At 29.3% G+C, this 57,671-nt stretch carries 60 protein-coding genes and 1 pseudogene (2 of these 61 running past the window's edge); 46 read left to right on the top strand and 15 right to left on the bottom strand.

Annotated elements, in window-relative coordinates; all coding sequences use genetic code 11:
• Positions 1–1,345 carry the start of a glycosyl hydrolase gene (locus tag Q0762_RS01055; RefSeq protein ID WP_298762752.1) on the bottom strand. The gene continues 1,493 nt to the left of window position 1, outside the view, so the window shows 1,345 of its 2,838 coding nt (coding positions 1–1,345); it begins with the start codon at positions 1,343–1,345; its stop codon lies beyond the left edge, outside the window.
• Between the two features lie 376 nt (positions 1,346–1,721).
• On the opposite strand from Q0762_RS01055, the gene Q0762_RS01050 reads away from it, so the two are divergent.
• Complete coding sequence (locus Q0762_RS01050; RefSeq protein WP_298762749.1) at positions 1,722–3,056, top strand: DEAD/DEAH box helicase; 1,335 nt, start codon at positions 1,722–1,724, stop codon at positions 3,054–3,056.
• A 216-nt stretch (positions 3,057–3,272) separates the two neighbouring features.
• The gene (locus Q0762_RS01045) at positions 3,273–4,565 is read left to right on the top strand and encodes an aminopeptidase P family protein (protein WP_298762747.1); all 1,293 of its coding nucleotides are present in this window, start codon (positions 3,273–3,275) and stop codon (positions 4,563–4,565) included.
• Positions 4,566–4,595: 30 nt separating this feature from the next.
• Here the strand turns inward: Q0762_RS01045 and Q0762_RS01040 are convergent, their stop codons facing one another.
• Both Q0762_RS01040 and Q0762_RS01035 read right to left on the bottom strand, forming a co-directional pair.
• Complete coding sequence (locus tag Q0762_RS01040) at positions 4,596–5,600, bottom strand: sugar kinase (RefSeq protein ID WP_298762745.1); 1,005 nt, start codon at positions 5,598–5,600, stop codon at positions 4,596–4,598.
• Between the two features lie 69 nt (positions 5,601–5,669).
• On the bottom strand, positions 5,670–6,452 hold the full coding sequence (locus Q0762_RS01035) for an alpha/beta hydrolase (RefSeq protein WP_298762743.1): 783 nt from the start codon (positions 6,450–6,452) through the stop codon (positions 5,670–5,672).
• Positions 6,453–6,588: 136 nt separating this feature from the next.
• Here Q0762_RS01035 and Q0762_RS01030 point away from each other — a divergent pair, with 136 nt between their 5' ends.
• The 4 genes from Q0762_RS01030 to Q0762_RS01015 all read left to right on the top strand — a co-directional run bounded on the left by Q0762_RS01030 (position 6,589) and on the right by Q0762_RS01015 (position 10,025).
• Positions 6,589–6,972 (top strand): hypothetical protein, encoded by a 384-nt coding sequence (locus Q0762_RS01030; RefSeq protein ID WP_298762739.1) that lies wholly within the window; start codon positions 6,589–6,591, stop codon positions 6,970–6,972.
• A gap of 146 nt (positions 6,973–7,118) precedes the next feature.
• Positions 7,119–7,898: an MbnP family protein gene (locus Q0762_RS01025; RefSeq protein WP_298762738.1), complete on the top strand. Its 780-nt coding sequence runs from the start codon at positions 7,119–7,121 to the stop codon at positions 7,896–7,898.
• A 77-nt stretch (positions 7,899–7,975) separates the two neighbouring features.
• A complete protein-coding gene (locus Q0762_RS01020) occupies positions 7,976–9,028 on the top strand; it encodes a cytochrome c peroxidase (RefSeq protein ID WP_298762736.1) in 1,053 nt (350 codons plus the stop codon).
• A 43-nt stretch (positions 9,029–9,071) separates the two neighbouring features.
• A complete protein-coding gene (locus tag Q0762_RS01015) occupies positions 9,072–10,025 on the top strand; it encodes a hypothetical protein (protein WP_298762735.1) in 954 nt (317 codons plus the stop codon).
• A 91-nt stretch (positions 10,026–10,116) separates the two neighbouring features.
• Here the strand turns inward: Q0762_RS01015 and Q0762_RS01010 are convergent, their stop codons facing one another.
• The 4 genes from Q0762_RS01010 to brnQ all read right to left on the bottom strand — a co-directional run bounded on the left by Q0762_RS01010 (position 10,117) and on the right by brnQ (position 14,368).
• A complete protein-coding gene (locus tag Q0762_RS01010) occupies positions 10,117–10,503 on the bottom strand; it encodes a cupredoxin domain-containing protein (protein WP_298762733.1) in 387 nt (128 codons plus the stop codon).
• 436 nt (positions 10,504–10,939) lie between these two features.
• Positions 10,940–11,779, bottom strand: coding sequence for a helix-turn-helix domain-containing protein (locus Q0762_RS01005; protein WP_298762731.1), 840 nt, complete (start codon positions 11,777–11,779; stop codon positions 10,940–10,942).
• Positions 11,780–11,845: 66 nt separating this feature from the next.
• Positions 11,846–12,997, bottom strand: coding sequence for a glycosyl hydrolase (locus Q0762_RS01000; protein ID WP_298762729.1), 1,152 nt, complete (start codon positions 12,995–12,997; stop codon positions 11,846–11,848).
• Positions 12,998–13,081: 84 nt separating this feature from the next.
• Positions 13,082–14,368: a branched-chain amino acid transport system II carrier protein gene (gene brnQ, locus Q0762_RS00995; RefSeq protein WP_298762728.1), complete on the bottom strand. Its 1,287-nt coding sequence runs from the start codon at positions 14,366–14,368 to the stop codon at positions 13,082–13,084.
• A 44-nt stretch (positions 14,369–14,412) separates the two neighbouring features.
• Between brnQ and Q0762_RS00990 the strand changes: the two genes are divergently transcribed.
• The 8 genes from Q0762_RS00990 (at position 14,413) to Q0762_RS00955 (ending at position 23,583) form a co-directional block, all read left to right on the top strand.
• On the top strand, positions 14,413–15,198 hold the full coding sequence (locus Q0762_RS00990; RefSeq protein WP_298762726.1) for an alpha/beta hydrolase: 786 nt from the start codon (positions 14,413–14,415) through the stop codon (positions 15,196–15,198).
• Positions 15,199–15,238: 40 nt separating this feature from the next.
• Positions 15,239–15,535 (top strand): putative quinol monooxygenase, encoded by a 297-nt coding sequence (locus Q0762_RS00985; RefSeq protein WP_298762724.1) that lies wholly within the window; start codon positions 15,239–15,241, stop codon positions 15,533–15,535.
• Between the two features lie 144 nt (positions 15,536–15,679).
• Positions 15,680–16,801 carry an AraC family transcriptional regulator gene (locus Q0762_RS00980; RefSeq protein ID WP_298762721.1) on the top strand — a complete coding sequence of 374 codons (1,122 nt, stop codon included), beginning with the start codon at positions 15,680–15,682 and terminating at the stop codon, positions 16,799–16,801.
• Positions 16,802–16,808: 7 nt separating this feature from the next.
• Positions 16,809–17,924, top strand: coding sequence for an AraC family transcriptional regulator (locus Q0762_RS00975; protein ID WP_298762719.1), 1,116 nt, complete (start codon positions 16,809–16,811; stop codon positions 17,922–17,924).
• Between the two features lies 1 nt (position 17,925).
• The gene (locus Q0762_RS00970; RefSeq protein WP_298762717.1) at positions 17,926–19,035 is read left to right on the top strand and encodes an AraC family transcriptional regulator; all 1,110 of its coding nucleotides are present in this window, start codon (positions 17,926–17,928) and stop codon (positions 19,033–19,035) included.
• A gap of 157 nt (positions 19,036–19,192) precedes the next feature.
• Positions 19,193–20,251 (top strand): serine hydrolase, encoded by a 1,059-nt coding sequence (locus tag Q0762_RS00965; RefSeq protein WP_298762715.1) that lies wholly within the window; start codon positions 19,193–19,195, stop codon positions 20,249–20,251.
• A gap of 2 nt (positions 20,252–20,253) precedes the next feature.
• On the top strand, positions 20,254–22,626 hold the full coding sequence (locus tag Q0762_RS00960; RefSeq protein ID WP_298762713.1) for a TonB-dependent receptor: 2,373 nt from the start codon (positions 20,254–20,256) through the stop codon (positions 22,624–22,626).
• Positions 22,627–22,734: 108 nt separating this feature from the next.
• Positions 22,735–23,583, top strand: a complete 849-nt coding sequence (locus Q0762_RS00955; RefSeq protein WP_298762711.1) for a DUF5694 domain-containing protein — start codon at positions 22,735–22,737, stop codon at positions 23,581–23,583.
• Between the two features lie 53 nt (positions 23,584–23,636).
• Here Q0762_RS00955 and thiL read toward each other — a convergent pair whose 3' ends face one another.
• Positions 23,637–24,683, bottom strand: coding sequence for a thiamine-phosphate kinase (gene thiL / locus Q0762_RS00950; RefSeq protein WP_298762708.1), 1,047 nt, complete (start codon positions 24,681–24,683; stop codon positions 23,637–23,639).
• Positions 24,684–24,866: 183 nt separating this feature from the next.
• On the opposite strand from thiL, the gene Q0762_RS00945 reads away from it, so the two are divergent.
• From Q0762_RS00945 to Q0762_RS00920, 6 genes are all read left to right on the top strand, one after another.
• Positions 24,867–25,223 (top strand): hypothetical protein, encoded by a 357-nt coding sequence (locus Q0762_RS00945; RefSeq protein ID WP_298762705.1) that lies wholly within the window; start codon positions 24,867–24,869, stop codon positions 25,221–25,223.
• Positions 25,224–25,423: 200 nt separating this feature from the next.
• A complete protein-coding gene (locus Q0762_RS00940; protein ID WP_298762702.1) occupies positions 25,424–26,638 on the top strand; it encodes a choice-of-anchor B family protein in 1,215 nt (404 codons plus the stop codon).
• 7 nt (positions 26,639–26,645) lie between these two features.
• A complete protein-coding gene (locus Q0762_RS00935) occupies positions 26,646–27,974 on the top strand; it encodes a hypothetical protein (RefSeq protein WP_298762701.1) in 1,329 nt (442 codons plus the stop codon).
• A gap of 3 nt (positions 27,975–27,977) precedes the next feature.
• Positions 27,978–28,709, top strand: a complete 732-nt coding sequence (locus Q0762_RS00930; RefSeq protein WP_298762698.1) for an MbnP family protein — start codon at positions 27,978–27,980, stop codon at positions 28,707–28,709.
• Between the two features lie 398 nt (positions 28,710–29,107).
• On the top strand, positions 29,108–29,572 hold the full coding sequence (locus tag Q0762_RS00925) for a CBS domain-containing protein (protein WP_298762697.1): 465 nt from the start codon (positions 29,108–29,110) through the stop codon (positions 29,570–29,572).
• Between the two features lie 51 nt (positions 29,573–29,623).
• Positions 29,624–29,971, top strand: a complete 348-nt coding sequence (locus Q0762_RS00920) for a hypothetical protein (protein ID WP_298762696.1) — start codon at positions 29,624–29,626, stop codon at positions 29,969–29,971.
• 363 nt (positions 29,972–30,334) lie between these two features.
• Here Q0762_RS00920 and Q0762_RS00915 read toward each other — a convergent pair whose 3' ends face one another.
• From Q0762_RS00915 to Q0762_RS00905, 3 genes are read right to left on the bottom strand one after another with little or no spacing between them, the layout of a single operon-like run.
• Positions 30,335–31,021 (bottom strand): hypothetical protein, encoded by a 687-nt coding sequence (locus Q0762_RS00915; protein ID WP_298762692.1) that lies wholly within the window; start codon positions 31,019–31,021, stop codon positions 30,335–30,337.
• A gap of 11 nt (positions 31,022–31,032) precedes the next feature.
• Complete coding sequence (locus Q0762_RS00910) at positions 31,033–31,386, bottom strand: hypothetical protein (RefSeq protein ID WP_298762689.1); 354 nt, start codon at positions 31,384–31,386, stop codon at positions 31,033–31,035.
• 18 nt (positions 31,387–31,404) lie between these two features.
• On the bottom strand, positions 31,405–31,953 hold the full coding sequence (locus tag Q0762_RS00905; RefSeq protein WP_298762687.1) for an HNH endonuclease: 549 nt from the start codon (positions 31,951–31,953) through the stop codon (positions 31,405–31,407).
• Between the two features lie 218 nt (positions 31,954–32,171).
• Here Q0762_RS00905 and ssb point away from each other — a divergent pair, with 218 nt between their 5' ends.
• The 23 genes and pseudogenes from ssb to can all read left to right on the top strand — a co-directional run bounded on the left by ssb (position 32,172) and on the right by can (position 52,888).
• Positions 32,172–32,510, top strand: a complete 339-nt coding sequence (gene ssb / locus Q0762_RS00900) for a single-stranded DNA-binding protein (protein WP_298762686.1) — start codon at positions 32,172–32,174, stop codon at positions 32,508–32,510.
• 109 nt (positions 32,511–32,619) lie between these two features.
• Positions 32,620–33,099, top strand: coding sequence for a hypothetical protein (locus tag Q0762_RS00895; RefSeq protein WP_298762684.1), 480 nt, complete (start codon positions 32,620–32,622; stop codon positions 33,097–33,099).
• A 103-nt stretch (positions 33,100–33,202) separates the two neighbouring features.
• Entirely contained in the window at positions 33,203–34,126 is a 924-nt protein-coding gene (locus Q0762_RS00890; protein WP_298762682.1) for a hypothetical protein, read from the top strand.
• A 219-nt stretch (positions 34,127–34,345) separates the two neighbouring features.
• Complete coding sequence (locus Q0762_RS00885; protein WP_298762680.1) at positions 34,346–35,098, top strand: SDR family NAD(P)-dependent oxidoreductase; 753 nt, start codon at positions 34,346–34,348, stop codon at positions 35,096–35,098.
• A gap of 13 nt (positions 35,099–35,111) precedes the next feature.
• Positions 35,112–36,254, top strand: a complete 1,143-nt coding sequence (locus Q0762_RS00880; protein WP_298762678.1) for an ATP-binding protein — start codon at positions 35,112–35,114, stop codon at positions 36,252–36,254.
• An 88-nt stretch (positions 36,255–36,342) separates the two neighbouring features.
• On the top strand, positions 36,343–36,924 hold the full coding sequence (locus Q0762_RS00875) for a HupE/UreJ family protein (protein ID WP_298762675.1): 582 nt from the start codon (positions 36,343–36,345) through the stop codon (positions 36,922–36,924).
• Positions 36,925–37,019: 95 nt separating this feature from the next.
• Positions 37,020–37,445 (top strand): dCMP deaminase family protein, encoded by a 426-nt coding sequence (locus Q0762_RS00870; RefSeq protein WP_298762673.1) that lies wholly within the window; start codon positions 37,020–37,022, stop codon positions 37,443–37,445.
• A complete protein-coding gene (locus tag Q0762_RS00865; protein WP_298762671.1) occupies positions 37,438–39,009 on the top strand; it encodes a S41 family peptidase in 1,572 nt (523 codons plus the stop codon). Before Q0762_RS00870 ends, Q0762_RS00865 begins: the two co-directional genes overlap by 8 nt.
• A 37-nt stretch (positions 39,010–39,046) precedes the next feature.
• Positions 39,047–39,361, top strand: coding sequence for a hypothetical protein (locus Q0762_RS00860; RefSeq protein ID WP_298762669.1), 315 nt, complete (start codon positions 39,047–39,049; stop codon positions 39,359–39,361).
• A gap of 6 nt (positions 39,362–39,367) precedes the next feature.
• Entirely contained in the window at positions 39,368–39,664 is a 297-nt protein-coding gene (locus tag Q0762_RS00855; RefSeq protein ID WP_298762665.1) for a type II toxin-antitoxin system RelE/ParE family toxin, read from the top strand.
• A gap of 2 nt (positions 39,665–39,666) precedes the next feature.
• Complete coding sequence (locus Q0762_RS00850) at positions 39,667–40,443, top strand: UDP-2,3-diacylglucosamine diphosphatase (protein WP_298762662.1); 777 nt, start codon at positions 39,667–39,669, stop codon at positions 40,441–40,443.
• Between the two features lie 104 nt (positions 40,444–40,547).
• Complete coding sequence (locus tag Q0762_RS00845) at positions 40,548–41,537, top strand: MoxR family ATPase (protein WP_298762660.1); 990 nt, start codon at positions 40,548–40,550, stop codon at positions 41,535–41,537.
• Positions 41,538–41,652: 115 nt separating this feature from the next.
• Positions 41,653–42,522 (top strand): DUF58 domain-containing protein, encoded by an 870-nt coding sequence (locus Q0762_RS00840; RefSeq protein WP_298762659.1) that lies wholly within the window; start codon positions 41,653–41,655, stop codon positions 42,520–42,522.
• 238 nt (positions 42,523–42,760) lie between these two features.
• Positions 42,761–43,621 (top strand): hypothetical protein, encoded by an 861-nt coding sequence (locus tag Q0762_RS00835; RefSeq protein WP_298762657.1) that lies wholly within the window; start codon positions 42,761–42,763, stop codon positions 43,619–43,621.
• A complete protein-coding gene (locus Q0762_RS00830; RefSeq protein ID WP_298762651.1) occupies positions 43,608–44,612 on the top strand; it encodes a VWA domain-containing protein in 1,005 nt (334 codons plus the stop codon). Before Q0762_RS00835 ends, Q0762_RS00830 begins: the two co-directional genes overlap by 14 nt.
• Positions 44,613–44,698: 86 nt before the next feature.
• A pseudogene (locus Q0762_RS13995) lies at positions 44,699–45,061 on the top strand (four helix bundle protein).
• Positions 45,062–45,083: 22 nt separating this feature from the next.
• Positions 45,084–46,130, top strand: coding sequence for a VWA domain-containing protein (locus tag Q0762_RS00825; RefSeq protein WP_298762648.1), 1,047 nt, complete (start codon positions 45,084–45,086; stop codon positions 46,128–46,130).
• 12 nt (positions 46,131–46,142) lie between these two features.
• Positions 46,143–46,961 carry a tetratricopeptide repeat protein gene (locus tag Q0762_RS00820; protein WP_298762646.1) on the top strand — a complete coding sequence of 273 codons (819 nt, stop codon included), beginning with the start codon at positions 46,143–46,145 and terminating at the stop codon, positions 46,959–46,961.
• Between the two features lie 90 nt (positions 46,962–47,051).
• Positions 47,052–48,824 carry a BatD family protein gene (locus Q0762_RS00815; RefSeq protein ID WP_298762645.1) on the top strand — a complete coding sequence of 591 codons (1,773 nt, stop codon included), beginning with the start codon at positions 47,052–47,054 and terminating at the stop codon, positions 48,822–48,824.
• 2 nt (positions 48,825–48,826) lie between these two features.
• Positions 48,827–49,585, top strand: a complete 759-nt coding sequence (locus Q0762_RS00810; protein WP_298762642.1) for an SH3 domain-containing protein — start codon at positions 48,827–48,829, stop codon at positions 49,583–49,585.
• A 142-nt stretch (positions 49,586–49,727) separates the two neighbouring features.
• On the top strand, positions 49,728–50,228 hold the full coding sequence (locus Q0762_RS00805) for a universal stress protein (RefSeq protein ID WP_298762639.1): 501 nt from the start codon (positions 49,728–49,730) through the stop codon (positions 50,226–50,228).
• Between the two features lie 143 nt (positions 50,229–50,371).
• Positions 50,372–52,234 (top strand): SulP family inorganic anion transporter, encoded by a 1,863-nt coding sequence (locus tag Q0762_RS00800; RefSeq protein WP_298762637.1) that lies wholly within the window; start codon positions 50,372–50,374, stop codon positions 52,232–52,234.
• A gap of 12 nt (positions 52,235–52,246) precedes the next feature.
• A complete protein-coding gene (gene can / locus Q0762_RS00795) occupies positions 52,247–52,888 on the top strand; it encodes a carbonate dehydratase (RefSeq protein WP_298762635.1) in 642 nt (213 codons plus the stop codon).
• 41 nt (positions 52,889–52,929) lie between these two features.
• Here the strand turns inward: can and Q0762_RS00790 are convergent, their stop codons facing one another.
• Together Q0762_RS00790 and Q0762_RS00785 are read right to left on the bottom strand one after the other, a co-directional pair.
• On the bottom strand, positions 52,930–53,313 hold the full coding sequence (locus Q0762_RS00790) for a hypothetical protein (RefSeq protein ID WP_298762633.1): 384 nt from the start codon (positions 53,311–53,313) through the stop codon (positions 52,930–52,932).
• Between the two features lie 37 nt (positions 53,314–53,350).
• Entirely contained in the window at positions 53,351–53,866 is a 516-nt protein-coding gene (locus Q0762_RS00785) for a CvpA family protein (RefSeq protein ID WP_298762630.1), read from the bottom strand.
• A gap of 82 nt (positions 53,867–53,948) precedes the next feature.
• On the opposite strand from Q0762_RS00785, the gene Q0762_RS00780 reads away from it, so the two are divergent.
• Positions 53,949–54,302 (top strand): hypothetical protein, encoded by a 354-nt coding sequence (locus tag Q0762_RS00780; RefSeq protein ID WP_298762627.1) that lies wholly within the window; start codon positions 53,949–53,951, stop codon positions 54,300–54,302.
• A 227-nt stretch (positions 54,303–54,529) separates the two neighbouring features.
• A complete protein-coding gene (locus tag Q0762_RS00775; RefSeq protein WP_298762625.1) occupies positions 54,530–55,897 on the top strand; it encodes a TlpA disulfide reductase family protein in 1,368 nt (455 codons plus the stop codon).
• Positions 55,898–55,932: 35 nt separating this feature from the next.
• On the opposite strand, the gene Q0762_RS00770 is transcribed toward Q0762_RS00775, so the two are convergent.
• Positions 55,933–56,292 carry a YraN family protein gene (locus tag Q0762_RS00770; protein ID WP_298762624.1) on the bottom strand — a complete coding sequence of 120 codons (360 nt, stop codon included), beginning with the start codon at positions 56,290–56,292 and terminating at the stop codon, positions 55,933–55,935.
• Between the two features lie 189 nt (positions 56,293–56,481).
• Between Q0762_RS00770 and Q0762_RS00765 the strand changes: the two genes are divergently transcribed.
• Positions 56,482–57,171, top strand: a complete 690-nt coding sequence (locus tag Q0762_RS00765) for a hypothetical protein (protein ID WP_298762622.1) — start codon at positions 56,482–56,484, stop codon at positions 57,169–57,171.
• On the opposite strand, the gene Q0762_RS00760 is transcribed toward Q0762_RS00765, so the two are convergent.
• Positions 57,158–57,671, bottom strand: partial view of an LD-carboxypeptidase gene (locus tag Q0762_RS00760; protein ID WP_298762620.1) — the 3' portion only. The gene runs 476 nt beyond the window's last position; only the last 514 of its 990 coding nucleotides appear in the window; the start codon falls outside the window, past its right edge; it ends in the stop codon at positions 57,158–57,160. The two genes, Q0762_RS00765 and Q0762_RS00760, sit on opposite strands and share 14 nt — an antisense overlap.

Raw genomic sequence — 57,671 nt, 5'->3', positions numbered from 1 at the left:
GATGATCTGAATGCACATTTTCTCTACTAATTAACGTAAAGTTTTTTCCTGAATCTTTAGATTTTATAAGTTGAACTCCCAGTACATAAATACCATTTTCATCTTTAGGATCTACTCTAATTTCACCAAAATAATAACCGTAAGAACTGTAAATACCGTCTAAATAATCTGTGTGGGTTTTTTGCCAATTTTTGCCTCCATTTGTGGTTTTAAAAACTTCTGCTCCAATAACTTGTGTGTCAAATAACATAGCATTTGCATCTTCTAAATAACTTGCTAAATCTATGGGTTTTACAGAACCTACGCGCACCATTTGCTTTACGTTTTGAGCCCTATATTTTTCTTGAAATCCGTTATTTTTTAAGTAGGTGTTTAATTTTTTCTCGTCTAAATTTAAAAATTCGGCGGCATTCATGGTTTTAAAATCTTCTTTGGTTAAACCATTTATAGCGTTTTTATTTTTGTCTTTTGGTCTTCTGTACTGACTATCGTGCAGTGCATAAACCGTATTTGCATTAAAAACCGCCAAACCAATTCTACCTACACCGTTTCCTGTTGGAAAACCAGCATTTTTAGATATTTTAGACCACGTATTACCCGCATCTGTACTTTTATAAATGGCAGAATTGTTTCCGTTTCCTGTAAAATTCCAAGCTTTACGCTCTCTTTCCCAAGAAGAAGCATACATAATGTTAAAGTTTTCTGGTGCAAAGGCAACGTCTATAATACCAGTATTGTTATTTATAAAAAGCGATTTTTTCCAGGTTTTTCCACCATCTGTAGTTTTAAAAATACCACGTTCTGCATTGGGAGAATACAAGTGCCCAATAACACCAACTACCACTTCATTTACATTATTTGGGTTAATCACAATTCTACTCACATGATGCGAATCTGTTAATCCCATATTTTGCCAAGTTTTACCATTATCTGTAGATTTTAGTAAACCAATACCCGCATAAGAAGAGCGCGAAGAATTTTTTTCTCCTGTACCTACCCAAATCGTTCCAGAGTTAAAATCTACAGCAATATCGCCTATGTTTTGCGTGGGCGAATTGTCTAGCAAAGGCGTAAAAGTAGTTCCATTATTAGTAGTATGCCACAAACCACCAGAAGCATAGCCTACGTAAAATTCTGTTGGATTGTTTGGATTTACAGCAATATCTGCAACACGACCACTCATTACCGTTGGCCCAATATTGGTAAACTCAATATTTTTAACCAAAGAAGATTGCATCATCATTGATTTTTGAGTTAATGCTTTTTGCACAGTTTTTGAACTTGTTGGCGTTTGTGCAAAAGTTACAACAGACAAAAAGAAGAAAAACGTATAAATAGATTTCATTATAGTAAAGTTTAGTTTAAGGTGATGAATTTACTACTTGTAAAAGCAATATCAAAAAAATTAACATGTTTTGGGCGTTTGAACTATCGTTTTAAAACTGTAATAGTTACTTTTTATTAATATTTTCAAAATTTTAATCCGAATAAGAAAATCATACAAACAAACAATCTGCTCTAAATAAAGAGCCTTTTTAACTTCGCTTAAGACAGTCTGGTTATTTAAGTTCTGCTGCTTTTTAGGAGGAAGCAAGCAGCGAAAGCCTTTAAAACACCAAAAGAAAAAGAAAAACAAAAAAATGATATGATTTCTTCTATTTTAAACAACGTATCTTTGCCAATGAAAACGCTAAATAAAGCGATTTTTATAAATAGTATTTATGACATTTAAAGATTTAGGTTTATCTGATGCAATTTTGAAAGCTGTAGAAGAGAAAGGATACACCAAACCATCGCCTATACAAGAAAAGGCGATTCCACATATTTTAAACGGTAAAGATATTTTAGCATCTGCACAAACTGGAACCGGAAAAACAGCGGGTTTTACCTTGCCTGTTTTAAATTATTTAGTAGCTACAAAACATCCAAAATACAGGCCTTTGCGTGCCTTGGTGTTAACGCCAACAAGAGAATTGGCTGCGCAAGTTTATGAAAATGTAAGAGAATACAGCAAGTATGTAAACATAAAATCTGCCGTAATTTTTGGTGGTGTTAATGCAAAACCACAAATAGCAACCTTAAAAAGAGGAGTAGATATTTTAGTGGCAACACCTGGTAGATTGTTAGATTTACACGACCAAAAAGCGGTTTCTTTTAAACGTATAGATGTATTAATTTTAGATGAAGCAGACCGTATGTTAGATATGGGTTTTGTTAGAGATATTAACAAAATAATGAGTTTTATGCCAGTTAAACGTCAAAATTTGATGTTTTCTGCAACCTTTTCTAAAGATATTAAGCAATTGGCAGCCGGTATTTTAAGAAATCCTGTAGAAGTAGAAACGGCGCCACAAAATTCTACTGCAAAAAAGGTTACGCATAATGTGTATCAAGTTGATAAAGGTAAAAAAACCGAGTTTACCATAAAATTAATAAAAGACAACAACTGGAAACAGGTGTTAATTTTTACCAGAACAAAGCATGGCGCTAACAAATTAACCAAAAAGTTAATTCAAGCAGGAATTTCTTCTGCTGCAATACATGGAAACAAAAGTCAGGGAGCGCGAACCAAAGCGTTGCAAAATTTTAAAGAGAATTCAATTAAAGTTTTGGTGGCTACAGATATTGCTGCAAGAGGTTTAGATATACCTTTATTACCAAATGTAATTAATTTTGAATTGCCAAATGTACCCGAAGATTATGTACATAGAATTGGTAGAACAGGAAGAGCTGGAGCTGCAGGAGAAGCCATTTCTTTGGTTTGTAGTGAAGAAACAGAATACCAAAATGAGATAGAAAAATTATTAAAGCAGAAAATTAAAACTACCGTAGTTAAAGGTTTTGAACCTACAGATACTGCGCCTCCAAAAAGAGCTGCTACAAGTAAAAAATCTTTTGGAAAGAAAAAAGGTGGAAGCAATTCTGGTAATTCCAACAAAAAAAGAGCTACAGAAACTACATCAGCACAAAAAAGAAAACCACATTTTAAAGAGAATAAACCAAAACCAGCTACAGGAAGAGGAAGAAGTGGAGCACCTAAAAAGAAACGTTATTAGTTTTTACCACTTTTTACCATATAGAAACACAGAAAATATAGCCATCTTTGTGGTAATTTTTTTCTACTTGTTTGTCACGCTGAAAGCGTCCCACACACACATTGCTTTTTTATTCTTGCTTGAGACGCTTACAGCGTGACAAATTGTGTTTTATAAACTTTCTCATTTTACGTTGGCATTTAGATTTCTTACCTTTGATTTTCTAATTGATACAACATGAAATACAATCCTATAGCTTCTAAACTTTTTATAAAAAACCGTAAGAATTTTATGGCTGCAATGCAACCAAAAAGTATGGCGGTTTTTAATTCTAATGACGTTTATCCAATAGGAGCAGACAGTACAATGCCTTTTCAACAAAACAGAGATATTTTCTATTTATCTGGTGTAGATCAAGAGGAAAGTGTGTTACTATTGTTTCCAGATTGCCCAAATAAAAATTTGCAAGAAGTATTATTTGTAACAGAAACCAATGCACATATTGCCGTTTGGGAAGGTGAAAAATTAACCAAAAAAGCAGCGACCAAAACAAGTGGTGTACAAACAATTTTTTGGTTAAAAGATTTAGAAAAAGTTTTGTTTGAAATGGCGTCTTATGCAGATACTTTTTACATAAATACAAATGAACATTATAGAGCAAATGTACAAACGGAAACGCGCGAAGATCGTTTTACAAAATGGTTGTTAGCCAAATATCCTGCACATAACGTAGCAAAAAGCAATCCTATTTTGCAACGTTTACGTTCGGTAAAAGATCAAGTTGAATTGGATTTAATGCAACACGCTTGTAATATTACAGAAAAAGGTTTTCGCAGACTTTTAGCGTTTGTAAAACCTGGTGTTTGGGAATATGAAATTGAGGCAGAATTAATTCACGAATTTATTAGAAACAGATCTAAAGGTTTTGCATACACACCAATAATTGCTTCTGGTAATAATGCCAATGTTTTGCATTATATAGAAAATAATCAGCAATGTAAAAGTGGCGATTTAATTTTACTAGACGTAGCAGCAGAATACGCTAATTATTCTAGTGATTTAACAAGAACAATACCTGTTTCTGGGTGTTTTTCTAAGAGACAAAAAGCAGTTTATAATGCCGTAAATCGAGTTAAAAAGGAAGCTACAAATATGTTAATTCCAGGCACAATTTGGAAAGAATATCATACAGAAGTTGGTAAAATTATGACTTCAGAATTATTAGCTTTGGGTCTTTTAGACAAAGCAGCTGTACAAAATGAAGATAAAGATTGGCCTGCTTACAAAAAGTATTTTATGCATGGTACCAGCCATAATATTGGTTTAGATACTCATGATTATGGTTTGTTGCATGAGCCCATGCAAGCAAACATGGTATTTACTGTAGAACCTGGTATTTATATACCAGAAGAAGGTTTTGGCATAAGATTAGAAGACGATGTTGTAATTCAACAGAAAGGAGCACCTTTTAATTTAATGGAAAATATACCTATAGAAGCAGAAGAAATTGAGGCTATTATGAACTCATAATTTTTACAAGGGAGCTTGCTCCCTTGTTTTTTATCGATTTAATCTTCCAGTAGTATTTCCTTCTAATATAAAAATAACATCTTTTTCATTGGCGTAATTTACATCACCCAAATACGTATGTTTTATAGCGCAAGCTGCTGAAGCGAATTCCATTGCTTTGTAGTCGTTAAATTTTTGTAAACCATGTATTAATCCTGCAGCAAAAGCATCTCCAGTTCCAATTCTATCTACAACATGTGTAATGTCTAGATCTTGGGTTTCTTTAAACTCTATGCCATTCCACATTCTTGCTTTAATTTTGTGCCAAGAAGAATTTATAGAGGTTCTAATCTTATCAAAAACCTTTTCTATAGAAGGATACGTTGCTATTAAGTGTTTAGATGCTTTTATAAAATCGTCATTAGAATACATGTAATTTGTATCTAAAAGTTCGTTTATTTCATTTATTCCACCAATAAAAATGGTAGAATATTGTATTAAATCTGTTAAAACTTCTTTAGCATTTTCTCCATATTTCCATAAACCACTTCTGTAGGTTGGGTCTGCAGAAATTATCATTCCTTTTTTTCTGGCTAAAGCTAAACCTTCTTTTAAGGTTTCTTTTGCTCCTTTGCATAAAGCAGGTGTAATACCCGTCCAATGAAACCAATGGCCATTTTCTAGAGATTTTTGCCAATTTACCATTTCTGGTAAAATTTCAGAAAAAGAAGAATGTGATCTATTGTAAGAAATAGAACTTGGCCTCATAACAGCGCCAACTTCTAAAAAATAAACGCCTAAAGGTCTTCCAGAACGCACAATTGCAGAGGTATCTAAATCAAATTTATTTAAATAAGAAATTGCGGTGTCTCCAATAAAATCATTAGAAATACAAGAAATATGTTTTACATTTCCTCCAAAATTGGCAATAGAAATACCAACATTTACTTCTGTACCACCAAAATAGAATTCTACAGCATTAGATTGCATAAACTTTCTATTTCCTAAAGGAGATATACGCATTAAAACTTCGCCAAATGTAATTATTTGATTCATAGTACTTTCTTTTAAAAAGTAAATATAAAAGATAAAAATTGGGTAATCAATTAAGTTGTTGATTTAGTTTTATGAAATAGAAAAAATAAACTTTATAGTTTGATTGTTAAAGGTTTCTGGTTGGTCTACATTAACCACATGGCCACAATTATCAATTACAAATAAAGTAGAAGTAAGGTGTTCTGAAACTATTTTTTTAATAGAAGGCAAAAATAAATGGTCTTCTGCGCCCATTACATACAAGGTAGGTATTTTAATGTCTTTTGCTCTAAAAATACGCAAAAGTGGGTTTATTTCTGATGTTAATTTAAACCAACGTATAAATTCTTTTTGATATAATTTTTTAGCTTCATTTACAAAAAGCAATCGCGATTTTTTATGATTTTTCTTTGGCATAATAATAAATGCAAAGAGTTTATACAACAGCATGTAAGGCACAACAGATTTAAACACGTTACCTACTTTCATTAAAAGTTGCGAGCGAAAATTCATTTTAATAATTGCACCACCCATAATCATACTTTTAACTAACTGTGCTCTTTTTTCGGCTAAATTTCTTATTAAAATTGTACCTAAAGAAATACCAACAAAATGCGATTTTTCTATTTTAAGATAATCGATAACTTCTAAAATATCTGCGGTAATAGAATCAAAAGTGTATTTTGCTTTAAATGTATCTTTTAAAGAAGGCTGGCTGTTTCCATGGCCTCTTAAATCTAAAATTAATACATTAAAATGTTTTTTAAAATCTCTAATTTGCTTGTACCAAATAGAACTACTACCTCCTGCACCGTGTACAAAAGTTACCCAATCTTTAGAAGTATTATGTGGATATGTGTAGTAATTTAACAAAATTATATTCTTTTACAAATGCTAAATTAACGCATATTTAGAGTTTTACAGAGTTTTTGTGTCATTTATTTCTTTTTGTTAGTTAAAATTTAACGTAAAAATCTATTAAATACTATCTTTGCAAAAATTTTTTTTGTTGAAAAAAACCTTTTGTATCATATTATTTTTAGCATTGGCTGTTAGACCCGTTTATCATTTAGGGTATATTGGTTATTTTGCTTTAAATATAGATTACATTGTAGAAACTTACTGTGTTAACAAAGAAAAACCACAATTGCAATGTAATGGAAAATGTCATTTAGCAAAAAAAATTGCACCAAAAGTAGATGTATCTAAAGATGATGTTCAAGGTTTTACAGTAGCTTCAGATGCTTTTTTTCCTGTATTTCATCAACAAATAGCAAGCTTTGTTTTGCAACAAATAACTTTCCAAAAAAGGAAACTTATTTTTAATAAGAACTCCTTGTATGCTAAAAATTTTACCAGTGGTTTAGAGCAGCCACCAGATTTTCATTTATAAATACTTGTTTTTGCATAATTAAGTTTATGTCATTTTTTGCGTTGAGTTTTTATCTTTAAAAAGATAAAAGCATAATGCAACATTATACTGTTATTAACAATAAATTTAAACTTCAAAATAAAATTGAAGTAAAAAATATTTAAAAAATGAAAATTTTAAAATACTTAACTGCTGCTATTTTAGCAGTAACAATTTACAGCTGCTCTAGTAATGAAACTGAAATTTTAGACGGCGAAGGTGCTTTAACCTTAAAATTTGATAATGCCTATAAAACGTCTGATTTATTATTAAAAACAACACCTTATAAAGCAAACGAAACCGAACAAATTAAAATTTCTAAAGTAAAATATATTGTAAGTAATGTTCGCTTAGAAACTGCAGATGGTACTGTTTTTACATATCCTAAAAACCAATCTTATTTTATTGTAAATGAAGAGGTTATTTCATCTCAATTTATTACTTTAAATAACATTCCAGAAGAAGATTATACCAAATTAACCTTTGGTATTGGTGTAGATCAAGATAAATATTTAGAAGGTGCCACAGGACAAGGCGATTTTTTAAGTTTGGCAAAAGATGCTGGTATGATGTGGAGTTGGCAAGCAGGCTATAAGTTTATGGTTTTTGAAGGTGTGTACACTTCTGCAAATACAGCCGAAGAAACAGCCTTTGCATTTCATATGGGAAGTCATGGAAGTGCTTTAGACAATTATAAAGAAGTTAGTTTAGACTTCACAAATTCTGCAAGAGTTAGGGTAGACGCAACTCCAGAAATTCACATAGTTGCAGATGTTGCAAACATATTACAAGGTAATACAAAATTTATGTTAGATGATGCTGCACAAATTCATGTAGATGGTGTAAAATCTCCACAAATTGCTACCAATGTAAACCAAATGTTTACTGTAGATCACGTACATAACTAAAAAAGTAAATCTGCTATTTAAAATTAAGTATTTATTGAGTTGAAAACCTTTTAAATAGCAGGTTTCATTTTAAAAAAATGAAAAATTTATTTTTAATTAGTTTGGGCTTTTTGCTTTTGTTTTCTTGTACTAAAGAGGAAGAGGAGTATGTAAAAATCCCTACCAATATCAATTTAAAGATTCCTAGTAATTTTCCTGATATAGTATACGATTTGAGTAAAAATCCACTAACAGAAGAGGGCGTTGCTTTAGGGAAAAAACTTTTTTACGAAGGTAGATTAGCTTCTGACGGCATAATATCTTGTGGTTTTTGTCATGAACAAGCTTCTGCTTTTACACATCATGGGCACACAACAAGCCATGGAGTAGACGGTAAAACTGGTTTTAGAAATGCACAACCTATACAAAATTTAGCTTTTTTTAGCGAATTTACTTGGGATGGTGCCGCAATTCATTTGGATCTGCAACCTATAATTCCCATTACAAGTGATTTTGAGATGAATGAAACCATACCTTCTGTAATTTCTAAATTAAGCAGTTACAAAGAGTATGATATTTTGTTTAGCAATGCTTTTGGTGATGCAGAAGTTACCTCAGAAAGATTGTTAAAAGCACTCTCTCAATTTATGGTTACTATGATTTCTGGAGATTCTAAATACGATAAAGTAGTTAGAAAAGAAGAGAACGAGGCTTTTACGGTTAAAGAAGAAAAAGGTTTTCAAATCTTTAACAATACCTGTGCTTCTTGCCATTCTGGAGCTTTGTTTACAGATAAAAGTTATCGAAATAATGGCATACCTGTAAACCCAAGATTTCCTGAGGAAGAAGGTAGAAAACGAGTTTCTGGTTTTGCAGAAGATTTCTATAAATTTAGAGTACCAAGTCTTAGAAATACAGAAATGTCTTTTCCTTATATGCATGATGGTAGATTTGGAACGTTAGAAGATGTTTTAAATTTTTATACAGATGGAATGGTAGAAAATGGTAGCGAAGTAGATCCTATTTTACGAAAAGCAAATGGTAATTTGGGAATTGATTTAACCCAAGAAGATAAAGAAAATGTAATTGCATTTTTAAAAACATTAACAGATAATACTTTTTTAAATGATGAACGTTTTGCAGAGTTTTAACAAACAAAGTCTTCTTTTTTTGTTGATTTTTTCTTCTATTTCCATGCAAAATTATGCACATGAAAAAGAAAATTTATGCAGCGCCCATGAAGTAGGTTCCTTTAAATATTATTTTTGTGATTTGTGCGGATGTGCAACAAGTAATGGTAGTTTTGGTGCAGGAACCTTAAATAACGCAAGTTTTGTAGGAGTAAGATATATTTACCAAAAATTTGTTTCTAAAGATGGTATCTTTTCAAATTCGCCAACAAGTACAGAGAATTTTAATACCTACCAACTTTGGGGAAGAGTACCAATAACAGATAAATTTTATGTAAGTGCTATTTTACCTTATCAAGATTTAAAAAGAGCTTTTACAGATAGAAATGAAAACATTAATGGTTTTGGAGATGCTACTGTTATGGGTTGGTATAAAATTAGGTTTTATAAAAAACCAGATGTTAAAAAAGCAAACTTGTATTCAAATGTGCCTAAAGAACCTTCTGGTCACTCAATAGAAATTGGTTTGGGAGCAAAATTGCCAACAGGTAAATTTGAACAGATTTTAACAGACAGAGTAAACCCAGGTTTTCAATTAGGAACAGGAAGTTTAGATGGTATTTTTGGTGTTGCTTACAATTATGGAGGCGATAAATTTGGTGTAAATACAACTTTAAGCTATTATTTTAAAGGAGAAAATAAAAACGAATATAGGTTTGGAAATCAGTTTAGTTATGCAGCTAATTTGTTTTATGCAATTGCTAAAGAAAAGTTTATGCTTTTGCCTTTTGCAGGTATTTCTGGCAATATTTACAATTCTATAGAACAGTTTGGTGAAACGATTGCAAACACAGATGGTACTGTTTTTAACGGAACTTTTGGGGCAGAAATAACTACTCAAAAATTTATTTTTGGTGCCAATTATACAGCACCAATTTCGCATAATTTGTTTGGTGGTAATGTAACGCCAAAACAAGCTATTGCTGTGTATGTAAATTTTAATTTGAACACAAAATAAAAAAGGCAAACACATTATTTGTGTTTGCCTTTTTTTTAATTTGTATCGTTTTAAAAATAACGATACATTAAATTTTTAGTGCAAAAAAAAACTACTCTACAATTAATTTGTATTGTGGTGTTTTGTTAAAAGGGCAAAAGTATTGGTATGTTCCTTTTTTTAAGGTTACAGGTTTAGAAGCCTCTGTTTTACCCTGCTTTACCATTTGTGTAACGTAAGCGTTTTTTATATGATTTTCTGTATTTTTACCATCTTTACCATTTTCAATTAAAACCAAACCTACTTCTTTAGCGGCATTATTGTTGGTAACTTTAAAAATGTAAGTTCCTTCAGAGATTTTAATTTCTTTTTGGGTAAACTCACCTTGAGTTTGTTCTAAAGCTACTGTTTTTACAGTTTCTTTTTTCATATTGTCTTGTGCATTTGTTTGAAATGCGAATGCTAATACTACTACTAAAATTGCGATTACTTTTTTCATTTTATCTATTTGTTAGGTTGTTAATTATTTAATTTTTGGTGTAAACTTGGTTGTCTTCATTTTGCTCGTCATATGTTTGGTAACCCCAACAGTTTGGGCAATTTGTTTCTGCTATTGTTTTCATGATTTTTATGTTTTAAATTAATATGTTATTTTGATGTTGTAAAGATGCAACCAATTTTAGGCTTAAAAATTGGACAAAAGTTCCTACTGTTTGGACTGGTAAGAAGGTTGGCAAAAATGCTTGCGTGAAGGATTGAAATGGCATCCTTTTTTATTTGTCTTTTTTGAGCGATAGCGAAAAATTGACAAATAAAAAAGATATAATGGAAAGCCTGACCACACTTTTTTGTGTGGGCACGCCCAAAATAGATAATTTTATATTAAGATTTTTACGGTCTTGAAAAGGATATTTTTACTACAAGAATAGTGGTTTTTAATACTCTTTTTTAAATTGAAGTGGAGATTTTTCTATGGCTTTTGTAAAAAAACGTGTAAAGTACGCAGGATCATTAAAACCTAACTCAAAAGCAATTTCTTTTACGTTTTTTTCTGTGTAGATTAACAGGCGTTTTGCTTCTAATAAAATTCGGTTTTTTATAAATTGAGAAGGTGTTGTAGCGCCTAATTTTTGAAAGTGTTTGGTTATTGATTTTGGTGAAATGCCTAACCTGTTTGCATAATCTGTAACAGCATGTAGGGTTCTAAAATTTTGCTCTACCAATAAGCTAAAGTCTTTAAATAAACGGGTTTCTGTATCTTCTTTTATAATATGATTTTCTTTTTGTACGCGTACGGCACAAATCATAAATTGTTTTAGGTAAGCTTGCAACATGTCGTATTGTGCGGCTTCGTTTTGTTGAAATTCTTCAATTAAACTTTCTAAAATAAATTGTAGTTTTTGCGTGTCTTTTTTACAAGGTTTTACAAAAGGTGTTTCGTATATATTATTAAATAAAATACCGTTACAAGCTACTTCTTTATCATGGGTTTGTATGCAGTAAAAATCTTTAACAAAAGTAAATTTGTAGGCTGTTTTTATTTGTTCAGAATCTACAGTAAAAACTTGGCCTGGTGTTAAGAAAAATAGTACGTTATCTTTAAATTCATATTTTTCAAAATCTATATTATAGGTTCCTTTTCCTTCTTGAATCCAATAAATAGAATAGGCGTTTTTTTGTATAGAATGATCTATTGTACATGCTTTTTCAAATTCTACAGTACTTAACGTAAAGAGGTCTTTATAGGTGTATTTTATAATTTCTTGAACTGCCATTTATTTGGTTTTCATTGTTAGTAAAATTACAGTAATTTTTGCCAAAAAGTGTAATATGGGTTAGTTTTATAAAATATCGCTACTTAAAAGTATTTCTTCCTTTTCTAAAAACTCTTTAAAATTACTTTCTGCTGGATGTCCTAAAAAAGGTGTATGAAAAAAGGTAGTCATATCATTTCGCCAAAGCATAACGTAAGAAATGCTGCTGGCTCTTATGGCTTTATACAAGCTTTCTGTAAACCATGTGTTTTGCACTACGTTTGTTAAGCCTGTTTCTGTTAATGCAAAAAGTTTATTTTTTTCGATACTGATGTTTTCTACAATTTCTAAATTTTTGAGTGCAGTTGTTAAAAATCTTCTGTTTCTAAAATCGTAAACATCTATACCTAAAACATCTACAAACTGGTCTCCAGGATAGTTTCTTAAATATTCTGAACGGCTTGCAACAAAATTTGGCGCGTAAACGTATAATAAATTGTGCACATTAAAATCTTCTGATAAAATTTGAATAGTATCTTGCCAAAGTTGAATGTATTCTTGCGTAGTTCTAAATCCTTCGCCCCAGAAAAAGAAATCGCCATTCATTTCATGCCAAGGTCTAAACAATACAGGAATGGAATTTCCATTAGCGTCTACTAATTTATTTAGTAATCTTGCAGCTCTTGCAAGGCGTCTAATGTATACTTCTCTAAATTCGCCACCTTCTAAAAAACCTTTTACAACATTATTAAAACTGCCATCATTTGGTGTGCCAAAACCTCTAGGATTTGTGTGATGCCAACTTATAGTTATGATACTGCCGTTTTCGTGTGCTTTTTTAATGGCTGCTGTAAATTGATCTATAAATTCGTCTAAAAGAAAAGCAACATTAGAGTCTGTATCTGGTTGCAAACCTATTAGTTCTAAATCAAAACCTGCTATTGCTGGGTAATCTCCTGCTACTTCAAAAAAATCGTTTTCTAGTTGATTTGTTACTGGAAAATTATTGCCTGTACCAAAAGGTTGTTGTTGCCCAAAGGCAATGCCTTTTTGAGTGGTGTTTATTAATCTTTGATATAAATCTTTAGCCTGTTCATTTAAGTTTGGGTCTGCAAAATTTGTGGGCACATTAATAACAGGCGGTATTCTTTCTGCATTTGGATTAAAAAAATCATCTTGATTGTTACAACTGATAAAAATAGAAACGAGTAGTAATAAGTTTAGGATAGATGTTTTCATAAGTATTCTGTCGTATAACAAGCTCTTTTTTTACATAAAGCTTAAAATTATTATAATTTTTATAGCAAAAATTACGTGTTATTTTTAATTGTACTTAGAAGTTTTTGTTAAAAAAGTAAGGTTGGCAATTACAAAAGTGAGCAATGCAGGCAAAACCCAGCCCAAACTAAATTTTCCTAAGGGAATTAAGTTTTGCAAATCTTGCGCCATTATTTTAAATCCTGGAATAAAACCCAAAAAATCTGGAATACTAAACATAAAAGTAGCTAAAACTACGGTTCTAAAAACTAATTTAGAAGCAAATTTTTCTGGCAAAACATTTAGTAAAATCAATACAATTGTAATTGGGTATACAAACATTAATGCAGGTACTGCCAAAGTTATAATAAAATCTACTTGATAGCTGCCCACAATAATGCCTACAATAGAAGCAAAAGCAGCAGTACTAACAAATGCAATTTTAGAGTTATTGCAAATACCTTTTATATAATCTGCTGTACCTGTTACAATACCTACAGCAGTTGTAAAACAAGCCAAAGCTACTAAAATACTTAAAAAAGTAGTGCCAAAACCGCCCAATGTTTGTGCGCTTAAACTAGATAAAATTGCTGTTCTAGTTGTGTTTTCTGCAAAGGTTGATGAAAATAAAGCACCGCTTAAAATTAAGCCGCCATAAATTAAAAATAAACCTGTACCTGCAATAAAACCCGCTTTAGTAATTAGTTTTCTTTTTTCAAAAAAAGTGGTATGATTGCTATAATTTAAAGAAATAATAATTACTGCACCAACTACAACACCTGCAATAGCATCAAAGGTTTGGTAGCCTTCTAAAATACCATCTACAAACGGATTTTTAAAAGTAGAGGTTTGCAACGTTCCTGGTGCTACAAAAAAGGAAATGCTTATAATTATTAGTAAAATAACTACAATTATTGGTGTTAAAAACTGCCCAATTAAACTTATAATTTTGGTTCTGTTAATGGCAAAAAGAAATACCAAAACAAAATAAACAATACTTGTTATTAATGCTGGCGAATCAAAAAAAGGCTGTATTGCCATTTCATGCGTTACTGCAGCAGTTCTTGGAGATGGTATTGCAAAGGCAATGCTATAAATTAAAAAACAAAATATGGTGCTAAAAATTGGCGATACTTTTTTACCAAAATCATACAACGTGCCTTGTAGTTTTGCATGTGCAAAAATGGCTAAAATTGGTATGGCAATTCCTGTAATTATAAAACCCAAAACAACAACAAACCAGTCTGTACCAGATTTTGCGCCTAAACTTGGTGGTAAAATTAAATTACCTGCACCAAAAAATAGTGAGAATAACGCAAAACCGGCAATCCAAATTTCTTTTGTTTTGTTCATAATTAGATGAATTATTATTCTTTAAATATACATATTTTTGTTTGATGCAAAAATCGATCACTTTTAAAAATGCAAACATTTCTTTTTCTGATGTAGGTAAAGGAGCTGCAGTTGTTTTACTGCATGGTTTTTTAGAAAATGGGACAATGTGGAATACTATAGTGCCAGAATTAACCAAAAGAAATAGAATTATTACAATAGACTTGTTAGGTCATGGAAAAAGTGATTGTTTGGGTTATGTGCATTCTATGGAGTTGTTTGCAGAAGCTGTATTGTTTGTTTTAAAAGAATTAAGAATTCGTAAATATTTTTTGGTTGGCCATTCTTTAGGAGGTTATATTTCTTTAGCACTTGCCCAAAAAAAACCATTGCAAATAAAAGGGTTGTGTTTAGTAAATTCAACATCTAATGCAGATGATGAAGAACGTAAAAAATTACGTTTTAGAGCCAATAAAATGATTCAAAATAATTTTAATAATCTGGTTAGAATGTCTTTTTTGAATTTATTTGGTAAAAAAAGTAGAGAACGCTATAAAAATGAAATTAATTTAGCTTTACATGAAGCTTTAAAAACTCCAATACAAGGTTATATAGCAGCAAACGAAGGTATGCGAATTCGAGAGAATACCAATGCTGTTTTATCAGAAAATAGTTTTAAAAAATTAATAATTGTTGGTAAAAAAGATCCTGTTTTAAATTTTGAAACTTCTTTAGAAGAAGCTAAAAATACAAAGACAGAACTTGTTGTCTTAAGTGGTGGGCATATGAGCCATATAGAAAACAAAGAAGATTTAATTATTTCTTTACAAAACTTTATAAGAAAAGGTTAAACCAAGCAGAGTGCTAAATTAATACGAACAAACTAAAATTATGAGGAATCAAAAATTAACAATTGTAGCAAAAATTGTAGCAAAACCAGAAAAAAGAGATTTGGTTAAGAAAGAGTTGCAAAAACTAATTGATATTACAAAAGCAGAAAAAGGCTGTATAAACTATGATTTACACCAAGACAATGAAAATGAAAATTTATTTTTGTTTTATGAAAATTGGGAAAGCAGAGAATTATGGCAAACCCATATGAAGAATACACATTTAACGGAGTACGCAAATGCAACAGAGGGCGCTGTAGAAAAATTTGAATTAAATGAAATGACACACATTGCATAGAAATTTATGAAAGCCTCTTTTAAAAAATACTTAAATTAATTTGTTGTTTTTTATGAAGAACTGTTTAGAAAACATCTTTAAAGAAACTTAATATTCATTTTAATTTAAAAGTAGCAATTCATTTTTTTAAGTATCTTCGAGGTTATGAATTTTGAGGCAATCATCCCTTTTTTAGCGGTTCTTATTGTTGTTTTATTTTTGCTATTTGCTGGATTTTTGTTGTTTGTTAAAGCAGAAAAAAAACTTTCTAATCAATTATTAGCAACTTTTTTAACGGTTACTGCAATTGATATTAGTGCATTTTTTTACACTACAATTATAGAATTACCATTAAGTATAGAAATGCTAAGAAATAGTGTCTCTGCTTTTAAAAATCCGCTTTTATTTTTATACATATTATCAATTATTTATTCAAACTTTAAATTAAAAGGTAAACATCTTGTTCATTTATTACCTTGGGTAATTACCATTTCTGTTTTAACTCCCAATTTCTTTTTGGTAGATGATGAAGCAAAAATTACCTTTTTAAAAAGTTATAACCAAAATATTGAGATTCAGTTTTTGGATTATTTTGGAGATTTTTTATCACTAAGTTATTTGATTGCAGAAGTATATTACATTACAAGATATAGAAAATTGTTGTTAGAAAATTTTACAGATAAAGCTGCTTTTGAAAACTACAATTGGTTGAAACAATTGGTTATTTTATTGTTTGTTGGACAAGTCTTAACTTGGGTAAAAAACTATTCTCGCATTAATTTCAATTTAGAAAACACAAACACATTAAGAACTATAATCTTACTTTTTGGGGTATTTCTTATTTGTTGGCTATTCTTAAAAGCGGTAAATTCTCCTAAATTATTTAAAGGAATTGATGTTGATTTGAAAACGTCTCAAGAAATAAAATCTAGTAAAGAAGATATTGAAATTAACCAGCAAATTACAGCTTTGAAAAAATATATGATGGCTGAAAAACCATACTTAAACCCGGCTTTAACCATTAGAATTTTAGCAGAAAATTTAAATTTAAGTTCAAGAGATTTATCGATTTTAATTAATCAAAACCTGAAGCAACATTTTTTTGATTTTGTAAATGTTTATAGAATTGAAGATGCGAAAGCGATTTTAAAAAATGCTGCAAAAAAAGAAATTACTATTTTAGAAGTTTTGTACCAAGTTGGTTTTAATTCTAAATCGTCTTTTAACACTGCTTTTAAAAAACATACAGGTACAACACCAACAGAATATAGAAAACAATTTTTGTAATTAAAAAATGGAGCATGTAACGTTTACGAACATTATAGGTATTGTAATTACTTTTATACTGGTATTACTCGCATTTTTTGTGTTTTCTGTAGTATCTAACAATAAAATTAGCAACAAGCTTTTTGCAACTTTTTTACTGCTTAATGCTATTGAGTTTACTGGCTTTTACACGTCTCTTTTATTTAATGAACCTAATAATTTCTTAGTAGCTTCAAGAGAATTTTCTTACCTACAAATGCCGGTTTTGTTCCTTTATATTTTATCGGTTTGTTATTCAGATTTTAAATTACAGTGGAAACACTTATGGCATATAATACCTTACCTTATCGGTAATTTGGTAATGTTTCCAAGATTTTATTTAGGATCATTGGCACAAAAAAAAGACTTGTTTAATAACTTCAATTCATTATTCGAATCTTATTTTGCGCATACAGCACTGCACCTTCAATCTATAATTTATTTAACAGCTTGTTTTATTGTTTTAAAAAGAGCAAAAAAGATTTTTAAAGAAAACTATTCTAGTAATACTATAGCAACTTATAATTGGTTATTTCAATTGATATTGTTTACGGCTGTTCTTTATGGTTTTGCTATTGTAAAAAACGGATTAAAATTTTTTGGAACACCAGCTTTTTTTGAAATATCTCATAACGTAATTGTAATTTCTGTATTAATTTTTGTGTGTTGGTATGTTTTAAAAGCATTAAAATACCCTCAATTATTTAGTGGTGTAAATTCTAAAATAAAATTAACTACAGATTTTGTTCAAAAACCTAATAAGAAGCAAAATAAGAAAGAAATTGAACAACTTTCTACATTTATGGCAGCGCACAAACCGTATTTAAATCCGTCTTTAACGCTTAGAAATTTAGCAGAAGAAATTAAAATGAACCCAAGAGAATTGTCTGTTTTAATCAATCAAAATTTAAATCAGCATTTTTTTGATTTTGTAAATGGATATAGAATTGAAGAGGCAAAATCAATATTAAAAAACCCCGCAAAAAAAGAGTTTACAGTTCTTGAAATTTTGTACGAAGTTGGTTTTAATTCTAAATCTTCTTTTAATACTGCTTTTAAAAAGTACACAGGTTTAACACCAACTCAGTTTAGAAAAAACAAATAAGATGGAGAATTTAGAAGCATCAGACTTAATAGGAATTATTTCTTCATCAATATCGTTGCTTTTAGCATTTTTTATTTTCTCTGTTGAATCTACTAATAAATTCAGCAATAAAATTTTTGCTGCTTATTTAACATTAAGTGCTTTTGAATTTACGTCTTGGTCTTTATTTATAGATATAACAAGTAATATTTTAATTTTTAAAAGCCAACTATCGCATTTGTTAATGCCCGTTTTTTACCTATACATTCTTTCTGTTTGTTATTCAGATTTTAAATTAAAATGGAAACATTTATGGCATATGCTACCTTATATTGCAGGAAATCTAGTGATGTTGCCCAGATTTTATTTAAGTAACTCGTCAGAAAAACTAGCACTTTATGAAAATTATAATGAACACTTTGAAATTATTTATCAACATTTTTCTTTGCATATTCAATTTGTTATTTACCTAATTATAGGATTTATTGTTTTAAAAAGAGCCAAGAAAATATTTGTAGAAAATTATTCTAGTGGCACTATAGCAACTTACAATTGGTTGTTTCAATTGTTGCTTTTTATTGGAGTTTTATATAGTCTTGCTTTAATTAAAAATTTATTTAAATATTTTGGAGATAGCGATTATTTTCAAATTTCAGAAATTATTTTAAGTGGTGTTACTTTATATTTTGTTTGCTGGTATGTGCTAAAAATTCTAAAATATCCTAATTTATTTAAGGGTGTAAATTCTAAAATAGAATTAATCAAAAATTTAGATCAGCAACAAAATCAAGGTGAAAATCAAGAAGAAATTAACCAACTTTCTACATTTATGGTAGCTCACAAACCATATTTAAATCCGTCTTTATCTATTAGAAATTTGGCAGAAGAAATTCAAATGAATCCTAGAGACTTATCTGTTTTAATCAATCAAAATTTAAATCAACATTTTTTCGATTTTGTGAATGAATACAGAATTGAAGAAGCAAAAGAAATGCTAAAAAATCCTGCAAAAAAAGAGTTTACAGTACTAGAAATTTTGTACGAAGTTGGTTTTAATTCTAAATCTTCTTTTAATACTGCTTTTAAAAAACATACAGGCTTAACACCAACTCAGTTTAGAAAAACCGCTTAAAATCAATTACTTAACGTAAAGTCGAACGTTTGTAAAACAAAGTCGAACCGATTTCTTTTATAGAAAATGGTTCGACTTTGTGTTTTCGGTCGCACAAACTTCTTTTCATTCGCACATTTGTATCATCAACAAAAAAACAAATACGATGAATACAACAATGAAAACTTTACAACTGTTTATTACTTTATTATTAATGGCTAATTTTTCTTTTAGTCAAGATGTTTACAGAAAAATAGATTCAATACTAAAAGACGCACATGCTAAAAATTCGAATATTAGTTTTAGCGTTGGTTTTATAAAAAACGATACTGAATTTTATACTTCTTATGGAAATTTAAATAGAGAAAACACCATTAAGGTTGATAAAAGGTCGCTTTTTGAAATTGCTTCGATAACTAAAATCTTAACATCAAATTTAATTGCAAATGCAGCGCTGGAAGGTAAGTTAAACACTAACGATTTTATTGATGCTTATTTGCCAAAAGCATATCAGTTGCATAAAAAATTGCAACAAAAAATTAAAATTTCTGATTTGGCTTCTCATCAATCTGGTTTGCCAGATATTGATTTTAGAGCATTAATCAATGCAAATTCTCAACAACCAATAGACGCTGTAAATCAACAAACATTATCAGAAATCATAAACAATTGTTCAGCGCTGATAGATTATGGAAACTACAGATATTCTACAATTGGTTATGTTTTATTAGGGCAAATTTTAGAAACGGTTTACAACAAAACATATCCAGAATTACTGAAGGAAAAATTAACAAGTCCATTAAAATTAACAAGAACATTTTCAACAGAATTTAGGGTTGATAATACTGTGCAAGGTTATAATGCTAATGGAGGAACACAAGAACTTTTTAATTGGAATATTACAGGTTCTGCAGGTTTGGTAAAATCGAACACTTTAGATATGACAACCTATTTAAAAGCTGTTTTAAATGAAAATAACACTTTAGGTAAAGCTGCTTTATTATGTGAAGAAACACAGTATAATAAAGGTGGAAGGCAATTGGGATTAGGTTTAAACATCTTAAAAGACGAAAAAAATACTGTTTTTCTTAAAACAGGAGATCTACTGGGGCAATCCTCTATAATGGCTTATGATAGAGAACACAATTGGGGAATTGTCCTTTTTCTAAACCAAAGAAATCACAAATTAAGACAAGAATTATTCTACAACATACTTGAAATCATTAAAACAAAATAAAAATGAAAACCATTAAACTACTTATAATTTTACTTTTTTCTACATCATTATTTTCACAAACAATTACAGGAAAAGTAACCGACAAAATAAACGTTATTCCGTTTGCAAATGCAATCTTAAAAGATGCTAATAACAAAACAATTGCAGGAACTACAACAACAGATGAAGGCAGCTTTGCGTTAAATGCAAAATCTGGCAATTATACTTTAGAGATTAGTTATTTAGGATATAAAACTTTCTCGAAAACAATTATACTATCTAAAAATATCAATTTAGGAACAATTTTTCTAGAAGAAAATGCACAAGCTTTAAAAGAGATTGTTGTAAAAACAGAAAAAAGAATTATTGAAAGAAAAATAGATCGTTTGGTTTTTAATGTTGAAAAAAGTATTGCTGCAACTGGCGGAAATGGAGTTGATGTTTTAAGAGTAACTCCAGGCGTGCAATTACAAAACAACACTTTATCTATTTTAGGAAGAGGTGCAACCCAAATACTAATTAATGGAAGATTATCTCCATTGGCTGGAGATGAGTTAGTGGCGTTTTTAAGTGGATTATCTGCAAGTGATATTGTAAAGGTTGAAGTTATTACAAATCCGCCTGCAAAATATGATGCATCAGGAAATGGAGGTTTAATCAATATTATTTTAAAGAAAGGCGCACAAAATTCTTGGAAAAACGCAACAACTGTTGCTTACAATCAAAATAAATACAATTTCACCAACTTAAATAACAATTTTTTCTACAATAAAAATAAAGTTTCTATTTCTGCAAGTGTAAATGCAAGTTTAGGAGATTTTGAAAATTTAGAAGGTTTAGTAATAGCATATCCTACTAATACGTGGAATATTGATATTGATGGTAAACAGCAAAGTGACCAAATTTCTGGACGTTTTTTGTTTGATTATGCTATTTCTAATAACACCACTTTTGGCATTCAGTATTTAGGAAATAAAACAAAACCAGGAATAGATGCTACAACAACCTCAGCTATTTTTGATACCAACAATACTTTAGAAAAAAATTTGGTAAACAAGGCAAAAAATGATGTTGATAACAACAACCATTCTGTTAATTTACACATCATTTCAAAACTAGATTCTTTAGGAAAACAAATTTCTTTTGATACCGATTATTTTACATTTACTTCAGATAGAAATTTAGATTTTAATACGGAACAATTTGATGTTTCTGGGAATTCTCAAGGCATAAGTTCATCTGCTTTAAATATTTCGAATCAAAAAATAGAAAATTTTAGTACGCAATTAGATATGGATTTACCTCTAGAAAAAGTAAATCTTTCTTACGGTGTTAAAGCAAGTTTTACCAATACAAATAGTGGTGTTTTGTTTTTTGATACGCTTTCTGGTGCATCAATTTTAGACCCAAATCAATCTACAGATTTTAAATATGAAGAAAATGTTTTGGCGGCTTATTTTTCTGGAAATACAAATTTAAACAACAAATTAACCATGCAATTTGGGTTGCGTTTTGAAGACACTAAAACCACAGGAATAAGTGCAGATATGAATCAGGAAAACAAAAATAATTACAGTAAGTTTTTTCCTACTTTGTATTTATCTTATGCAAAAAATGAAAACAATAACTTTAATTTTTCTTATGGAAAAAGAATTAATAGACCCAATTTTAGAGATTTAAATCCATTTCGTTTTTATATTAATGATAACAGTTACAGTGTTGGTAATCCGTTTTTACAACCTTCTTTTTCAGATAATTTTGAGATCTCACATTTGTATAAAAATATGTGGAACACCAATGTTTCACTAAACATAACTTCAGATGGTTTTGGTGTATTTTTTAATACAGATGTTGCAAATCAAGATCAAATTGTAACAAGAGAAAATTATTTTAAAAAGTACACGTACCAATTGCAAGAAAGTTTTTCATACCGCTTTTTTTCTTGGTGGAAAAGTCAGAACGATGTAAGAGCATTGGTGCACATTACAGAACTTACCAAAAATATTGACGCAGAAATTAATAACGGAATTCAATTTTATGCAGAATCTAACCATACGTTTTCATTAAATGAAAACACAAAATTACAAGCCAATGCTTGGTATAGTTCTTTTCATAATGATGGTTTATTTAGTGTTGGAGAAATGTTCCATTTATCATTTGGAATGCAGCACAATTTCAAAAACAACCTAAAATTATCCATGCAATTTAATGATGTTTTAAACACAGGTAGTTTAAGAGATTACAATTCTACAGTAAGTGGTATAGATCAAAGTTACTTTCAAAATGCAAGTTCTAGAAACTTTAGAATAGCACTTTCTTATGATTTTGGTAACAAAAAAGTAAAGGTTAAAAACAGAGGTTTTGGTAATGATGATGAGCAGAGAAGGAGTAATTAACCTATATTTATAAAATGAAACATTCATGACTAAATTTTAGACACACAACGGAATGATTATATATTTAGCAAGTTATTGTCTTTTAGTTAGTTGAAAAATTACAAACAGATGAAAAATACCATTAAAATTATATGCTTCCTATCTCTTTTTTCATGTTATCAAAAAGAAACTAGTTTAAAAAATAAAAAGGTAAAAGAAAACGCAAAATTAAAAGTATTACTTTTTGGGACGTATCATTTTGAAAATTTTAATTCAAATAGAAATGCAGATCTTGTTAAAGTAAATGTAAATGATGTCTTAACAGATAGAAACCAAAAAGAATTAAAATCAATTACCGATAAAATAAGTAATTTTAATCCTGATAAAATATTTATAGAATATCCATTTAGTAAACAAAAAAAGCTAGACTCTCTGTACAGTAACTTTACTGCAACTAATTATAGTAAAGTGAAAAGAAATGAAAATTATCAAATAGGTTTTAGAGTTGCTAAAAGTTTACAACATAAAAAAATATATGGGTATGATTTGAGAACAAATTTTCCCGCAGATAGTTTATTCAAACAAATGGAAAAAGCAAAACAATTTGAGTTGTTAAGAAAAGATAGTTTGGAGTTGGATAAAATTGAGAGATCAGAAAATGAATTATTTTCATCAAACAAAACACTATTAGAAATTCTGTGTTATTACAATAACGCTAAAAGAAGAAAAGAAGATATTAATTGGTACGTAAATCTTGCAAACCAAGGTGGAGAAAAAGATAATTTTGTGGGAGCTTATTTGACATCAGAATGGTACAGAAGAAATTTATACATGTATGCTATTATACAAAAAGCAATAGAAGATAAGGACGATAGAATATTAATTATATCTGGAGCCAGCCATATAGCAATGTTTAAAGAATTTATTGATTATAATCCAGAATGGAAAACAGTTGAGCTTTTAGATATTATGCAATAATAGTATTTTTAGAGACTGTAAATTCAACTTTAAATAAAATTACTTTAAAACTATTATTCTTTCATCGAATTCCAACCTTGTGCTTTTAACTCCATTTCTTGGCCGGCTCTTGTAATTAATTGCAAACCTTGATTTTCTGCAGTAATATGTCCAACAATAGAAAAATTTGGGTTGTTTTTAATGGCATCAAAATCTCCAATTGGTACTGTAAATAACAATTCGTAATCTTCGCCACCACTTAAAGCTACCATGGTAGAATCCAATTCAAATTCTTCGCAAGTAGAAATTACTTGAGGATCTAAAGGCAATTTATCTTCATAAATTTTACAACCTACTTTACTTTGCGTGCAAATGTGAAATAACTCAGAAGACAAGCCATCAGAAATATCAATCATACTGGTAGGTTTTACCTTTAATTCTTTTAACAAACCAGCAACATCTTTACGCGCTTCTGGTTTTAATTGGCGTTCAATTAAATAGGTATAATTGTCTAAATCTGGCTGATTGTTAGGGTCTACTTTAAAAACCTGTTTTTCTCGTTCTAAAACTTGTAAACCTAAATAAGCGGCGCCTAAATCTCCAGAAACCACAATTAAATCGGTTTCTTTTGCTGTATTTCTATAAACAATATCTGCTGCGTTTGCCTTACCAATTGCAGTTACAGAAATTAAAATTCCTTTGGTAGAAGAGGTAGTATCTCCACCAACCAAATCAATTTTATAAGTATCACAAGCTAGCTGAATTCCAGCATACAACTCTTCAATAGCCTCTAAAGGAAAACGGTTAGAAACCGCAATAGAAACTGTAATTTGTTCTGCTTCGCCATTCATGGCATACACATCAGAAAGATTTACCATAACAGCTTTGTATCCCAAATGCTTTAATGGCATATAACTCAAATCAAAATGTACACCTTCTATTAACAAATCTGTAGTTACCAAGGTTTGTTTTTTAGAAGCATCTAAAACAGCGGCATCATCACCAACACCTTTTATAGAGGTAGTATTATTCAATTTAAAATATTGTGTAATATGTTTAATTAAACCAAACTCACCAAGTTCAGCCAACGACGTTTTTTGTGGATTTTTATCTGCTAACATCTTGCAAAGATAATTACAATAAAAACGAATACAGAATTACTTTAACACAGATGTGCAAATAATTTACTTTAATAGGGTTATTTTTGAAGAACAACTTTGTGTAACATACTAAATTGCTAAAATTGCGTTTTTATTATTAGGATGTTGTCTTTTATTTATGGAACGCAATCATAATCTAAAAAAATGAAAAAAATATTTGGGTTTCAGATTAGTATTAATGATGAAAAAATCTGTCGAGCGGGATTTGAAAATAATAATTCAGTATTAACTTGTATCTTAGATTCAATTAGACGAAAAAATGACGAATCTGAAGAATTAAATATCTCCATTTCGGGTTTAAATTCTGATACTAAAGAAAGGGCGCGTTGGTTTCAAAATAAATTAAAAGAAAAGGATAAAATCTCAATAGAAATAATATCCGATAATTTTGACAGTCCCACTTCAATGAAAAGTCCTTTATCTGAAAAAGAAATTATAACCCGTAAATTGAAAACATATTATAGGTTAAAAGAAGAACTGAAAGAACATTTAGAAGAATAAAAACCCAGAATTAAGATTTAAATTCTTAAGAATGAAAAACAACGAAATGGCAAAAGCACATAATTTTTTTTGCTATGAATTGCTTATTTTGTAAAATTCTCTCACATTTTTAAATCAGTAAATATTTATTAACTTTACAAGAAATCAATGCAACAAACTTTATATTACTACCTAACACTTTGTTTTTTAAATACAAAATCATGAAAAAAATACTTGTTTTATTGCTTTTAGTGGCTTTAGGTTGTACTAAAGAAGATGTTGTACAACAAGAAACACAATTAATTATAAATCCTATTGATAGATGTGTAAATGGTTTTGCAGGAAATTATCCTTGTAAAGATTATGATTTGTTGGCGCATGTTACTTTAGAAGAAATGGCTGGAGAAAACACTTCTGGTAACGATTCTTGGGGTTGGGTAGACCAAGTAACCCAAAAAGAATATGCTTTAATGTGCACAAATAAAGGTGTTTCTTTTATAGATATTACAAATCCTGAAACGGTAACTATTGTTGGTTTTTTAGAAACTAGAACAGAAAACAGTCTTTGGAGAGATGTAAAAATTTATAATAATGTAGCCTATATTGTAAGTGAGGCTGCAGACCATGGCATGCAAATTTTTAATTTAAATAGGCTAAGAGAGGTTGTAAATCCTCCAGTGCAATTTGCAGAAGACGCTGCTTTTACAGAATTTGGTAGTGCTCATAATATTGTTATCAACCAAAGTAAAGGTTACGCATATCCTGTTGGCACTAGTAGAGAAGGAACCTTTAAAGGTGGCCCTTTATTTATTAATATTCAAGACGTTTTTAAACCTGTTGCAGAAGGTGGTTTTTTAGATTATTCTCATGATGCGCAAGTTGTAACGTATAATGGCCCAGATACAGATTATGTGGGTAAAGAAATTTTAATAAGTAGTAATGAAACAGAAGTAATAATTGTGGACGTTACAGATAAAGCAAATCCTTTAGAAATAGCAACAATTACTTACCCAAATATAGGGTACACACACCAAGGTTGGTTTACAGAAGATTTTAATTATTTTTTATTAGGTGATGAGTTAGATGAAAAAGATTTTGGAGGCAATACAAGAACCATTATTTTTGATTTTAAAGATCTAGACAATCCTAAATTTCATTTCGATTATTTTGGACCAACTTTAGCAATAGACCATAATGGTTATGTAAAAGGGAACTTATTTTACCAAGCAAGTTATACAGCTGGCGTTAGAATTATTGATATTTCAAATATTGAAAATAAAGAAATTAAAGAAGTTGGTTTTTTTGATACGTATCCAGAAAATAACAGCACAGATTTTAATGGCGCATGGAATGTGTACCCATTTTTACCAAGTGGTAATATAATTGTTAGCGACATAAATCGTGGGTTATTTGTTATAAGAAAAAGTAAATCTTAACTAAATTTTGAAAATTTTCCGCTTTGTTTTTTATGTCTTTTTTTTAGTAAGTTGTGCTACAGAGCCTTCAATTATTTTTGATGAAAATCCGTTAGAAAATCAAAAAGAAATTAGTGTAACCACTTTTGGAGGTGTTAAAAATGATGTTTTAAATGCAGTTTGTAAAACTAAAGATGGTGGTTATATTACAGTAGGTTATACACAAAGCAATTCACTAGATATTAGTAATAAAACAGATGATTCTTTTAATTTTTTAGTATTAAAATTTTCTTCGGATAACGTTTTAGAATGGCAACAAAATTTTGGTGGTTCTAAAGATGATATCGCAACAAGTGTATTACAAACTAAAGATGGTAATTATGCCATTTTAGGACACACAACAAGTACAGATTTAGAGGTTTCTGAAAACAATGGTGCCAATGATTTTTGGTTTATTAAAATAAGCGCTAGCGGAAGCTTACTTTGGGAAAAATCTTTTGGGTTTTTAGGTGCAGATTTAGGTACCAGTTTTATAGAAACAAAAGATAATGGTTTTTTAATTACAGGAGTTTTAGATGTATCTGCATCTAACGGACAAGGAGAGGCAAAAACTACAGCAACAGCGCATGCAGGAGGAGATTATTGGGTAATAAAAACAGATAATTTTGGTAACTTAAAATGGAGTAAATTTTTTGGTGGTTCTTTTACAGATACACCATTGGGAATTGTAGAAACGCCAGAAAACGAATTTATAATTGCAGGTTCTTCAGATAGCGAAGATTTTAATATTACCAACAATAAAGGTGGTTATGATTTTTGGATTATTAAAATCTCCAATATAGGTAAACTAATTTGGCAAAAATCTTTTGGTGGTTCAGCAATAGAAGAAGCAAGAGCCATTACAACCACAAATGATGGTAATTTTTTAATAGTTGGTGATACAAGAAGCTCAGATAAAGACGTTACCAAAAATAATGGTGGCGCAGATATTTGGGCTCTAAAAATAGCCACAGACGGCAGTATAATTTGGCAAAAAACTTTTGGTGGCAGTAGTTTTGATGTTGCTAGAGCCGTTTTTAGAACGCAAGACAATAATTTTTTAATTGCTGGTAGCTCTAGAAGTTTAGACAATAATTTTACAAATAATGGGCAAAATGATGCGTTACTTTTAAAAATTGATAATTTTGGTAATTTAATTTGGCAAAACACTGTTGGCGGTTCTAAAATAGATTTTTTATATGGCATTACAGAATTGCAAAACAAAACTATTATTGCCGTAGGAGAGAGCAGTAGTGCAGATTTTGATATTGCAAAAAATAATGGCTTTGCAGATGCTTTAATTTTAAAAACAAAGTAAAAAATGAAAAAATTAGGTTTAATTTTTACGGCTACACTATTATTACTTGTTGCTTGTGTAAACAACGAAGAAGATAATATTGTAACTCTTAAATTTACCCATAATTGGGAAGGAACTCCAGTAACCAATCAAGATTTTAATGCGTTTAAATTTACCAATGCAAACGGAGAAAAAATAAGTATAGATAGGTTGCGTTATGTGGTTTCTAATCTTAATTTTATTGATGGTAGAAATTATCATTTGGTAGATGTTGGTGAAAATACAGGTACATTAATTACATTACAAGGCATAGCTCCTGGTTCTTATAATTTAAAATTTAGATTTGGCTTTTTAGATGCAGAAAATCAAGATGGTGTCTATAAAGATTTAAATACCGTAAATTTTAATGTACCAACTATGTTAGGTGGTGGTTACCATTATATGCAATTTGATGGTAAATATTTAGATACCAACGCCCAAGAAGCAAATTTTAATTATCATGCAATAAGGGCAGTAGATAGATCAAATCCAGATAATTTAGTTTTTGAAGACACTTCTTTTGAAGTCGATTTTGGACAGGTAATGGTTACCAACAATGGCGAAATTGAAATTAAAATGAACATTGCAGAGTGGTTTAAAAATCCAAATATTTGGAATTTAAATGAGTTAAATACCGTTTTAATGCCAAATTTTGAAGCTCAAAAATTAATGAATTCTAACGGGAAATCTGTTTTTTCTTTAGGAGAGGTAAACTAATTTTATCAAACAATTTGTAATGCTTTTTTGTTACTAATTATAACATTATTAGTCACAAAAAGCATTGGTATCATTTCTTCTGTTTTTGATAATACATTCTAATTTATAAACTATTCTTTTAGGTTGTAATGGTAATGTATTAGAACCTTTTGTTGCCTATTCCTATCAAAATCTTTCTAAATTACTACTAAAGTAATATTTTTAAAAGCGGTTGTTTGTCAGAAAAATTCCAGTAAATACTTACTTATTAAAATTAGCAACATTGTAACTACGGCAGTAAACCACTTCATTTTAAAAATTTTGAAATTTATAAGTGGAGGAAACTTAAAATTCTTTCCGAAAAAAGGAAAATGAATAAAATTTTTGCTAACTTTAGAAAAACTAAAAATTATATTATCATGGCAATCAAGAATTTTCAGGGAAAAAGAGAAGGAAATACAGCAAAAGAAGAGGCGCAAATTTTAGTGGCAGATTATATGACTACAAAATTAATAACATTTAAAGCCACAGATTCTTTAGATCATGTTATTGCTCAATTAATTGCTAATAAAATTTCTGGTGGACCAGTTGTAAATGATAACAACGTATTAATTGGTATTATTTCTGAAACAGATTGCATTAAACACATTTCTGAAAGTAAATACTACAACATGCCTTCTGATATTAATAATACTGTAGGTAAATACATGGTTACAGATGTAGATACTATAGACAAAAACATGAATATTTTTGATGCAGCTTTTAAGTTTATTTCTTCGCGCAGAAGACGTTTTCCTGTGGTAGAAAACGGTAAACTGATAGGGCAATTAAGTCAAAAAGATGTTTTAAAAGCAGCTATAAGTGTTAAGGGCAATACTTGGTAGTAGATTTATTTACCAAGTTGTAGGTAATTTGAACCATAATTAGAAAAAACTATGAAAAAAATAATAATATTATTAATGTTTATTGGTATTTTAATCTCCTGTTCAAAAGATGATTCTCAATTTATTGAGATAAATGGTAGATATTTATATGAATATCCAAATTGTGATAATGGAGGAAATTTTGAATTAAATTGTACTGATTACATCGAATTTATTGCTAACTCACAAGCAAATATCCTAATTTATGGTGATATTCTTTTTAGAGTTAATTACCAACTGAAAGAGAACAAAATAGAATTCACTTATGAAAATGGTGAAAAATTTGACCTTACATTTATTATTCAAAATGAAACAACACTTTTTTGGGCGGAAAGTAACCAAACTTGGATAAAAGAATAAAAAAACTTATAACACCGTATAAGTTTTATTGCTGTTTATAGTTTATTTTGGAAAATTCTCGCACACTTTTAAATCAGTAAATATTTATTAACTTTATGCTTAATCAACGCAACAAAGCTTATACAACAACGATAATTGGTTTAACTAAACTAAATTTTTATTAGAATTAATTTCATAACATTTTTTTTAAAATTACAGCGTTACTTTTTAGCGTAGCATTTTTAAATGCTCAATAAATTGATGAGGTAAGTTTGTGTGAAAAAAAGTAAGTATAGAAATAGAATTTGCGAGTTCTACGAGAATTGTTTAATGAGAAAATTAGGTTCATAATTATGAGTAAACTTTAATAGAAAACCAATATAATTATACTCTTTTTTTAGAACTTATATTTGGCAAATCAGTAATAATTAATTTTTGGTCTACTGTACTTTCTAATGCCGCAATTTTAGAATAAGAGTAATTGGCTATGGGCGTTTTTATGCTTTGCCATTTACCAATACCTGCCACCGTAATTTCTTCTCCAATTTCTATAATTCCTTCAGAATAGCGTATTTGTTTATTTATGCCGAAAAAACCTTGTGTTTTTATATTGTATTTTTCTAAAACCGTTAAAAATTCTGGTGTGGGTTCATTAAAAATACCCGAACTTGTTTTTTTATCTGCTACTAAATAACTTTTGTAATTTTTAGGATTTTGTTTTGGCTTTACCATAACATAATCTCCGTTTTTTTCAATAAAAAAATCTTGAATTTTTTCTTCATTAACAATTGTGCTCCAATATTTATTTTTTCCAGACCTTTTCTTTTGTTCTATTTTTATTTTATAGAAAACACATTTTCTTTTACTGTAAGGTGCTATTAAAGGCTCCTCTAAATTTTTAGCTTTACCCGTTACTTTTGTAAATTGATTGGTTTTTAGACCACTTATAGGCTTATTGGGTAATTTTTTAAGTGTTCTTATAATACTTTGTTTATTATTAAAATAGTATGCCAAAAAAACAATACTAAAGCCTACCAAAGCCAATAAAATTATTAGGGTGGTACTGTTCATGTATGTGTAAATTAAAGTTCTTTTCTAATTAATAAAAAAGTTTCGTTTTCTAATGCCAAATAACCTTGGTCATACAAATAAAAATAGGTGTTGCCCGTTTTTGTGTTGTATATCGATGTAAAAAAATTAAAATCGAAACCTTTATCATACAACTTTGTTCTGGTAACTTTAGTTTTACCAGAGGTATTTATTTCAGTTAAAATTTTATAATTTTTTCTAAGTCGGTTATTTATGTTTCTTATTAGATTTTTACTGTCTTTATTTACACGATTGTTATAAGCATTTCTGCAATAATCGCTACAAAATTTTTTATCAACTCTACCTTTTACAGTTTCATTGCATTCTAAGCATTTTTTATTTTCCATAGCCGGGGGTAAATATTATTAAACCTTTACTTCTTTCCAGTTTTCTCCAGATTTTATTCTTCTTAACTGTTGGGTAGTAATACCAAACTGACTTGCAATTATTCTTAATCTAGTTCTTCTATTAGGGTCTAAGAGTTTTTTCTTGATTATCTTTACCTTAGATTCCGTAAGTTTTGCGCCAGGTTTTATGCCAAATTTTGCAATTCTTTTAGGGTTGGTAATTTGGTGTTGAGACAACTCCTTTCTATCTACCCATTTTAAATTTTTAACATAATTGTCATTCAAATCATGGTTTTTATGAATTACGAATTTGTGATGTTCTTCTTTTTCTAAAAACAACAACCCTACAACCTTATGCACATAAGCGTTAGCTCGCTTTTTGCTATCTATTTTAGGATAAGTAAAGGTTTCAAAATTATTTATTTTACTTATGCTCACTTGTTTGTACTGGTGTTCTTCTATTTCTTTTTTTACCCTACCATAATTAGATATGTAAATTTTTTCTTTATCAACATTGTAGTTTTCTTTTTCAAATAGCTTCCATTGTTCGTTTCTGTATGAATTCATATGTAGTTTGTTATTTTCAGTGGTAAATATAGTAAAAATATCCGTTTACAAACGTTTACAAATAATTACAACCGAAAGTAATTGCTTTACAACCGAATAAAATTTGGGTTGTGTCGCAACTTTGCAGTGTCTAAAGTACGGAACAAGATTAAAGGCTTAGACAAATTAATTTTTTATAAATCGGCATTTAAAAACAAAAAATGCACAAAACTTATCTTATGAATACGTTAAGAAACACAGTACAGTTAATTGGTAGATTGGGGCAAGAGCCAGAAATTATTACCTTTAAAGATGGTAACAAAATGGCAAAATTTTCTATGGCTACAGATGATAGTTATAAGGATAAAGCAGGTAACAAAGTAGAGCGTGCATATTGGCACAATATTGTTATTAAAGGAGGCTTAGTAAACGTAGTAGAAAACTATGTAAATAAAGGACAAGAAATTGCTATAGAAGGCAAACTAACCAACCGTTCTTACGAAACTAAAACAGGCGAAAAAAGGTACTTAACAGAAATTATGGCAAATGAGTTATTGCTTTTGGGAGGAAATAAATAGGGAGAATTTGTTGTGAAAAAGATAAAATCTACTTCAAAAGAGTAGATTTTATTTTATCTTGGCATAAATCTTGAAAAAAGATTCTTCAAAATATAAAACGATGAAAACAATGAAAATTTTATCTATCCTAACCTTATTATTTGGATTAACACAATGCAGTACAGCAAAATTTGTAGAAAAAGCACCTTTTACAGTAAAAAAAGCGTTTTATAACAATTGGTCTGGTGGGCAAGCCGGAGTTGGCGGTGTAAAATTAGAACTCCATTTAAAAAACGCGGAAAATATTCAGTTTGATTCGCTTTACTTTCAGAAGAAAAAAACCAAAGTAACCCTACAACAAAAAGAGAAACAAACAAATATATTAGGCTATTTTGCGAAACATAAAACTATAAAAAAAGATTTAATTTTAGATGCAGACCCAACTAAAGAATTGCAAAACACACCACCAATAATTAACAAATATCCATTTGATTTAAAAGATTCTGAAGCCGTTATAAGTTTTAAAAAAGGAAGTAAAACTGTTTTTTATAAGATAGAAAATATTAAAAAAGAGCAGCCTGTATTTTTTCCTTCTGCAAATAAAAAGTAGTTAAAACACTTATTTTCAATACGTAAACCACTCTAAATAGAGTGGTTTATTTTTTTGGCACACATTTTGGGTATTAGTAATTGTAACCTTAAAATTACAGCTTATGAAATCTTTAAAACTACTTTTTGCCATTATTATTACAAGTACAATTATTACTTCTTGTACATCTTTTAGAGACGATTTTAGAGAAAATGTAATTACACTAGAAGAGGTAATTTCCGATTATGATTTATGGTATGTAGATTACCATAGAACCATTGGTAATAGAGATATACCATTTGCGTCTAAAGCGTTTACCTTATCGTTTTTAAACGGAATTTTATATGCAAACAATAACATTGCAGATATTGGTTTTACAGGAAATGGTTTAGGCATAGATGTAGGTACTTATAATACAATTAATGGCGTGTTAGAAACCAACCATGATTTAGATGGTTTTAATGATTTTGAAGTAACTATTATTTCTAATAATGAAATTAGTTTACATAATTATAGGAATAACATCACCTATTTTTTAATAGGTTATCAAGTAAATACTTTTAATTATGATAAGTTGTTTTATGAAAACATAGAATATTTTTTACAAGAATACCAAGCTTGGGAAAAAATAACAACAAATGGTGGTGTACCAAACCCTTTTGATGCAGAAAACTATTTGCAATTTACACCAAAAAATATAACAACGTTTTACAGTTCACAAGAAGAAGCTGGGACGAAAGTTGATTATGAGACTTGGGATTATGTAGGAGGATATGAAGTGTTTGACGTTAGAGATTACGAAGATTTAAAAATCTTAACATTAAATTATGATGGTGGAGATATAGAAGAATTTGAATTGAGCGTTGTAAATGATGGAACAATACGTTTGTACAATGTAAATTCTAAAACTACTTACCAATTTGAAGGTAGAGGTTTTATAGAATTGTTAAAAGGAGAAAAAATAAAGAAAACTTCTAAAGACATTGTAAGGAATTCAAATAGAAAACGTACTAAAGTAGAAAGAAGAATGAAAAGTAAAAGATTTTAAAAATAAAGTTTGGTTAGTTGATTTTTGGTTGATTACCGCTTGGTAATCAATTAAAAGGGAAACCGTCCTGAGGAGGACGGTTTTTTCTTTGCCTAAATTTAAAAAGAAAGTATTTTAAACTACGTCATAAAAAAGAGTTTTTCTATTTTTATAGAATGCATTTAAAATTGAATTTAAAAACCAAATTTCTTCATTCTTAAAAAGAAAAAACACAAAACAATGAAACTTACAGCATTTATAACAGGCGCAACTTCTGGCATTGGTAAAGCAACTGCAGAAATTTTTGCAAAAAATAACATTCGTTTAATTCTATGCGGAAGAAGAGCAGAGCGTTTACAAGAGTTAAAAAAGCAACTTGGTAAATTTACAGAAGTAACTACATTACAATTTGATGTTTCTAAAAGAGACGAAGTAGAAAAAGCAATAAAATCTATTCCAGAAAATTTTAAACAGATAGATGTATTAATAAACAATGCGGGTAACGCCCACGGTTTATCTGCCATACAAGATGGAGCTATAGATGATTGGGATGCCATGCTAGACATTAATGTAAAAGGATTGTTGTACGTTTCTAAAGCAATTATTCCGCAAATGACGGCTAGAAAAAGTGGTTTTATTGTAAATATTGGCTCTATTGCAGGTAAAGAAGTGTACCCAAATGGCAATGTATATTGCGCTTCTAAACACGCCGTAAACGCATTAAATAAAGCAATGCGATTAGATTTAAACAAACACAACATTCGTGTTGCTGGTATACATCCTGGTGCTGTAGAAACCGAGTTTTCTGATGTACGTTTTAAAGGCGATACAGCAAAAGCAAAACAAGTATATACAGGTTATAAAGCCTTACAGGCAAATGATATTGCAGATATTATTTATTTTGTAATTACCAGACCTTATCATGTAAATATAGAAGATTTGGTAGTATACCCAACAGCGCAAGCAAGTGCTACTATTTTAAATAAAGCATAAATAGAAATTCTAAATGATTAACAAACGCCTTTTAATTAAAAACTTACTTTCTCATACCAATGAGAATAGTTTTTATGATAAAAAGCAAAAATTATTCTTTGGTGCTAAAGATGGTAAAGCTAAGTTTTTAAAACACATTTGTGCACTCTCTAATTCTAACTCAGAAAACAATGCTTATATAATTATTGGAGTAGAAGATGAAGAAAACAAAATAATTGGTGTCGATTTTTTTGATGATTCTAAAATTCAGAATTTGGTAAATGCGTATTTATACAATCCTCCAAAAATTGAATATGAAAATGTAAGTTTTCCACGTTTACCAAGAAATAAAGTAATTGGTTTGGTTACTATTTATCCAAACAACAAAGTTACCTCACTTTTAAAAAACGTTTGGAAATATAAAAAAGACACTATTTTTTATAGAAGAGGTAGCAATTCCATGCCTTTTTTAGGAGATAATTTTCAACTAAAAAACACCAATAAAATACCAGTTGATGCTATTATAAAAAACGCGAGTAATAATATAGAATTAACTTTAAATGGAGTTTTCGATTTTGTAAATAATCACAAACCAGAACATCACCCACAATACAAAGTGTTTCATGAGCAGTTTGTGTTGTGTTGGGCAGGAAAAAAGAAGCTTATAAATAATTCAGAATTTTTTTCTAGAGTAGATATTGAGTTGATAAACGAGCAAGTGCAACTCTTTTTTTCTGCTTTAGACGATGTAAAAATTGCCTACAATACCAACTCTTTTATTATTACTGAATTTATTTTTTTAGGTTTAGAAAACCAGGAAAAACAATATCCTTTAGAGAAAACAATTATCAACTTTAAAAACAATGGGAAATATGCAATTGTAAAAGAATTTCTTTTTAAATCTCCTGTTTTTAATAATGAAATAATGGTACATATTTACAACACTTCTAATTTTTTAGTCGATAAAATAGTAGAAAATAAGGCACTTTCTAAAACAGAAAAAGAAGATGTTTTAAAGTTACCCACCAATTATTTAATTTCTTATTTACATGGTTTTTTAGAAGCAGAAGAGCAACTTAAAAAAACAAAAAATTATATTAAAAATTTAGCAAATAAAACCATTTATGTAAAGTTTAAAGAAACTTTACGAATTATGAGAAAAGTAAAATACAACTAAACTTTACAACCTAAATATCTCTCTGTAAAAATAATTCTATTTTTTAAGTTTTTAATATCTTTGGTTTTCCTCTAAATCAAAATAAAAAATGGAAGATTTTATTTTATATTTTAAAATGGGTTTAAATCATGTGTTAGATTTTTCTGCATACGACCACATTTTGTTCTTAATAGTTTTAGCAGTTGTTTTTAGTTTCAATCAATTTAAAAAAGTATTTTGGTTGGTTACTTTATTTACAATTGGGCATTCTATAACCTTAGCTTTAGCTGCCTATGGTATTGTAAATATTAAAATGAATTTAATTGAATTTTTAATACCAGTAACCATATTTGTTACGGGAATAATAAATGTTTTTACAGCTAAAAAATCAGCAACAGGTAAAGAAAATACAAACTTAGTTTTTGCATTATTTTTTGGATTGATACACGGTTTAGGTTTTTCTAATTATTTTAAAATGATGATTGGTAAGGAAGATGATAAACTAGTACCTTTATTAGAATTTGCTTTAGGTATAGAAGCTGCACAAATAATAATTGTATTAGGAATTCTTATCATAGGTACACTTTTGCAAAACTTTTTTAGAGTTACCCGTAGAGATTGGGTTTTGGTAACATCAGCTATAGTTATTGGTTTTGCCATACAAATGATGTTAGACAGAGTTTTTTGGTAAACCATATGCTTTGCCTAAATTAAGACAATTTCTAAATAAGAATTTTGTCTATTTATTAACGTTACAATTTTAGTAATCTTGTTAATTTTGTTTTTATGACGGAAAAGAAGCAGTTAAAATATGATAAAGCCTATTTAAGAATGGCGTTAGAATGGGGTAAATTATCCCATTGCAAACGCAAGCAAGTAGGTGCTTTAATTGTAAAAGATAGAATGATTATTTCTGATGGTTTTAATGGCACACCAACAGGTTTTGATAATTGTTGTGAAGATAAAGAAGGAGTTACAAAATGGGAAGTTTTACATGCAGAGGCCAACGCAATTTTAAAAGTAGCAAGCTCTACACAATCTGCTAAAAATGCAACTTTATACATTACACTTTCTCCTTGCACACAATGCAGTAAATTAATACACCAAGCAGGTATAAAAAGAGTAGTGTACGCAAACGCCTACAAAGACCTTTCTGGAATAGATTTTTTAAAAAAAGCAAACGTAGCAGTTACACATTTACCTTATGAATAAGAAAAACCTACCATTTTATCTTTCTATAGCCGTTGTATTTGGTATTTTAATTGGTATGTCTTTTGGCAGAAGCTCTAATAACATGTTGTCTTTTTCTGGAGGTTCTGTGCAAGAAAAAAAAATTAGAAAACTTATTAATTTTATAGAAAGAGATTATGTAGACCAGGTTTCTACAGACTCGCTTTTAGACGGTGCCATTACAAAAATGTTAGGAGATTTAGATCCACATTCTGTATACATACCAAAAGAAAACTTACAAGCAGTGCAAGAAAGTATGCAAGGTAAATTTGTGGGTATTGGTGTACAATTTCGTATGATTTTAGATTCTGTAACCGTAATTCAACCTATAAAAGGCGGCCCAAGTATAAAAGCAGGAATAAAAGCTGGAGACCGCATTTTAATGGCAGATAAAGACACTCTTTTTGGTAAAAAAATGTTTACCAGTAATGTGCCCAAATATTTAAAAGGAAAACCAAATACAGCTGTAAACCTACAAATTTATAGAAAAAGTAACGATTCGCTTTTCAATGTAAACGTAACCAGAGGAAATGTAAACATAAAAAGTGTAGATTTAGCATATATGATCAACGATTCTGTAGGCTATATAAAATTAGATCGTTTTGCCAGAAATACGTATACCGAATTTAAATCTTCATTAAATAATTTAATAGATAATGGTCTAACAGATTTGGTTTTAGACCTTCGTGGAAATGGCGGTGGTTTTATAGATATAGCCAATAGTATTATTGATGAGTTTTTAGAAGACGATAAATTAATTGTATTTACTAAAAATAACAAAGGCGAAATAAACGAATCTTTTGCCACACAAAAAGGAGATTTTGAAAAAGGAGGTTTGTATATTTTAATTGATGAAAATTCTGCCTCAGCCTCAGAAATTTTAGCAGGTGCTTTACAAGATAATGACAAAGGTACAATTATTGGTAGGCGCTCTTTTGGTAAAGGTTTAGTGCAAATAGAAATGCCTTTGGGAGATGGTTCTGCAGTGCGTTTAACCACAGCAAGATATTACACACCAACTGGTAGATCTATACAAAAACCATACGCTGGTAATGGTAATAAAAATTATTATAAAGACTATCAACAACGTGTAAATAGTGGCGAGTTGTTAAGTAAAGACAGTATTAAAGTAGTAGATTCTCTTCAATTTAAAACACCAAAAGGTAAAATTGTTTATGGTGGTGGTGGTATTGTGCCAGATGTTTTTGTGGCAATAGATACTACTGCTTACATGCCAAACTTCTACTTTAATACCATTAATGATTTTGCGTTTGATTATGTAGACAACAATCGTGCAGCTTTAGAAAAATGGTCTGTTGCTAGTTTTGTTGATGATTTTGATGCTGATGAAAAAATATTCGACAGCTATTTATCAAGTATAAAAGATAGAGTTAAACCTTCTTTTAAAATTAAAAAAAGTATACAACGTTATCTAAAAGCTTCTATTGCAAATACCCTTTTTGGCGATGTTGGTTTTTATAGAATTATGCATCAAGAAGATAAAATGTTGCAGAAAGTCTTGGAGTTGGAAACTAAGAAAGAATAGCTTATAAAATTGTATCTTAGTAACAAATTAGAAAACCATGAGCATTTTAAATATAAAAAACAAAATAGTAGAAGAAATTAATACTATTCAAGATGCTTCAATCTTAAAAAAGGTTCTTTCTTACCTAGAAAAAGTAAAAGAAAACAATGTTTCCGAAGAACAATTAATATATTACAATAAAAAGAAATCTAATTCTTTATCTGAAAAAGATATTGTTGCGTATTCAATAAAAGGTACACCAATTTCTAGAGAAACGTATATAAAAAATAACGAACAAGCTATAGAATCTTTTAGAAATGGAAATTTTAAAACTCAAAAACAAATTTTAGAAAAATACCAAAAGAAAGCTTAATTTAGTATGAATAAAAATTTCGATACTATTATTTGGTCTTCAGATTCAGAAAATGATTTAGATGATATTGAAGAATATTATACTAGCGTATCACCAGAAAAATCTACTCAAAAAATTATTGATATTATTTTAAAAGTTGAAGAAACCATTTTTTCTGAACAATGGCAAATTGATGAATTTGATTCCTCTTCTCGAAGAATGATTATTAATAAGAAGTTTAGAGTTTTATATAAAATAATAGATAAAAATATTATCATTACCAGAGTGTATCCTACACAGAAAAATCCAGAAAATATTTCTTAACTTTGATTACAATCACTACCTCACAAAATAAAAAAGTCTACTTTGCATCAGACCAACATTTAGGTGCGCCTACACCAGAAACTAGTTTTCCTAGAGAACAAAAATTTGTTGCATGGTTAAATAAAATCAAAAAAGACGCAGAAGCTATTTTTTTGTTAGGAGATTTATTCGATTTTTGGTTTGAGTATAAAACCGTTGTTCCAAAAGGTTTTGTAAGGGTTTTAGGAAAATTAGCAGAAATAAAAGATAGCGGAATTCCTATTTATTTTTTTGTAGGAAATCATGATTTATGGATGACTGATTATTTCGAAAAAGAACTCAACATTCCTGTTTATCATAAACCACAACAATTTCTAATCAACAATAAAAAGTTTTTTATTGGTCATGGAGATGGTTTAGGTCCTGGAGACAAAGGCTACAAACGCATGAAAAAAGTGTTTACATTTCCACTTTTCAAGTGGATGTTTCGCTGGTTTCACCCAGATTTAGGCGTAAAATTGGGGCAGTACATGTCTGTAAAAAATAAACTTATTTCTGGAGATGAAGATGCAAAATTTTTAGGCGAAGAAAACGAATGGTTGGTACAGTATTGTAAAATGAAACTCACTCAAAATCACTCAGATTATTTTGTTTTTGGTCACAGACACTTGCCTTTAGAAATAAAATTACAAGAAAATGCTACCTATATAAACCTAGGCGATTGGATTACTTATTTTACTTATTTAGAGTTTAACAATAATGGTATCAATTTGTTAAAATTCGATAAGAATTCCCTTTAAAATCAATAAAAACTTACAAAATCTTTAACCAACTTTTAACAAACTGCAGTATGTTAAAATTGTAGATTTGTTTCCAATCGAAAATAAATCTAATACAATATATAATGGATGTAGATGTAAGAGCAATAAACGAAAAAATCGAGAGAGAAAGCGCGTTTATAGATATTTTAACCTTAGAAATGAATAAGGTTATTGTTGGGCAAAAGCAAATGATAGAAAGTCTGTTAATTGGTTTGTTAGGAAACGGACATATTTTATTAGAAGGTGTACCTGGTTTAGCAAAAACATTAGCTATTAACACTTTGTCTAAAGCAGTACAAGCTAGTTTTAGTAGAGTACAATTTACGCCAGATTTATTACCTGCAGATGTTGTTGGTACCATGATTTATAACATGAAACAAAACAACTTCGAGATTAAAAAAGGACCTATTTTTGCAAATTTTGTATTAGCAGATGAGATTAACAGAGCACCTGCAAAAGTACAATCTGCATTGTTAGAAGCCATGCAAGAACGCCAAATTACTATTGGAGATGAAACCTTTAAATTAGACGAACCTTTTTTAGTAATGGCAACACAAAACCCTGTAGAACAAGAAGGTACTTATCCTTTACCAGAGGCGCAAGTAGACCGTTTTATGCTAAAAGTAGTTATAGATTACCCACGTTTACAAGATGAACAAGTAATTATGCGTCAGAATTTAACCGGTGGTTTTGCAACTGTAAATCCAGTTATTTCTGTAGACCAAATTATAAAAGCAAGGCAAGTTGCTAGTGAGGTGTATATGGATGAAAAAATAGAAAAATACATTTTAGATATTATTTTTGCAACGCGTTATCCAGAAAAATACAACCTAGCAAAGCTTAAAGATTTAATTAGTTTTGGAGCCTCTCCTCGTGGTAGTATCAATTTAGCAAAAGCAGCAAAATGTTACGCCTTTATTAAAAGAAGAGGTTATGTAATTCCAGAAGATGTAAGAGCAGTTGTAACAGATGTTTTACGTCATAGAATTGGTATTACTTATGAAGCTGAAGCAGAAAACGTAACCTCTGTAGATATTATAAACGCTATTATTAATGAAGTAGAAGTGCCTTAGAAAAGAGTTGGTAGTAAAATCAGTTCTCAGTTGCTTACTCGAATCTGATTTACTGAATACCTTAGTTACAAAATACTGACTGAATACTGCAAATTGGAGACTGCATACTTACAAAATGGATACAAAAGAAATACTAAAAAAAGTTCGAAAAATAGAGATTAAGACACGCCGTTTGTCTGATCATATTTTTGGTGGCGAATATCACTCGTCATTTAAAGGACGTGGTATGACTTTTTCTGAAGTACGCCAATACCAATTTGGAGACGATGTTAGAGCCATAGATTGGAATGTTACTGCGCGTTATAATGAGCCTTATATAAAAGTTTTTGAAGAAGAACGCGAATTAACCATGATGCTTTTGGTAGACGTTTCTGGTTCTGAATTATTTGGTACAAGCAATCAATTTAAAAAAGATACGGTTACAGAAATTGCGGCAACATTAGCTTTTTCTGCAACTCAAAATAACGATAAAGTTGGGTTAATTCTCTTTTCTGATGATATTGAGCTTTTTATCCCACCAAAAAAAGGGAAAAGCCATGTATTACGCATTATTAGAGAATTAATAGAATTTAAACCAAAAAGTAAAAAAACAAATATTTCTGAAGCATTAAAGTTTTTATCTAGTGTACTAAAAAAAAGAGCCATTGTTTTTATGTTGTCTGATTTTATGGATGATGATTATGAGAAAACATTAAAAATAGCTGCCAAAAAACACGATTTAACAGGTATTAGAATTTACGATAAACACGATCAAGAAATTCCTAATTTAGGTGTAGTACCCATGTTAGATGCTGAATCTGGTGCTATTAATTTAGTAAATACAAGCTCTAAATTGGTAAGAAAAAGTTACAAAACCAATGCACTTCGTTTAAATAATTATTATGTAGATATGTTTAAAAGAAGCGGTGCAGGAAGTGTTAATACAAGAGTAGATGAAAATTATGTAAAAAAATTATTAGGTTATTTTAAGCATAAAGGAAGGTAAAAGCCCGTTTTAATCTTCTTAAATAGAAGAAAAACTCAGATTTAAAATCAAACTAAAAATTATTTAAATAAAAAAGATAATACTAAAGTTGAAAAAAATTAATAGAAATATCATTTTTCAAAAAATTGATAAAAAATCACAGCCTAAATGCTTTCTTTCCTTTGGAAAGAGAGTTAAAGAGATAGGATTCTTTTTCCTTTTTTCTTTTTTCAGCTTTACTGCCTTTGCCCAACAACCAATGGTTGAAGCAAAAATTGATACCACCAACATTAGAATTGGAGAACAATTTAATTTAAAGATTTCTGTAGACGAAACCAAGAATGTAATTATTCCAAAATTAATTTTAAAAGGTTTAGAAATTGTAGATTCTACAAAAACAGATACGCTTAAAAATAAACTAATTAAAAAATATGTATTAACAGGTTTTGATAGTGGAGCATTTTACATTCCACAACAACAAATATTTGTAAAAAACCAGGCGTATTTAACAGACTCGCTTTTAGTAAATGTTGCTACAGTAGCTGTAGATACTACAAAAGTTAAAAAATTTCCTATAAAAACTATTAAAAGTGAACCGTATACTTTTGACGATTTTAAAATATACATTTATATAGCTTTAGCAATTTTAGCCATTATTGCCTTTTGGATTTATTGGTTTGTAATTAGAAAAAGAAAGGAAGAAGTTGAGGCGCCAACTTACAGAACTTTGCCACCTTATGAAGAAGCTATAATTCGCTTAAATGAGTTGGATGAAAAACTATTGTGGCAAAATAATAAAGTTAAAGAATATTACTCTGAACTTACAGAAATTGTACGCGGTTACATAGAAAGAGAATTAAATGTGCCTGCTTTAGAAAACACTACAGATAATATTTTAGAAATGCTACGCGATTTTAAACAAGCAGAAACCATTTCTACTTCTCAAGAAACATTAGATAAATTAAAAAGTTTATTAAGAGAAGCAGATTTGGTAAAATTTGCAAAATCAAAACCAATGGCAATAGAAATTGAAGATGATAGAAAAGATGCAGAACATATTATTGGCAATTTAAAGCCAAAACCAATACAAGAAGAAAAAGAAGAGGATGAACTGGAATAATTTCGAATTTTATAGTCCTGAGTTTCTGTGGTTGCTAATTTTGATTCCTTTATTAGCAATTTGGCACTTTTTTATGCGTAAAAAAGACAGTGCTGTACTAACCATGCCAAGTGTAAAAGGTTTTAAAACAACATCTTTTGTAGTCAAATTAAAACCAATTGTATATGTGTTAAGAATGTTGGCTTTTGTAGCAATTATTATTGCCTTGGCAAGACCAAGAAACGTATCTGTAAGTAAAAAAACAAAATCAAACAGAGGTATAGATATTGTTATGGCAATAGATGTTTCTGCAAGTATGTTGGCAAGAGATTTAAAACCAAACCGTTTAGAGGCACTTAAAAAAGTTGCAGTAAACTTTGTAGATAGAAGGCCAAATGATAGAATTGGTATTGTAGTTTATGCAGGAGAAAGCTTTACGCAAACCCCAATTACAAGTGACAAAGGAATTGTAAAACGTACCATTTCTGAGTTAAAATGGGGCCAATTAGAAGGCGGTACAGCAATTGGAATGGGCTTAGGTTCTGGAGTAAATAGATTAAAAGAAAGTAAAGCAAAAAGTAAGGTAATTATTTTACTAACAGATGGTGTAAACAATTCAGGAAATATAGATCCAAGAACGGCAACAGAATTAGCTAAAGAGTTAGCAATTAAAGTATATACTATTGGAATTGGAACCAATGGAATGGCAGATTTTCCTTGGAGTAGAGATCCAAGAACAGGAAAATTAAATTTTAGAAGACAACAAGTAGAAATAGACGAAAAGTTATTACAAGAAATAGCATCTGAAACAGAGGGACAATATTTTAGAGCTACAGACAACGAATCTTTACAAGAGATTTATGATGAAATTGATAAGCTTGAAAAAACAAAAATAGAAGAGTTTAAATATTACAATTATCAAGAAAAATTTAGAATTTTTGTGTTACTAGGATTAGGTTTCTTGTTGATTGAATTTATCCTTAGAAATACAATTTTTAAATCTTTTATATAATTAATGTGTAATTGTTGAATTGTTGAATCATGTAAATGAAAAAACTTGAAATTATTCAATAGTTTAGAAAGTTTAAACAATAAAATATGTATACATTTTCGTTTGAGAAATTAAAAGTATGGCAAGAAGCAATTGATTTATCAGTTAAGGTTTATAGCATATCAAAAAGTTTTCCTGCGGATGAAAAATATGGAATAACAAGTCAATAAAAAAGAGTAACAAATTCAATTTCTGCAAATTTTGCAGAAAGAACATAAAGAATTACAAATAAGAATAAGGCCCATTTTTCAACAATTGCTTTTAGTACAACTATGGAAGTTTTAAATCATATAACCTTATGTAAGAAACTAGATTTTATAAATGAAACAACATATAACAAAATAAGACAGCGTATTTATAAAATATCAAATATGCTAAATGCATTAAGAAAATCTCAGTTAAACAGTTAAAAAACAATTACACGAATAACCAATGTACAGAATAGAAGAACCAATTTATTTTTACCTATTAACAATTATTCCTGCAATGATTGTTGTTTTCTTGTTGGTTTTTTGGTGGAAAAAAAGAACACAGAAGAAATTTTCTGATGCTGAATTATTAAAAAAGTTAGCACCAAATGCATCAACATTTAAAAATAGTTTAAAGTTTGTTTTTTTACTTTTAGGTATTGCCTTTTTGGTAATTGGTTTAACCAATCCTAAAATGGGAACCAAATTAAAAACCGTTAAAAGAGAAGGTGTAGATGTGGTTTTTGCGTTAGATGTTTCTAAAAGTATGTTGGCAGAAGATATTGCCCCAAACAGATTAGAAAAATCGAAACAAATTATTGCTAAAATTATAAATAGATTAGGTTCAGATAGAGTAGGTATTATTGTGTATGCTGGTAATTCGTATCCGCTTTTACCCATAACTACAGATCATGGTGCAGCAAATATGTTTTTACAAAATGCGAGTCCAGATATGGTTTCTAGCCAAGGAACAGATATTAATGGCGCCTTAGAATTGGCAAAAACTTTTTATAATAATGATGAGCAAACCAACCGTTTTCTAATTATTATTTCAGATGGTGAAGACCACCAAGAAGAAACCAAACAAGTAGCACAAAATTTAGCAAACGATGGTGTAAAAATTTATACAATTGGTGTAGGTACAGAAAGAGGTGGCCCAATACCAATGCGTCTAAATGGAGCAATGATTGGTTACAAAAAAGACAATAAAGGAGAAACTGTTATAACAAAACGTAAACCAGAAGTTTTACAAGATATTGCAGATGCTGCAGACGGTAATTATATAGATGGTAATGTAACTGAAAACCCAGTAAAAGAAATTGCAGATATTATTGCAAACGCAGAAAAAAACGAATTTGAAACCAAGCAATTTTCAGATTATAAAGACCAATTTCAATGGTTTATTGCTATAGGTTTGTTGTTTTTACTAATAGACGTTTTCTTGTTTGATAAAAAAACAAAATGGTTAAAGAAAGTAGATTTGTTTAACGAAGAGAAAAATAAGAAGTAAAGCATTAAAATTATGAAAGCTTTTAAATACATATTAATTTTAGTTGCAATGCTATTTTCATCAAAAGAAATTGCAGCACAAAAAGATACAATTACACAACAAAGAACGGCACGTAAAATGCTAAGACAAGGTAATGAATTGTACAAAAAACAACAATTTACAGACGCATCTGTAGCATACCAAAAAGCATTGGGTAATAATTCTAATTATGATAAAGCAGCCTATAATTTAGGAAATGCCTTGTATCAAAATCAGAATTTTAAAGAGGCAATTCCGCAATTTGAATTAACTGCAAAAACAGCAACCGATAAATTTACCAAAGCAGAGGCATTTCATAATTTGGGCAATGCACATATGGAAGGTAAAAATTATGCAGGTGCCGTAGAAGCTTTTAAAAATTCTTTACGCAATAATCCTTCAGATGATGAAACCCGTTATAATTTAGCAGTAGCTCAAAAAATGTTGGATAAACAAAATCAACAAAACAAAGACGACAAGAATAAGGATAAGAATAAAGATAAAAAAGATCAAGACAAGAAAGATCAAGACAAAGATAAAAAAGACAAAGACCAAGATAATAAAGACCAAAAAGATAAGGACAAAAAAGACCAAGATAAAGACGGTAAAGGCGATAAGGACAAAAAACAAGATCCTAAAAAAGATAAAGAAAATAAAGACAAACAAAAGCCAAAACCACAACAGGGTAAAATGTCTCCACAACAAATTAAGCAGTTATTAGATAACTTAAATAATGAGGAGAAAAAAACCCAAAAGAAAATGAATGCTAAAAAAGCAAAAGGTAAAAAAGTAAAACAAGAAAAAGATTGGTAAATTGTTGTGTAACTGTTTAAATGTTTATTTGTGTAACTGCTAAACGATTCAACAATTCAACCTTTAAACCCATAGTTATATTAATAAAAAATGAATTTTAAGTTTCCTATATTATTTTTTGCACTACTAATTCCATTTTTGGTTTTAGGGCAAGAGGCTACTATAAAAACTAAAGTCAGTAAAAATAAATTGGGCGTAAATCAGCGTTTGCGTGTAGTAATTTCTATAGACAAACAAGGTGGAGAAAATTTTACACCACCAAGTTTTCAGAATTTTAAAATAGTTGGTGGTCCCAGTCAGTCTGTTAGCCAAAGTATAACATCAACTCCTAGTGGTAGAAAAGTAGTATTCTCACAATCTTACACGTATATTATTCAACCCAAAAGAAAAGGAGAGCTTTCTATTGGTAGTGCTTCTGTAAAAATTGGTGGTAAAATTATAAAATCAGATCCTGTAAAGGTTATTGTTTTAGATGCTGTAGAAATTCCTAAAGATCCCAATGATCCAAATTATGTAGCACAACAAAACATACATTTGGTGGCAGAAATTTCTAAATCTAGACCTTATGTTGGCGAAGGTGTTTATGTAGAATACAGATTGTATGTAAGCGAAAATGTAAGTGTTTATGATACCAATGTAACAGAGGCGCCAAAGTACAATGGCTTTTGGAATCAAGATATTAAAATTAGCAATTACCCTGTAAAAATGGGTAAATATAATGGAGAAGACTACAGATATATTGTATTACAAAAAGCTTTATTAATTCCTACAAAGACAGGTAAACTATCTATAGATCCTATGAAAATGGATATTGTAATAGGTGTACCTTCTGGTAGAGCAGATTTTTTTGGAAATGTAATTACTAAAAATGTAAGAAGAGAATTTGCTTCTGCTAAAAAAATAGTTTCGCCAAAAAGTTTACCAACAGAAGGTAAACCAGCCAATTTTAATGGTGCTGTTGGTAATTTTAAGTTAGATGTTGCCTTAAGTAAAGAGGTTTTAAAAGCGAACGAAACTTCACAAATTAAGGTTGCCATTTCTGGTAAAGGAAATTTAAATTTATTTGAATTACCAAAGGTTACAACGCCTGTAGAATTAGAAATGTATCAACCAGAAAGAAAAGAAAAGGTTTATGTAAACACAACCGGAATTTCTGGAAATGTTTCTGATACCTATACAGTTGTACCCCAATATAAAGGAAAATACAAAATACCAAGTGTTTCTTTTTCTTACTTTAATCCAAAGCAAAAAAAATACAACACAATTACTACAAAAGATTTCTTTGTAGACGTGCAAGAAGGTAAAGAATTGGTTACTGTAGACACCAATAGTGTTAGAAAAAGAGAGGTTGTAGCAACAGGTAAAAACTTTAGATACATTGCCACCAAAACAACTTTTAAAGATTCTAAAACGGTAGATTTCTATAAATCAAATTGGTTTTATATTTTACTACTTTTCCCATTATTAGCTATTCCTATTAGCATCATAATTGGTAAAAGAAATGAAGCTAGAAATAGTGATGTTGTAGGTAATAAATTAAGAAAGGCAAATAGGTTGGCAAAAAAATATTTATCTGAAGCTGAAAAGCAACTGGGTAAAAAAGATGAATTTTATGAGGCTTTAGAACGTGCATTACACAATTATTTAAAAGCAAAATTGGGTATAGAAACTTCAGAAATTAGTAAAGAAAGAATTACGGAAATGTTAGCTGGCAAAAACGTAGAACCTGCTACAATATCTAAATTTATAGAAGTTTTAAAAAGCTCAGATTTTGCACGTTATACACCATTTACGGCTACAGAAATGAAAGCAGAATATGAACGCGCTAAAGAAGTTATTGTTCAATTAGATAAACAACTGTAAAAATGAAAAAATTATTGTTTTTATTATTGATAATTGCACAAACTGCGATTGGGCAACAAGCAGATAGTTTGTTTATTGATGCCAATAAATTATACAAAATTGGCGAATTTGAAAAAGCGATTGAAACCTATAAAGTAATTGAATCTAAAGAAATTGTTTCGTCTGAATTGTATTACAATCTAGGAAACGCCTATTATAAATTAAATAAAGTAGGGCCAACAATTTATTATTATGAAAAGGCTTTAAAACTAAACCCTTTAAATGAAGATGTACGCAATAATTTAGTCTTTGCAAAACGTTTGGCATTAGATAATATAGAAGAGGTACCCAAAACGGTATTTCAAAAGTTTAATGCAAACTATTTACAAAAACTATCTTACAACCAATGGGCAGTGGTTTGCGTGGTATTGTCTTTTTTAGCTTCATTATTATTTTTGCTGTTTTATTTTTCTCAAAGTTCAGCTTTAAAAAGAATTTATTTTACAATTAGTGGTATAGGTTTTCTAGCTTTAATACTCTCAATTTTTATTACTTATAACCAATACAACTTCACCAAAAATAACAAAGAGGCTATTGTATTTGCAGAAAAAACAGCAATAAGAAATGCACCCACCTTAAATTCTGAAGAGGTATTTACGTTACATGAAGGTACCAAAGTAACCGTTTTAGACGCTATAGATAACTGGAAAAAAATTAAGATTGCAGATGGTAAATTGGGTTGGGTAATTGCTTCTGAAATAAAACTATTAGATGCTTTTTAAACATTTTTATTTTCAAAAATTATAATTTCAATCAATAAACATAAAAATACTTTATAACTATCATTTAATATATAAATAATAATTAATGCTTTTTTTAAGCTAATTTTGTTGGACTTAACAATTGTAAATAACCTAAGTTCAAATGAATAGAAATAAATATAAGGTATTAGTACTTTCTAATTTAGAAGGAAGAAACGCAAAAGAAACATTGAAATATGGCATAGATGTTTGTAAAGAAATAGATGGTGCTTTAGAGTTGTTTTGTGTAAAAAAACCAAGAGAGGTGGTTACCACAGACAACCCACTTTCTGCAATGAGAAGGGTTAATAAATCATACATAGAAACCTCAGAAAAAGCAAAAAGCTTAATTCGTGAAATTACAAAAGATGAATTTTTTGCTGTAAAAACAACTATAGAATTTGGTAATGTTAAAAATGAAATTGAACATTACATTGCATCATTAAATCCAGATGTTATTATTTTAGGAGAAAGACAAAAACGTTTTTTTAGATTAAATACTGATAGTCTTACCAATTTCATCACCAAAAAATATACAAACAAGGTTTTTATTACAAATAAAAATAATGTTGTAGACGTAGCAATTTCCTTAAACCAAATAAAAACGAAAGGACAAAGTGCATAATTGCACTGTGCTAATTACATTTCATAGGGTCATTTATTAAAAATTTATTTTAATAAATGACTTTTTTTATACGCGAAAATCAGTTTTCAATTCAAATAGTTTTATTACATTGTCTTGCTAAGAGAATCAATTAAAAAAACGAAATGAAAAACTTTTTTTCTAACCTAAAAGGCGATGCTTTTGGTGGAATAACAGCTGGTATTGTAGCTTTACCTTTAGCTTTAGCTTTTGGTGTTTCCTCTGGTTTAGGGCCAACAACTGGTTTGTATGGTGCAATTTTTATAAGCTTTTTTGCTGCATTATTTGGTGGTACAAATACACAAATTTCTGGTCCAACTGCACCAATGACTGCTGTAAGTATGGTGGTTATTGCTGGTATTGTTGCAGCCAATGATGGCGATATTTCTAAAGCATTACCTGCTATATTAACCGTATTTTTATTAGCAGGTTTAATGCAAATAGGTTTAGGTTTTATTGGTTTAGGAAAATATATAAGATACATACCATATCCCGTAGTTTCTGGTTTTATGACGGCTATAGGTGTAATTATTTTACTAACCCAAGTTTTACCTTCCATAGGTTATTATCCTAAAGAAGATATCGCTTTTGTAGAAACTTTTAAACCGCAAGCGGAAGAGGTTCTTTTAGAAAATATTTTAAAAGATGAAGTTGGTGAAGGAATTTTAGTTTTAGATAATTTTAAAGAAACTATTACAAAGGCAGATAAAATAACGAAAGATGCTATTTTTAAAGAATCACAAAATTTAGCAGCAAAAGAGGCTTCTGGTGCTTTAGGAGCTATTAAAGCGTTTCCAAGAGCCGTTCAAAATATAAATTGGCTAGAGCTTTTATTAGCTTTAGGAACTATATTTATAATTTACGGTTTTAAAAGAATTACTACAAAAATACCAAGTACGTTAGTTGCTTTAGTGGTAATGTCTGGTATTGCTGTTGCTTTTGGTTTAGATTACAAAACTATTCAAGAAATACCAAGTGGAATACCTAGGATTAAGTGGGAAATTTTCTCTGGTTTTAGTTTGGCTAATATTACACCTTATATTTTTACAGCGTTAACTTTATCGCTTTTAGGTGCAATAGATTCTCTGTTAACCAGTGTAGTAGCAGACAATATGACCAAAACCAAACACAAACCAAATAAAGAATTAATTGGCCAAGGAATAGGAAATAGTATTGCAGCACTTTTTGGTGGTATACCAGGTGCAGGTGCAACAATTAGAACTGTTGTAAACATTAATGCAGGTGGTAAAACCAAGCTTTCTGGTATGATTGCTGGTGTAATGTTACTTGTAATTATGTTGGGTTTAGGACCAGTTGCCTCTAAAATTCCTGCGGCAGTTTTAGCCGGTATTTTAATTACAGTTGGTATTGGTGTAATGGATTATAAGGGTTTAAAAGCCATACCATATTTACCTAAAGATATTAAATTAGGCGCTTTAAAACTAAGTTCAGAAGTTTTAATTATGATGGTGGTTTTACTGTTAAGTACTTTTTGGAATCTAGTGTACGCAGTTGGTATTGGGCTAGTAATTGCTTCTTTAATGTTTATGAAAAAGATTGGAGATTTAACTGCAAAAGGATCTAATATAAAATCATTAAAAGAAGAATCTTGGAAAGACGAAACTAATTTTCCGAAAAACTTAACAGAAGAAGTATTTATAAAACACATTAAAGGACCTTTATTTTTTGGTTCTACAAGTGAATTTCAAGCATTAGCATTGCAAATTCCAAATACTGCCAAAGTTGTAATAATGCGTTTGGGTAGAATGCAATATATGGATCAATCTGGGTTGTATGCTATGGAAGATATGTTGCAAGAGTTAAAAAGAAAAAATGTAGAAGTTGTTTTTGTAGGTTTATCGGAACAACCCAAATATATGATGGAACGTATTGATATTATCCCAAATTTTATTCCAAGAAAACATTTATTTGAAGACTTTGAAAGTTGTTTGCAATGGATTAAAACAAACGTAAAAGATCAGAACTAAAAAAGATTTATTATGAAAAACACATATTATCATCAGTTATTAGAAAACAACAAGAATTGGGTAAAAGCCAAGACAGATGAAGATCCAGATTATTTTGAAGATTTGTCTAAAGGTCAAAAACCACCTGTTTTGTGGATAGGTTGTGCAGATAGTAGAGTACCCGCAAACGAAATTACAGGTACGCATCCTGGAGAATTATTTGTTCATAGAAATATAGCAAATATGGTGGTGCATACAGATATGAATATGTTAAGTGTTTTAGATTATGCCGTAAATCATTTAAAAGTAAAACATGTAATTGTCTGTGGGCATTATGGTTGTGGTGGTGTGCAAGCAGCAATGCAAAACAAATCTTTAGGGCTAATTAATAAATGGGTTAGAAATATAAAAGAGGTTTATAAAGACAATAAAACAGAGCTTAGAAAAATTGATAATGAAAAACTTCGTTTTGATAGATTAGTAGAGCTTAATGTAAAAGCTCAAGTATATGATTTAGCCAAAACATCTATAGTGCAGCAGGCTTGGAAAGATGAAACAGGCTTAGAAATTCACGGTTGGGTGTACGAACTAAAAGATGGTGTTATAAAAGATTTAAGGGTTTCTATGGATAGTGCAGCGCATTTAGATGAAATTTTTACACTAGATTTAGATTAAAATAGGATAAAAAAAAACCGAGAATTTATTCTCGGTTTTTTTTATTTTTTATTAATTTGAGTCATTTTCCATTCCCAAGACCTGCCTCCCAATCTAGCAGTATAATATACTTTTTTACCTTTAACTCTGTCTATTTTAATACTCATTTTTGTACCAGACTTAAATGGGAAATTTGGTAATGTAGATTTTTGAATTATTAAATTGTATTCACAATCAGATACCCACTCAATATTAGATTTAATATAATATTTTTTCTTTTCATGGTACTCTGTGTATTTATCTTCTCCAAAAACAACCAATACATCTTTGCTGCCAACTTTATAGGTAAACTTATTGTTTTTTAAAAATGAGCAGTCTTTTAAAGTAGTAAAAGAAGTTAAAATACCAAAACCCAAAAAAACTGTAAAAAAATATATATTTCTCATAATATACAAATTTAGTAAAATTTTGAATAATAATTAGTTATATATCCAAAATAGGTGTTTTCCCCTTGTCTTCATTTTTAATGATTGAAGGGAAAATAGTGGGAGCAATTTCTTTTATAGGTTCATATAAAATAGATGCTTCTAACGTTTTCTGTTCTATAAAAGGTATTGTATTATTCATTTTACTAAAAAATATAAATAATACACTTAATATTAAACCTATTTTTAGCGCACCAAAAACGCCACCTAAGATTTTATTTATAATCCCTAAAGAAGCAAAATCTGCAAGTTTAGTTAGCATTTTACCAAGTAAGGCAATAATTATAATAATTATAACAAAGGTACCTGCAAAGGCAGCTAACGTAATATATTCTTGATTCCAAGAAACAGATTCTTTTAAAAAATCTGCAATAAAATAAGAGAAATGTATAGCCCCATATACACCACCAACTAGTGCAACTAAAGAGGCAACCTCTACAAAAAGACCTTTCATAAGGCCTCTTACAAAACCAAAAAGTAATAATGCTGCAATAATTATATCAAAAATATTCAAACTAATAATTTTATCAAACCTACATAAATTTTTTTAAATTTTAAAAATACACATTGTATCTTTGTCAAATAAATTAATTTTTATGCCAAAAATTATAGAATTAAAAGAAAAATGGAATGTGTTGGTTAAAAAACTAACCAATAAGTTTGCAGATGGAGATGAGCTAAATATGGATGGCATTATTTACTTAATTGGAGTTCAAGAGCTGGGGCAAGGCCACCAAACTTTTAAAAAAGATGAAAAAGTGAATCTAATGCATATTGCCATTTGTAAACTTTTAGAACCTTATGGTTATTATGAGTTTGATTATTTTGATGATGATAGTTGGCCGCATTATAAAACCCTTACAGCGTTGCCAAATCTTAAACCTGGAGAGCAAACTGTTTTAATGAAAGAGGCCATCGTACATTATTTTGAAAATTTAAAGTTTATCTAATCGTTTTTACATTAAACCGATTTTTCTTTAAGTACTGCAATGTAAACTTCTTATGTTGTAAAATAAGTAAAAACAGCTTTTGTAAGTGCAATTGTACTTAAATAATTTCATTAGAAAAATACACACTACAGATTTTAAGTTACAAAATACTTATTTTAACCAAGAAATAGTATTTTTGGTATGTTTCTTGAAATTAGTTTTACAAGAAGTTAAAAACAACAACTAAAATGAAAAAAATATTTATTTTTTTACTATTCATCTCTGCTTTTGCACAGGCACAATATACGGTTAATGCAACATTAACAGAACCTTTAGCAACAGATTGGGTAATTTTATATAGAATAGAAAATGGCCAACAGAAGTTTGTTAAAAATACAACCATTAAAAAAGACACCATTTTAGTAGAAGGAGAAAAGCAAGTTATTGGTAATTTTACATTTAGTTTACCACAAAATACACCTGCAGGTTCTTATAGAACTTCTTATAAAACTGAAGAAAACGGTTTTGTAGATTTTATTTTTAATAAAGAAAACATAAGATTTGCTTTTCATCCAGAATACCCAGAACAAACTACCATTTTTTCGGAATCTTTAGAAAACATTACTTATAAGAATTATCTAAATGATATCACACAGAAACAGCAAAAATTAGATTCTCTGCAGGTAAAAGCAATTCAAAACCCTCAATTAAATTTAAGTAAAAAATACAAAAAAACGCTAGCTCAAATAAATAAAATTCAGCAAAAATATTTAGCAAAAAGTAATGGTATGTATGTGCAACCTTTTATTAAAGCTACGTTAAGAGCAAATACAGCTGAGATTAAAACTACTGTAGAAGATTACATGTCTAATATGAAGAATACATTTTTTGATAACATGGATTTTTCTAACAAAACACTAATCAATTCTTCTTTTTTAATAAATAGAATCTCAGATTATGTTTTTTACTTAAATTTCTCAGATAACAAAAACACACAGCAAAAATTATACAAAAAATCAATAGAAACTGTTTTTACCAAAACCAAAGACGTTTTATTTAAAAAAGAGGCAATTGTTTTTTTAATAGAACAGTTTGAAACTACAAAGAATCTAGAAATGATAGATTTTTTGTTTGAAAATTATTATGAACAACTGCCTAGAGGTTTACAAAATCAAGATTTTATTGAAGAGAAAAAAAACCTATTTGCAGCAGAAGTTGGCAGAATAGCGCCTAATTTTTCTTGGAAAGAAAAAGGTAAAAAATTAAATTTAAGTACTTTAAAAGGTGCAGAAAATTTTGTCTTAGTATTTTGGAGCACAGGTTGCTCACATTGTTTAAAAGAAATACCTAATTTACATGATTATTTGCAAGAAAACACCAAAGTAAAAGTTGTTGCTTTTGCTATGGAAAGAAACGACTTAGTATGGAATAATATGAAAGTAAACTTACCAAATTGGCATCATGTTTTAGGCTTAAATAAATGGGATAATAAAGTAGCCAGAAACTATAATATTATAGCTACACCATCTTACTTTTTATTAGATAAAAACAAAAAAATTATTGCAAAACCAGAAGAATTAGAAGATTTAAAAAAGTTAGTAGAAAATTTAGAATAGTTACTTTTTATAATTTATAAAGTACATTTTTAAAATTAAAAATATAAAAATGCATCTTCTAAATGTTCTATGTTTACTTTGTTTTTCTGATGAAGAATAGCAATAATATCAAAACGAACTTCTACATCTAAATCTCTTTGGGTAACATAATAATCTATTGCAGAAACCAATAGCTTAATTTTCTTTTGCTTTACAGCATCTTGTGGGTCTTCAAAATAATTAGAACTTCTTGTTTTTACTTCAACAGCAACTAAAACAGCCTCTTTTTGTGCAATAATATCTACCTCTGCTTTTAGATATCTATAATTGGTTTCTAAAATTTTATACCCTTTTTTTACTAAATAATTTACTGCAATTTTTTCTCCTTCTTTTCCTAAATCGTTATGTTTTGCCATAGCTTTTTTTCTTTTTAGTAAAAATAGGTAAATTATAATTACGTTTTAACGATTCTAATAAAACCAACATATTAAGTCTAAAGCAGCGGAAACCGTTTTTTCTTTTTCAAATAAAATAACAAAGCGATTTAGAAAAAGTAATTATAACAAATATTTTAGTTTTTAAAAATTTAGATTCTCTATTTTTGTATGATGTCACAAATTACCCTAATTTCTTTCTTTAAATACAAAGGTTTTGCAAATAAATGGCAAGCTTTTACCAGAATGGGAATGCCGCCAATTAAGCTAAAAAAAGTAGATGGTTTAACTTTTTTTAAACCTTTAGGTACAGGAAGTGGAAATGGCTTTTCTATAAAACCAGATTTTTCTACCTATGGTTTTGTAACTGTTTTTAATACTGAAGAACAAGCTAAAAAATTTGTAGCATCTGCTGCAATGCTTCACTATAAAAAGAAAGCGGCTAATTTTAGTTTGGTATACATGAAAACGGTAAAAAGTCACGGAGAGTGGAGTAAACAAAATCCGTTTAAAAGTAGTGTAAACTTCAACAAAACAAAACCATTAGCAGTAATTACAAGAGCCACTATAAAACCTCAATTAGCGCATAAGTTCTGGAAATATGTACCATCAGTTTCTAAATCTATGGATGCCTACAAAGCGCTTGTTTTTTCTAAAGGAATTGGTGAATTTCCATTGTTAATGCAAGCTACTTTTTCTTTGTGGACTTCTGCAGATGCTATGATGAATTATGCCTACCAAAACCCAAGTCATGCAGAAATGGTAAAAAAAACTAGAGAATTAAAGTGGTATTCAGAAGAGTTATTCGCGCGTTTTGAACCTTATAAAATAGAAGGTAATTTAATTCCTAATTTTTTATAAATTTTAATTCATAATCTGCTTTATTTACCAACAATTTAATATTTCTTCCAAAAATTAAAGCACTATTATCTGCTTCATGACCCGCAGGAAAATTAAAAAAAACAGGAATATCTGCAGGAATAACATCTAAAATTAACTGTGTTATGCTACTGCCCCATTTTGTAGAATTTTTTTTGATGGAAGACATGTCGCCTACAATAACAGCGTTTACTTTTGTAAAATAATTGGCACGTTTTAAACTTTGCAACATTCTGTCTATAGCATATTTATACTCACCAATTTCTTCAATAAAAAGAATTTTATGAGCAGTTTTTAATTGACTTTTAGAACCTAGCATAGAAGTTAAAATTGCTAAATTACCACCAATCAATTGCCCATTAATTTCTTTAGTTTTTAAAGATCTATTTTGGGTTGAAGCAGAAACGGTATAACTTAAATCTTCGCCAAAAAGCGCCTTTTTAAAACTAGCAATTGTATTTAAAATTTCTTCTGGTTTTTGC

The sequence above is a fragment of the uncultured Polaribacter sp. genome, from assembly GCF_947495205.1.
Lineage (GTDB): Bacteria > Bacteroidota > Bacteroidia > Flavobacteriales > Flavobacteriaceae > Polaribacter.
This window is presented reverse-complemented; position numbering and strand designations above follow the sequence as displayed.

Excerpts from the sequence above, each read along its gene's own strand:
- Q0762_RS00990 (WP_298762726.1), top strand. The coding sequence starts at position 14,413 with ATGCAAAAATCGATCACTTTTAAAAATGCAAACATTTCTTTTTCTGAT.
- Q0762_RS00895 (WP_298762684.1), top strand. The coding sequence starts at position 32,620 with ATGAAAATTTTATCTATCCTAACCTTATTATTTGGATTAACACAATGC.
- Q0762_RS00840 (WP_298762659.1), top strand. The coding sequence starts at position 41,653 with ATGGATACAAAAGAAATACTAAAAAAAGTTCGAAAAATAGAGATTAAG.
- Q0762_RS00970 (WP_298762717.1), top strand. The coding sequence starts at position 17,926 with ATGGAGAATTTAGAAGCATCAGACTTAATAGGAATTATTTCTTCATCA.
- Q0762_RS01025 (WP_298762738.1), top strand. The coding sequence starts at position 7,119 with ATGAAAATTTTAAAATACTTAACTGCTGCTATTTTAGCAGTAACAATT.
- Q0762_RS00805 (WP_298762639.1), top strand. The coding sequence starts at position 49,728 with ATGAATAGAAATAAATATAAGGTATTAGTACTTTCTAATTTAGAAGGA.
- Q0762_RS00855 (WP_298762665.1), top strand. The coding sequence starts at position 39,368 with ATGAATAAAAATTTCGATACTATTATTTGGTCTTCAGATTCAGAAAAT.
- Q0762_RS00910 (WP_298762689.1), bottom strand. The coding sequence starts at position 31,386 with ATGGAAAATAAAAAATGCTTAGAATGCAATGAAACTGTAAAAGGTAGA.
- Q0762_RS00930 (WP_298762698.1), top strand. The coding sequence starts at position 27,978 with ATGAAAAAATTAGGTTTAATTTTTACGGCTACACTATTATTACTTGTT.
- Q0762_RS01050 (WP_298762749.1), top strand. The coding sequence starts at position 1,722 with ATGACATTTAAAGATTTAGGTTTATCTGATGCAATTTTGAAAGCTGTA.
- Q0762_RS00945 (WP_298762705.1), top strand. The coding sequence starts at position 24,867 with ATGAAAAAAATATTTGGGTTTCAGATTAGTATTAATGATGAAAAAATC.
- Q0762_RS00955 (WP_298762711.1), top strand. The coding sequence starts at position 22,735 with ATGAAAAATACCATTAAAATTATATGCTTCCTATCTCTTTTTTCATGT.
- Q0762_RS00825 (WP_298762648.1), top strand. The coding sequence starts at position 45,084 with ATGTACAGAATAGAAGAACCAATTTATTTTTACCTATTAACAATTATT.
- Q0762_RS00880 (WP_298762678.1), top strand. The coding sequence starts at position 35,112 with ATGATTAACAAACGCCTTTTAATTAAAAACTTACTTTCTCATACCAAT.
- Q0762_RS00815 (WP_298762645.1), top strand. The coding sequence starts at position 47,052 with ATGAATTTTAAGTTTCCTATATTATTTTTTGCACTACTAATTCCATTT.
- Q0762_RS01015 (WP_298762735.1), top strand. The coding sequence starts at position 9,072 with ATGCAAAATTATGCACATGAAAAAGAAAATTTATGCAGCGCCCATGAA.
- brnQ (WP_298762728.1), bottom strand. The coding sequence starts at position 14,368 with ATGAACAAAACAAAAGAAATTTGGATTGCCGGTTTTGCGTTATTCTCA.
- Q0762_RS00780 (WP_298762627.1), top strand. The coding sequence starts at position 53,949 with ATGCCAAAAATTATAGAATTAAAAGAAAAATGGAATGTGTTGGTTAAA.
- Q0762_RS00860 (WP_298762669.1), top strand. The coding sequence starts at position 39,047 with ATGAGCATTTTAAATATAAAAAACAAAATAGTAGAAGAAATTAATACT.
- can (WP_298762635.1), top strand. The coding sequence starts at position 52,247 with ATGAAAAACACATATTATCATCAGTTATTAGAAAACAACAAGAATTGG.
- Q0762_RS00790 (WP_298762633.1), bottom strand. The coding sequence starts at position 53,313 with ATGAGAAATATATATTTTTTTACAGTTTTTTTGGGTTTTGGTATTTTA.
- Q0762_RS00940 (WP_298762702.1), top strand. The coding sequence starts at position 25,424 with ATGAAAAAAATACTTGTTTTATTGCTTTTAGTGGCTTTAGGTTGTACT.
- Q0762_RS00820 (WP_298762646.1), top strand. The coding sequence starts at position 46,143 with ATGAAAGCTTTTAAATACATATTAATTTTAGTTGCAATGCTATTTTCA.
- Q0762_RS00870 (WP_298762673.1), top strand. The coding sequence starts at position 37,020 with ATGACGGAAAAGAAGCAGTTAAAATATGATAAAGCCTATTTAAGAATG.
- Q0762_RS00975 (WP_298762719.1), top strand. The coding sequence starts at position 16,809 with ATGGAGCATGTAACGTTTACGAACATTATAGGTATTGTAATTACTTTT.
- Q0762_RS00775 (WP_298762625.1), top strand. The coding sequence starts at position 54,530 with ATGAAAAAAATATTTATTTTTTTACTATTCATCTCTGCTTTTGCACAG.
- Q0762_RS00800 (WP_298762637.1), top strand. The coding sequence starts at position 50,372 with ATGAAAAACTTTTTTTCTAACCTAAAAGGCGATGCTTTTGGTGGAATA.
- Q0762_RS00915 (WP_298762692.1), bottom strand. The coding sequence starts at position 31,021 with ATGAACAGTACCACCCTAATAATTTTATTGGCTTTGGTAGGCTTTAGT.
- Q0762_RS00885 (WP_298762680.1), top strand. The coding sequence starts at position 34,346 with ATGAAACTTACAGCATTTATAACAGGCGCAACTTCTGGCATTGGTAAA.
- Q0762_RS01000 (WP_298762729.1), bottom strand. The coding sequence starts at position 12,997 with ATGAAAACATCTATCCTAAACTTATTACTACTCGTTTCTATTTTTATC.
- Q0762_RS00835 (WP_298762657.1), top strand. The coding sequence starts at position 42,761 with ATGGTTGAAGCAAAAATTGATACCACCAACATTAGAATTGGAGAACAA.
- Q0762_RS00980 (WP_298762721.1), top strand. The coding sequence starts at position 15,680 with ATGAATTTTGAGGCAATCATCCCTTTTTTAGCGGTTCTTATTGTTGTT.
- Q0762_RS00875 (WP_298762675.1), top strand. The coding sequence starts at position 36,343 with ATGGAAGATTTTATTTTATATTTTAAAATGGGTTTAAATCATGTGTTA.
- Q0762_RS00830 (WP_298762651.1), top strand. The coding sequence starts at position 43,608 with ATGAACTGGAATAATTTCGAATTTTATAGTCCTGAGTTTCTGTGGTTG.
- thiL (WP_298762708.1), bottom strand. The coding sequence starts at position 24,683 with ATGTTAGCAGATAAAAATCCACAAAAAACGTCGTTGGCTGAACTTGGT.
- Q0762_RS01020 (WP_298762736.1), top strand. The coding sequence starts at position 7,976 with ATGAAAAATTTATTTTTAATTAGTTTGGGCTTTTTGCTTTTGTTTTCT.
- Q0762_RS00770 (WP_298762624.1), bottom strand. The coding sequence starts at position 56,292 with ATGGCAAAACATAACGATTTAGGAAAAGAAGGAGAAAAAATTGCAGTA.
- Q0762_RS00845 (WP_298762660.1), top strand. The coding sequence starts at position 40,548 with ATGGATGTAGATGTAAGAGCAATAAACGAAAAAATCGAGAGAGAAAGC.
- Q0762_RS00890 (WP_298762682.1), top strand. The coding sequence starts at position 33,203 with ATGAAATCTTTAAAACTACTTTTTGCCATTATTATTACAAGTACAATT.
- Q0762_RS00905 (WP_298762687.1), bottom strand. The coding sequence starts at position 31,953 with ATGAATTCATACAGAAACGAACAATGGAAGCTATTTGAAAAAGAAAAC.
- Q0762_RS00985 (WP_298762724.1), top strand. The coding sequence starts at position 15,239 with ATGAGGAATCAAAAATTAACAATTGTAGCAAAAATTGTAGCAAAACCA.
- Q0762_RS01005 (WP_298762731.1), bottom strand. The coding sequence starts at position 11,779 with ATGGCAGTTCAAGAAATTATAAAATACACCTATAAAGACCTCTTTACG.
- Q0762_RS00765 (WP_298762622.1), top strand. The coding sequence starts at position 56,482 with ATGATGTCACAAATTACCCTAATTTCTTTCTTTAAATACAAAGGTTTT.
- ssb (WP_298762686.1), top strand. The coding sequence starts at position 32,172 with ATGAATACGTTAAGAAACACAGTACAGTTAATTGGTAGATTGGGGCAA.
- Q0762_RS00865 (WP_298762671.1), top strand. The coding sequence starts at position 37,438 with ATGAATAAGAAAAACCTACCATTTTATCTTTCTATAGCCGTTGTATTT.
- Q0762_RS01045 (WP_298762747.1), top strand. The coding sequence starts at position 3,273 with ATGAAATACAATCCTATAGCTTCTAAACTTTTTATAAAAAACCGTAAG.
- Q0762_RS01040 (WP_298762745.1), bottom strand. The coding sequence starts at position 5,600 with ATGAATCAAATAATTACATTTGGCGAAGTTTTAATGCGTATATCTCCT.
- Q0762_RS00925 (WP_298762697.1), top strand. The coding sequence starts at position 29,108 with ATGGCAATCAAGAATTTTCAGGGAAAAAGAGAAGGAAATACAGCAAAA.
- Q0762_RS00960 (WP_298762713.1), top strand. The coding sequence starts at position 20,254 with ATGAAAACCATTAAACTACTTATAATTTTACTTTTTTCTACATCATTA.
- Q0762_RS00965 (WP_298762715.1), top strand. The coding sequence starts at position 19,193 with ATGAAAACTTTACAACTGTTTATTACTTTATTATTAATGGCTAATTTT.
- Q0762_RS00810 (WP_298762642.1), top strand. The coding sequence starts at position 48,827 with ATGAAAAAATTATTGTTTTTATTATTGATAATTGCACAAACTGCGATT.
- Q0762_RS00920 (WP_298762696.1), top strand. The coding sequence starts at position 29,624 with ATGAAAAAAATAATAATATTATTAATGTTTATTGGTATTTTAATCTCC.
- Q0762_RS01010 (WP_298762733.1), bottom strand. The coding sequence starts at position 10,503 with ATGAAAAAAGTAATCGCAATTTTAGTAGTAGTATTAGCATTCGCATTT.